Below are 57,671 nucleotides of genomic sequence, written 5' to 3'. Positions count from 1 at the left end.
CTTGAAAGCCATATTAGATTAATTTACTTATGAAAAAGAAAGTATTGTTTATAGATCGTGATGGAACCATCATCAAGGAGCCACCTACTGATTTTCAGGTAGATAGTTTAGAGAAATTAGAATTTATTCCCAAAGCGATCTCAAACTTAAGAAAAATAGCAGAGGAGACTGATTACGAATTGGTTATGGTTACCAATCAAGATGGATTGGGTACCGATTCATTTCCTGAAAAGGACTTTTGGCCAGCTCAATTTAAAATGTTGAAGACTTTAGAGCAGGAAAATATTTTCTTCAAGGCCATTCATATTGACAAGACATTTGAGCATGAGAATGCACCAACCCGAAAGCCTCGAACAGGCCTGTTAACCGAATATTTTTCTGAGGAATATGATCTGGCTAACTCCTATGTAATTGGGGATCGATTGACTGATGTTCAATTGGCGGAAAACCTAGGAGCTAAAGCTATTTTCATTGGAAAAGAGCAGGAAAAAGCAGCCTTAAGCACGGAAAATTGGGATGAAATCTATGAATTCCTGAAAATGCCATCTAGGTCCGCTGAAGTAAAAAGAAAGACTTCAGAAACAGATATTTTGATTCGCCTGAATTTAGATGGAAGCGGAAAATGCGATATCTCCACTGGCCTTCACTTCTTTGATCACATGCTGGAGCAACTCGGAAAACATGGATCCACAGACTTGGAAATCAAGGTGAAAGGAGATCTTCACATCGATGAACATCATACCATAGAAGATACGGCTTTAGCTTTAGGCGAAGCTTATTTAAAGGCTTTGGGCGATAAAAAAGGCATTTATCGATATGGCTTTCTCTTACCTATGGATGATGCTTTGGCTCAGGTAGCCATTGATTTTGGCGGAAGACCTTGGATAGTTTGGGATGCGGAATTCAAAAGAGAAAAGGTCGGAGACATGCCGACAGAGCTCTTTTATCATTTCTTCAAATCATTTTCAGATACCGCTAAGTGTAATCTTAATATCAAGGTTGAAGGAGATAATGAGCACCATAAAATTGAGGCAATTTTCAAAGGATTGGCCCGAGCTATCAAAATGGCGGTGACAAGAGATCCTAGAAATATCAATCAATTACCAAGTACTAAAGGGGTTTTGTAGGCTTACAAGCTCAACATTTTCAAAGGGTTGAAAAATAATTTTTATTGAATTGTTTTTTAACCCTTTATTTTTTTGTTTATTTAGGTATGCTACGAAAAATACATAAACCAACTGTTCTATTTTTGCTCCTGATTCTTTCATCTTGTTCCTCAGATCTTTTTCAGGCAGAGCAGCTGTTTTACAAAAAACAATATGAGGAAGCCATTTCGGAACTGAATAAATATCTTTTCTTGCATATAACTGATATTAAAGCTTTGCATTTAAGGGCCAGGTCCTATGAGGAGTTGGACAAGACAGATGAAGCGATACAAGACTATGAACGAATCATATCTATCAAACCTGATTATGCTCAAGCTTTTGCAGGAATTGGGAAAATTTTATTTGAACAGGAAAAGTATAAGGATGCAGAATTAGCACTTTTAAAAGCAGCTAAGCTGGATCCGGTTGATTACGAAATCCTTTATTTGGTGGGCAGGGCTTTAATGATGACCGAAGATTACAAAACAGCCAATAAATTCTTTGACAGAGCAAAAGAAATCAATCCCAAAGATGCCAAGCTCTATTTTTATCAAGGAATGGCCAGAGCCTATATAGGAGACCCATTAGGCTGTGCGGCTTCCTTTAATACTTATGTTCAAAAAGAGCCCAACAATGCCGTAGCTGTGTACAACAGAGGTTTTGCATATCTCCATTTGGGTTACTTAGAATATGCCCTAGAGGACTTTGAACAAGTTTTAAAGTTTAATCCAAACCATACAGAAGCCCTTGCAAAAAAGGGAATCTGTATGGCTAAAATGGGTAATTCTGATGGATGTATTTACATACAGCAAGCTGCCAGAAAAGGCTCAGATTATGCCCAAAGTAATTTAGATATTTGTTCTTAAAGCAACCTTTCGCTCAAGGCTTGAATGTAATTTGGTATGGCTTGAGGTGTAAGAGCTAAGAATAAATAAGGTTCGATAAGCTCTAACTCCATCAGGTGAAATTTACTGTCTACCATCACACCATCTACTCGGGCGTAAAGCGAATTCGAAGCAAATTCTCTTACAAATGATTTGGCCGATTCCAACATCTCGGGACTCGGCTCTATAACTTGAATTGTTCCCCCAAAATAATGCTGTACACGAAAATCTTCTTTTGCTGGAGTTTTCAAAACAGCATGAGACAATTTTCCATTGAAAAATATCATAGAATACTCTCCCACTTCAGCCACTTCCCTGATATAGGGTTGAACCAAAAAAGACTCATTTTCAAGTAAGTGATTTACTTTTTCACTGTAATTCTCCCAATCTTTCAAGGGAATTTTCAAGGTGTTTTTTGCGCCACCACTGATCAATGGTTTAACGACTACAATATCCGAAGACATTGCCTTTTGAATTTCAGTCAATGAAGCTTTACTCCCCTTCTCCAGTAGCTTTCCCGCAATTACCGGAAAGCCTCTTTCTTCAATTTCAAGCAAATAGGCCTTATTACTGTTCCATCGAATGGTATCCAAATCGTTTAAAACAGGAATTCCCAATTCCTTAATTTTTTCAATCCAATTGAGAAATTCAGGATAATAGTCAAAATAGTCCCAAACAGATTTAATCAGTAGGAATGAAAAATCTTCCCAGTTTACACTTGGATCAGACCAGGCAACTATCCGATTGGGAACCCCCAAATCATCTAATATTCCAGACAAAATCTCGTCTTCATTGACGGTATTTGTATCGTAAGCTCCGGTGGAAAAATAACTGACTATAGCAACAGACTGATTCATATCTTATTTTTTGGCAAAAGTAGTCTTTAAGGAAAATTTGTAAATACCATTCTTCAAAAACCGTTAGTAAACCTTACTTTTGATTTTCGGAAAAAATGAAGCACCAAAAATTAGTCATCATCCCCACCTACAATGAAATCGAAAACATTCCTGCAATGATTTCGAAGGTCATGGATTTGGAAGGAGATTTTGAACTTTTAATCATAGACGATCAATCACCTGACGGAACAGCTGAGGCAGTGAAAAGTCTTCAGGCCTCATTTCCAGAAAGACTACATTTGATTGAACGAAAAGGCAAATTGGGATTAGGTACAGCCTATATCACTGGATTCAAATGGGCCTTGAAAAATGGCTATGACTATATTTTTGAAATGGATGCAGATTTTTCTCACAATCCCAAAGATTTGATTCGACTTTATGAAGCTTGCGCGGAACAAGGATTCGACCTGTGCATAGGTTCTCGATATATCACAGGTGTGAATGTAGTCAATTGGCCAATTGGAAGGGTTTTGATGTCTTATTTTGCTTCAGTTTATGTCAAATTCATCACTGGGTTACCTATCAAAGATGCCACTGCAGGCTTTAAATGTTATCATAGGTCCGTTCTAGCAGGAATCAATTTGGATGAAATCAGATTTATTGGTTATGCATTCCAAATTGAAATGAAATTCACTGCCTGGAAGCTAGGATTTAAGATTAAGGAGGTTCCTATCATATTTACTGACAGAACTAAAGGCACTTCAAAAATGAGCTCTGGAATATTCCAGGAAGCCGTTTTTGGAGTTATTTGGATGAAAATCAAAAGTATTTTCTCTCCTTACCGCCTTAATCAAAACGTATTGACTGGATTGGATTTACCCGAGAAATCACAATAACAGGAATCCACAAAACTGCTGCAGTTAAGATAGTAATGCCCAAATTGATGGCTATAAAAACAGGCCAATTCCAGTCAATAGGCACATAACTCATATAATAACTTTCCGCATCTAAAGGAATCAAGTTGAAAGTGGATTGAAGAAAACCTAGACCCAAGCCAACCGCATTTCCGACCAGAAGGCCTCTTCCCAAAATGCGAATTCCATTCCAGAAAAATATTCTTCTAATCTGCGCATTTTTAGCACCCAAGGCTTTCAGCAAACCAATCATCTGAGTTCTCTCCATAATGAGAATAAAGAGAATGGCTCCCATGTTGAAAACAGCTACAAAACCAATTAAAGTAATAAAGACATATACATTGGTATCCAGTAACTTAAGCCAGTCAAAAATCTCTAGGTACTTATCTTGAGAATTGATCAATTTTAAATCCAAATCCAGGATATTTTCCATCTCAGATACTTGTTGAGAATTGGGTTGCTCCTTGACAAATACTTCCAAACCACCAACCTGCTCAGGCTTCCATCCATTCAAATTTCTAATCGTCTGAAGCTCACCTATGACAATTTTTTCATCAAAATTTTCCAGAAAAGTCTCATAAATCCCAACTACCTCTACCCTTCTGTATCGTGGTGGATCCTGCACAAAATAGAGTATGATTTTATCGCCTACATTTAAAAGCAATCTATTGGCAATTAGACGACTAAGCATTACTTCATTGGAAGTTCCTTCTTCAGGAATTTTGATAAGCCTTCCAGATACTAAATACTTTTTAAAAGTCAGTGTATCAAAGTCTTGTCCCACACCTTTCATCAAGATTCCTTCTACTTCCTGATCCCCTTTAATGAGTGCTGCCTTATGAGCAAAGGACTGAATTCTCTCTACGAAATCCAGATTATGATAATTCTTTGCAAAATCGCTTTCAAGTGAAAAAGGAGCCTCCTCAAAAGCATTGCTCATGGTAAAACGTTGTACCTGATAATGGCCTGTAAAGCTATAAACCTTATCAGCAACAGTTTTTTGGAACCCTCCCAAAACCATAAAGGCAAGGATAGAAACAGCCACTCCCAATGCCAAACTTCCCACTGCAATCCCATGAATGGTTGCAGAGAAGCCGCCTGCACGGCGAAAACTGATTCTTTTAGCAATGAAATAGGAAAGGTTCAATGGAGTGATTTAATTTGTCTAAACACAGCGCAAAATAGCATGAAGCACACGAAAAACTTATTTCTCATACTTTTTTTGACAAGTATTTGTTTCCTTTTCCCTTTTTCACCCAACCAATCTTTTGGACAGATTTTGATGGGCTCCGAAAGGCCAGACCTATATCTCACTCATCTTCAGGGGAAAAAAGTAGGGATCGTGGCCAATCAGACTTCTATCATGCCTCAATCCTCCAATCAACATATCGTAGATTACCTCTTGAGTCAAAACGTAAATCTAAAGAAGGTTTTTGTCCCGGAACATGGATTTAGAGGTACTGCAGATGCAGGGGAGAAAGTAGACAATAGTGTGGACCAAAAAACAGGGCTCCCAATTATTTCTCTTTATGGAAATAATAAAAAGCCTTCGGCTGATCAAATTAAAGATCTGGATGTAATCATTTTTGATTTGCAGGATGTTGGAGTCAGGTTTTATACCTATATCTCTACTATGCATTACATCATGGAGGCAGCGGCTGAGAATGGTAAAGAAGTTATCATATTTGACAGGCCTAACCCAAATGGAAATTATGTGGCTGGCCCCGTTTTGAAAAAAGGCTTTGAAAGCTTTGTGGGAATGCATCCGATTCCTGTTGTTCATGGGCTTACTGTAGGAGAATTAGCACAGATGATCAATGGGGAAAAATGGTTGAAAGGTGGTTTAACCTGTCAAATCAAGGTCATCCCTATGAATGGTTGGAGCCATTCTAGTATTTACAGTTTACCAGTCAAGCCCTCTCCCAACCTTCCCAACGACCTGTCTGTAAAATTATATCCTAGCACCTGTTTCTTTGAAGGTACAGTGGTCTCATTGGGCAGAGGGACTTATTTTCCATTTCAGGTTTATGGATATCCCGATCCCAAATTCGGAGAATTTACCTTTACGCCTGTGAGTATTGATGGAATGTCCAAAACCCCTCCCCATCAGGATAAGTTATGCTATGGTAGAGACTTGCGAAAAGAATCTTTGGACCATCGATTTACCTTGGAATATCTCGTTGAAGCATTCCAAAAGTCTGGAATGAAGGAAAAATTCTTCAATAACTATTTCAATACTTTAGCAGGTACAGATCAAATCAAAAAAATGATTCTAGCCGGCAAATCAGCATCTGAAATAGAGGCCTTATGGCAATCAGAGCTGGAGAGTTTCAACAAACTTAGGCTTAACTACTTACTGTATAAGTGATCCCATAATTTAGAATGTACAAACCAACTTCATGAGTAATAAAAATCTTAGAATAGTATACATGGGCACTCCTGAATTTGCGGTGCCAGCATTGGAAAAATTAGTAGAAGCAGGTTGGAATGTCGTAGGTGTAATTACAGCTCCTGATAAGCCTCAAGGACGTGGGCAAAAGCTGGTAGGCTCACCTGTTAAGCAAGCTGCAGAAAAACTTGGCTTGAATATACTGCAACCAAAAAATCTCAAAAGCGAGGAGTTTCAGGAAGAACTAAAAAGCTTGAAAGCTGACCTTCAAATTGTGGTGGCTTTTAGAATGTTGCCTGAATCAGTTTGGAGTATGCCCCCCTTAGGCACTTTTAACCTTCATGCCTCATTACTTCCAAATTATCGTGGGGCAGCTCCTATCAACTGGGCCATTATCAACGGAGAAACCGAAACGGGAGTCACTACTTTTTTTCTCAAACACGAGATCGATACCGGGAGCATCATTTATCAAGAAAAGGTCCCAATTCTTCCGGAAGAAAACTTGGGAGATGTGTACGAAAAGTTGATGAATATAGGCTCTGACTTGGTTCTAAAAACTGTCGAAGATATTGCTAAAGATGAAGTGAAAGCTCTACCACAAGATGAAAGTAAAGCCATTCATCATGCTCCGAAAATTTTCAAGGAAACCTGCAAGATAAATTGGGAAAATACGGCGGAAGACATTCACAACCTGGTAAGGGGACTTTCTCCCTACCCTGCAGCTTGGACAGAGTTAGATGGTAAATTTTGCAAAATCTATCAAACGGAGTTGCTGTCCTCTTCAAGTAATTCTGAACCTGGGAAGCTTTATACCGACGGTAAAACTTATTTGAGAATAGGAACTTCAAAAGGACAACTGGGTATACTGGAGCTGCAAATTGAAGGAAAAAAACGAATGAAAGTCGAAGACTTTCTAAGAGGGTATAAATTTGAATAAGAGTCAATAAGGTTTAAACGTCTTAAATCAGTCAAGCAATCTTGTATGGAAATAATATTAGTAGCAGCAATAGGGAAAAATAGAGTTTTGGGCAAAGACAATGAATTGCTTTGGAGACTACCTGCTGATTTTAAAAGGTTCAAAGCCATCACCTCCGGCAATTACCTTTTGATGGGACGTAAAACCTTTGAGTCCTTGGGTAAACCATTGCCCAATAGAACGCATCTAGTAATTACCCGTGACCCAAACTATCAAGTTCCTGAAGGACATTACCAGTTCACAAGCTTTGAGAAAGCATTTACTTTCTGCAAGAAACTGGATTTAGATAAGCTCTTTGTCATTGGAGGTGGAGAGATTTATACACAGACACTAAAAATGGCTGATAAGATGCTTTTGACTGAAGTAGAAGCCTCACCTGAAGGAGATACTTTTTTCCCTGAATTCGATAAGAGTAACTGGAAGGAAACTTTCAGAGAATTCCATCCGGCAGATGAAAAGCATGCTTATGCTTTTTCCTTTGTAGATTACGAAAAAAAGAGTCACAATGAGTGAAAACAAAGTGATTTGGATAACCGGTGCATCCTCAGGAATCGGCGAGGCCTGCTGTAAAAAATTCAATCAAGAAGGATATCGAGTTATCCTATCTGCCAGAAATAAAAAAGAGTTGACCAGAGTTCAAAGCTCTCTTAACTACCCGGAAAACAGTCAAATACTTCCTCTAGATCTTGCTGAACTAGGAAATGTGGATGAATTGGTACAAAAGGCAATTGGACTTTTTGGTCATGTTGATGTGCTTTTACATAATGGAGGAATCAGTCAGCGCTCTCTTATACACGAGACAGCTTTAGATGTAGACCGACGCTTGATGGAAGTAAATTATTTTGGGACCATCACTTTGACCAAAGCCCTTTTACCCCATTTTATCCACCGGAAAAAGGGGCATTTTGGGGTAGTGACTAGTTTGGTAGGGAAATTTGGCACCCCATTTAGATCATCTTACGCCGCCTCTAAACATGCGCTACATGGTTTTTTCGATACATTGAGGGCAGAGCATCATCAGGATCAAATTCAAGTTACCTTGATATGTCCAGGCTTCATCAAAACCCAGGTTTCTGTCAATGCTTTAACTTCGGATGGAAGTCCCTTAAACTTAATGGATGATGCACAGGCAAACGGAATGAGTCCAGAAGAGTGTGCTAATCAAATTTTTCAAGCTATAACCAAACAAAAACGGGAAGTATTGATTGGAGGAAAAGAAACAATGGGAGTTTACCTGAAAAGATTCTTCCCTGGTATTTTCGCCAAATTCCTAACAAAAGCCAAAGTCAGATAAGTAAATGAAGCTAGTAAAAGCAGAAATCATAGCCATAGGAGACGAATTGCTGTATGGACAAATCATGGATACTAATAGTCACTGGATTTCCCAGCAATTAGACCTAAAAGGTGTAAAGGTGGTAAGAAAAACTACCGTCGGAGATAATAGAGAAGATATTTTAAAGGCTTTTTCAGAGGCTGAAAAAAGGGCGGATTTAGTGCTTATTACAGGTGGGCTAGGCCCAACTCAGGATGACTTGACCAAACCCTTATTGGCTGAGTATTTCAATTGCCCTGTAATTGAAGTTCCGGATGCTGTTAAAGCGATTACAGAGTTTTTCAAAAGAAGAGGCCGAGAAATGACCCCTTTGAATGTCTTACAGGGACATTTGCCTTCCTGTTGTGAATACGTTCCTAATCCAGTGGGAACTGCGCCGGGCATGTGGTTTGATCAGAATGAAACTTATTGGATGTCCATGCCGGGTGTACCTCATGAGATGAAGAGGCTCATGAATGACTTTGTTTTACCCAAATTACCAAGCCTGTTTGAGCTGCCAGTAATCTATCACAAGGTTATAAAAACCGCCGGTATTGGCGAAAGCTGGTTGGCTGATTTGATAGCTGATTGGGAAAATGCGTTGCCTGAACATATCAGATTAGCTTACCTTCCTTCGCTGGGACATGTGAAACTGAGGTTAACAGGTTTTGACAAGGATTTGAGTCAAATCCAGAAAGAAGTAGAAAATCAAATCCAGCTAGTATTACCTAAAATTGAAAAGTACGTATACGGGTTTAATGAAGAAACTCTGGAAACTGCTATCGGCAAGCTTTTGAAGAAAGCCGGGAAAACCCTAGCTTTGGCTGAGAGCTGTTCTGGAGGATATATTTCCCATTTGGTAACAAGCATCCCTGGATGTAGTGATTATTTTCAAGGTTCTTTGGTTCCTTATCACAACCAATACAAAAGAGATATCCTAGGAGTAAAAGAGGATACTTTAGCGAATTTTGGAGCTGTGAGCGAAGAAACTGTCCATGAAATGGCAAAAGGAATTAGAAGTTTATTTCATGCCGACTTCGGTTTAGCCTCTAGTGGGATAGCCGGACCTGATGGTGGAACAGATGAAAAACCAGTTGGAACTGTTTGGATAGCTTGTGCCGGAGATGGCTTTTCAGAAGCAAAAAAATTACAATTGACCCAAGACAGATTATTAAATATTCAATTAACTGGGGTTGCTGTTTTGAATTTATTAAGAGTTTGTATCTCTCAATACAACAAATAAAATTTTATACTAAAGGTTTGTTTCAAATGTTTTTAAAATTTAATTTTAAAAGTTGAATGTAAACCCAATTAAATACCGAAAATAGTATGGCGAGTGTAGAAATGCTGATGCCTAAAATGGGCGAAAGTATCATAGAAGGCACCATCCTTACCTGGTTAAAAAAAGAAGGCGACTCTATTGAGCAGGATGAATCCGTCCTGGAGGTTGCCACTGATAAGGTGGATACAGAAGTACCTGCAACCCATGCTGGTGTTTTGAAAAAAATATTGGCTAAAGAGGGAGAGGTAATAGCTGTAGGTGCTCCAATTGCCATCATTGAAACTTCTGGTGAAGAAACCGCCCCAGCTAATGCTTCTAAGCCTAAGGAAGAGGCTAAAGAAGAACTAGTAGCCGCTGCTCCGGAGAAAACTGAGACCTTGATTTCAAGCCCAGAGCCAGTAGTAGCGGATGGAGATGATAGATTCTATTCTCCTCTTGTCAAAAGCATTGCAAAAGAGGAAGGAATTGACGCTTCTGAACTTTCCAAAATACCTGGTACCGGCAAAGAAGGCCGAGTAACTAAGCAGGATATGTTGGATTATGTGAAAAACAGAAAGGCTGCACCAAGTGCATCCTCTCCTAGCCCATCCATAGCTGAACCTAAAGTTCAAGTAAGCGTTTCGGCCAATGATGAAATTATCGAGATGGATAGAATGCGCAAGATGATTGCGCAGCGTATGGTGGATTCCAAGAGAATTTCTCCGCACGTAACATCTTTTGTTGAGGCTGATATGACTAACATCGTATTATGGAGGGAGAAAAATAAAGAAGCATACAAAAAGAAATATGGAGAATCTATTACTTATACTCCATTCTTCATTGAAGCCATCGCCAAAGCAATCAGAGATTTCCCAATGATCAATATTTCCGTGGATGGAGATAGAATCATCAAGAAGAAAGATATCAATGTCGGAATGGCAGTAGCATTACCTTCTGGAAACCTGATTGTTCCAATCATAAAAAATGCAGATCAGTTAAACTTGGTGGGTATTTCCAAAAAAGTAAACGATCTAGCCAATAGAGCGAGAAATAACAAATTGACTGCCGATGACCTTTCGGGAGGCACATATACCGTATCCAATGTAGGCTCATTCGGGAATGTCATGGGTACTCCTATCATTCCTCAGCCTCAAGTTGCGATTATGGCCGTTGGTGCAATCGTCAAAAAACCTGCGGTGGTAGAAACACCTACTGGAGACGTGATTGCCATTCGACATAAAATGTTCTTATCGCATTCCTATGACCATAGAGTTGTTGATGGATCTTTGGGAGGAATGTTTGTCAGAAAAGTAGCAGATTATTTAGAGGAGTTTGATATGAATTCTTCCTTTTAAAATTGACCCCGGCTTGAGTCGGGGTTTATTTTTTCCTCTTTTCTATGATCTTTTTATAATAATGTTCCAATCTTTCAGCCAATACAGCTAATCGTATTGGTTTTGTTAGATAATCATCCATACCGGACTCTATAGCTTTCATTTGGTCTTCATCAAAGACGTTTGCTGAAAGTCCTATGATCACAAGATCCTTTTTCTTAGGGAGCTTTCTAATCTCATCGGTAGCTTCAAGACCATTCATTATAGGCATCTGTACATCCATCAGGACTATATCAAAATCCTGCTCTTTTATTCTTTCCACAGCTTCCTCTCCATTTCTGGCAACCTCGTATTGAAAACCCAATTGATTAAGCATTAACTTCATCAATTGTAGGTTCAAGTCATTATCTTCAGTCAAAAGAATTTTCAGAGGGTGTGTCTCACCCATTTCTTTGACCTCAGCCCAAGACAATTCTTTCTTGTCAGTTTTTAGACTATCCTTCTCTACTTTTTTTACCAAAACAGAAAATTCAAATACCGAGCCTATTCCCTTTTCACTACTAATAGCTAAATCTCCTCCTAAGAGCTCTATGAGCTTTTTCGCAATAGCTAATCCCAATCCAGTTCCTTGATAGTTTCGGGTTGCGGAGCTGTCTATCTGATAAAATGGTTCGCTTAACTTTTCCAGATGCTCGTCGGATATTCCTATCCCGGTATCGATGATTTTACAATTGATATAATAAGCATCACCGCTTATTTGCTCCAATCCTACGCTGACGTCTACTTTTCCTTTTTCAGGGGTAAACTTGATCGCATTTCCCACGAGATTCAAGAAAATCTGATTGATTTTCACTTTATCTCCCTGTGCTAAAAAGTCCTGTTTGCTATCTGATTGAAAATTGAATGCTATGTCTTTTTTATTTGCCAGTCCTGAAAGTATCTGTGCCTGATTCTCAAGCTCCTGCATAGGATCAAATACCTCATTGAAAATTTCAACTTTTCCGGCTTCAATTTTAGAGTAGTCCAAAATATCCTTGATTATACCAAGGAGCATATTTCCGGAATTTTTGATGATATCAACATATTGCTGTTGAATCGTATTCAACTTGGTTTGCTCCAAGAGATCTATAATTCCCAATAATCCATTCATCGGGGTTCTGATCTCATGACTCATATTGGCAAGGAAGTCTGACTTCGCTTTGCTGGCCTGATCCGCAGCATTCATAGCGTCCACCAATCCTTTTTCCCAAATTTTCTGAGTAGTAATATCTTTTGAAATAGACATCATTTTCTCAGCATCTAAGGGGAAGAATCTCATTTCAAAATGCCTCTCCCCATTTGGACTTTCCCATTTCACATTGATAGTCTGAATGGATCGTTTTTCTCTTGCCTTATAAAAAGCCTCTAAAACCACCTCAGTCTGACCATGTGGCACAAATTCCTGCAGGCTCTTTCCTAAAGTCTGACGTGAGGGTTCTTCCAATTCCTCTTTGTCCTGAACATGAAAATCAATAACTCTACTGTCATTATCATACAGAAAAATATTATCCGGGATATTGCCAATCAGAGTTCTTAGCCTATTTTCACTTTCTATCAGCTTAATTCTCGATTGATAAGTATCAGTGATATCTGTACAAATACCCATACCTCCGTTGAACCGACCTGAAGCATTAAAAATCAATTTTTCAAAAACTTTGAGCCTTATCCTTTTTCCATCTGGCATGACAAAATCATACTCAAAGTCAACCAAATCCTTTTTTTCATTCAATGCCTGAAAAATAATTGCACGTAGATTCTGAACCTCCACATTATCTGATTCTTCTTTGAAAGCAGATCTAAACTCATGAGGTTCCATGCCTAAAATATCTCGAACCTCATCACTGATGCGCGTTATCTGCCCTTTGGCGTCGTGGAAATAAACAAAACCTTTGAGCTCTTGAAGTAATAAATTCTGTTGATCAAATAGCTCGCTGATCTCCTGAATATTAGCTTCTTGAGTTCTTTGAAACTCTAAATTATTCTTTAAAGAAACTACAAAAAATCCCACAGTAAATATCAACAAGGCAACGAAACCTAGAAAAAGGAAAAAATACGTTTGGTAAATTCCCGAAGTCAAACTTTCTGCAGGAACGGCAAAGACCATCGCTCCAGATTCACTAGAAAGTACAAAACTAAATGGATACTGGGCAATAATCCCACTTGTCTCCTCATCATTCCTTTGCCAAGAAGCTTCATAAAAGCCCTTCAACCCTAAAGCCAAATCATTTTCTAAATCTGCAATTTTGCTTGCTTGAATCTGAATAGAATTATTGTTTAAAGGGATAAGCCGATCATCATAAATCAAAAATTTACCACTGCCTGGATTTAGATAATAATTCATCACATACTCCTTTGCATAGGAGACTAAATCCAGTGAATAAAGCACACGAAAGCCTTTTTTCCCTAAAATCAAATTGGAAAATCTCTTTTCATCAGTCGAGGGGAAACCTTTATCAGACTGGGTTCGAAAAAATTCAGTTCTATCATTTTTATTGAAAACCAAAACCGAATCCATCATATCCACCCAAACTGTATCTACTAATTGGGGGAAAGAATTAAACAATCTTCTAACCGCGTAGGTGAATTCTTCATCATAGTCATCCAACTCGTGATTGGGATCCTCCAGATAGTTGATTAATTCCTTGGACTCCTCTTCGAATCTTCTAATCTCAAGTTCAATACCACGAGAAGCGAGCTCAGTTTGTTTATTTAAAAACTCCTTTCTGGAATTTAACTGAGCATTAAAAATTGCCATGAAAAAGCTAAATCCCAAGGTGATTACCAAAAGGACTAAAAGTGATCCAATGACTAAGGTTAGCCAAAAATCAATACGGTAAGGCTTATTAGTTTCCATTAGCTTTTGATATTGATTTTAATGGCATACCACTCTATCTCTTTGAAAGCCCTGCATACTGCATCAGATAGGTAACTTTCCTCTATGAATTCAAATTGATCTTTAGATTCCAAAAGGAAAGCCTGACCCATTTTTCGAACTTCCCTACTTTTACTATTGAATAGATTAAAATCGGAAATTCTGAAGTTATCCGACCGGATAGTTTCCCGGTATACATGGTTTTTCAAAGGAGGCATGCTCAAGGCCTCGATAGCAGTAGATTTTCCGGCTACTATGTCCCCTTTTTTATTTACAATTAGATAGTCCCCATTAGTGTCTTCCAAAAATCTTTGAATCAAATGGTCTACTGTGATATCAATACCCAAAACAGCAAATAATTCATCTTGATCATAAACAGGCTTGATTAGTGACAAAATCCATCCTTGACCGGCTGGATCTATATATGGTTCAGGAATCCATGCATATCCCCTACTAGGATTATTTTCCTTGTCTGCTTTATAATAAAAATTAAAGTCCTTGACATTAATATTTGGATCTACTATACCTGCTGCATCATAAAAAGGATAAACTCTGGATACTTGATTCTCAGAGTTGGAATAGATCTGGGCTATAATATCATAACGATGAAAAACCTTTGAAAAAATCTCGTCCAATCCATTAGTATATTTAACTTCTTGTCTGGATATGGCATAATCTTCCGCTGAATTTAAGATGATTATGGAACTATAGTTGTCATCCTTGATATATAATCCTTCAGAAAAAGGACCATTCATCTTGTATTTATATCCTTCTAATTGTTTCAGAATTTGATCTTTGTTCCTGATCAGGGAATCATAAAAAACAGCAACAGAATCAATCTCTTTTTCCAGAGCATCTGCATGACTTTCAAAAGATGTAACTAATTCATGTAAACTTGCTTTATCAGCCTTCTTTTTCTTTTCCCGAAGATCAGAACATGCCGAAAAAAGAAGTAGAACGGAAACTAAAAATAGTAATGGGGCTCTCATGTATCATATGCTTTCCGGGAAATTAAAGATTTTCCAACTGAGCACGAAATGATTTTCCCATTTCATGAAATCTTTCAACTATTTGCTTAAAAAAATCTCCTTCCAGAAAGCTTTCCAAGTCTGCTTCTTCCAATACATCCATCTCGTTTAACTTGAAAGTCTGCTCCATGGGGCCAAACTCAAATTTCAAGATGTACTTATTATTCCAGGAGAAAATACTAATTCGTATTTCCTCCCGGATTAATTCTTTGACTACTCTCATCCTGGTCTTTTTACCTCAGAACTATACGTTAATCTGGACTTTAAAGAAGAAGCAACTGAACAATATTTGTCCACAGATAGCGCAACCACTTTTTCAAACTCCTCCTCTTTAGCATCTGGAGAAATTAAAGTAAATTTTAGATGGATATCGGTATAAAATGCAGGTACTCCATCGTTTCGGATTCCTTCCACTTCTACTGAAAAATCAACAATTTCTCTTCTTTTTTTCTTCATCATCAAAACTGCATCCACAGAAGCACAGCCACCCACTGCAGATAAAAGCAAATCCATGGGAGATTGTGCTTTTTTGGCAGGGGCATCGTACATATCGATCTTAACCACATTTCCCTGGGGATTTACAGCTTCGTATTCATAGTCCGCTTTCATTCGGACGGTTACATTTCTTTTTGACATAGCACTTAATCTTTATTCTATTTGAAAGGCTTACCCTTACATGTTTCTTCTATATTGACCACCAACCTCGTATAGAGCTCTGGTAATTTGTCCCAAAGAACAATACTTAGATGCTTCCATTAATCGCTCAAATACATTCTCGTTTTGAATAGCAGCTTTCTTCAAGGACATCAATTGCTCTTCTTCCTTGCCTTCATAAGCTTGATGTAAGCTTTTCAAAGTCTGGATCTGAGCTTCTTTTTCCTCTTGAGTAGCTCGAATCACTTCCCCAGGAGTTACAGTTGGAGAGCCTTCACTTGAAAGGAAAGTATTCACACCAATAATCGGATACTCTCCAGTGTGCTTCAGCATTTCGTAATGCATGCTCTCTTCCTGAATTTTACCTCTTTGGTACATGGTCTCCATGGCTCCAAGTACTCCCCCTCTTTCTGTGATTCTATCAAACTCCACGTAAACTGCTTCTTCCACCAAATCAGTCAATTCTTCAATAATGAAAGCGCCCTGCAATGGGTTTTCATTTTTAGCTAATCCTAATTCTTTATTGATAATCAACTGAATCGCCATTGCTCTCCTTACAGATGCCTCAGTTGGAGTTGTAATCGCTTCATCATAAGCATTGGTATGTAGGGAATTACAGTTATCATAAATCGCATACAATGCTTGTAGCGTCGTTCTGATATCATTGAAATCAATCTCTTGTGCATGTAGAGACCTTCCAGAAGTCTGAATATGGTACTTCAACATTTGCGAGCGTTCATTCGCCCCATATTTCAACTTCATGGCTTTGGCCCAGATTCTTCTAGCCACTCGTCCAATTACCGCATACTCCGGATCAATTCCATTGGAAAAGAAGAAAGATAGATTTGGTGCAAAATCATTGACATCCATTCCTCTGGAAACATAGTATTCCACATACGTGAACCCATTGGAAAGCGTTAATGCCAATTGCGTGATAGGATTAGCGCCAGCTTCAGCAATATGATATCCAGAAATAGAAACTGAATAAAAGTTTCTGACTTTGTTTTGAATGAAATATTGCTGTACATCACCCATGAGCCTTAGAGAAAACTCAGTAGAGAAAATACAAGTATTTTGTGCCTGATCTTCTTTGAGAATATCTGCCTGAACAGTCCCCCTTACTTTAGAAATGGTATCTGCTTTGATTTTTTCATATATCTCTTTCGGCAAGACCTGATCTCCAGTCACACCCAAAAGCATCAAGCCTAATCCATCATTTCCTACGGGTATCTCTGCATTGTAAGTTGGTCTTTTCAGTCCTTTCTTTTGGTAAATGGCGTCAATTTTTTGATTGATCTCATCTTCCAAACCATTGGCTTTAATATAAACCTCACATTGCTGATCAATAGCTGCATTCATGAAAAATGCCGTCATGGTAGCTGCGGGGCCATTGATAGTCATCGAAACTGAAGTCAAAGGGTCTACCAGATTAAATCCTGAATAGAGCTTCTTAGCATCATCCAAGCAGCAAACATTTACTCCGGAATTTCCAATTTTGCCATAAATATCCGGTCTGTAATCAGGATCCTCACCATAAAGAGTCACGGAGTCAAAAGCAGTGGACAATCGCTTGGCCGGCATATCCTTTGAAACGTAGTGGAATCGCTTATTGGTACGCTCTGGCCCTCCTTCTCCTGCAAACATTCTAGTAGGATCTTCACCTTCTCTCTTGAAAGGGAAAACTCCAGAAGTGTAAGGGAATTTTCCAGGAACGTTTTCTCTAAGCCCCCATTTTAATAGCTCACCCCAAGCCTCATACTTAGGAAGTGAAACCTTTGGAATTCTTGAATCTGCAAGTGATTTATGGAAAGTTTTTACCTTGATCTCCTTATCTCTTACTTTGAAAACATAAAAATCCTCCTGATATCTAGCGGCTTCTTCTGGCCACTCTTCTAGCCATTTCTTATTTTTTGGATCTAAATTCAGCTCGACTTGAGTATAGACTTCTTCTAATTCTTTCTTCAATCTGTCTTTGTCCTCTACACCGGATTCTTCAATAGTGTCAATTGATTTCCGAATGGAATAAAGCTTTTGAGCGATGTCTTTTTGCACTTCTACCCACTTGTCGTAATTCCTGTTGTTCTCAGTAATCTCGCTTAGATATCGGGTTCTTGCAGGTGGAATAATATAGATCTTTTCAGAACTACCGGATGTCAATTCGGAACTGCTGTCAAAAGACTCAAACTTCTCATTGACTTTGGAAATGATTGCCTTATAAAGCTGATTCATTCCCGGATCGTTGAATTGAGAAGCAATGGTACCGAAAACAGGTAAATCCTCGTCTTTCGCTTCCCATAGATTGTGATTGCGTTTGAATTGCTTTTTCACATCACGAATAGCATCTAGAGCCCCTCTTTTATCAAACTTGTTCAGTGCAATGATATCTGCAAAATCCAGCATATCGATCTTCTCCAATTGAGATGCGGCACCATATTCCGGAGTCATCACGTAGAGGGATAAATCTGAATGCTCGATAATTTCTGTATCTGACTGACCAATACCCGATGTTTCTAAAATCACCAAGTCAAATCCAGCCGCTTTCACAGTATCTACAGCATCTTGGACATATCGAGATAGAGCTAAGTTTGACTGTCTGGTTGCCAGAGACCTCATAAACACTCTGGGATGATGAATTGCATTCATACGGATTCTATCGCCCAAAAGAGCTCCTCCAGTTTTTCTTTTGGAAGGGTCTACGGATATGATTGCGAGAGTTTTGTCTTCAAAATCCAAAACAAATCTTCTGACCAATTCATCAACCAAGGAAGATTTACCAGCACCTCCAGTTCCTGTAATTCCCAAAACCGGGGTTTTTGACGCTTTGCTTTTTGATCTTACTTCTTCCAATAATTTTTTGGATTGATCAGGGAAGTTTTCAAAAGCAGAGATCAGTCTTGCTACATGATTTTTTTTATCTCTTTCCAGAGCAAATTCTTCCGGCAACTCATCTCCAATTGGAAAGTCGCATTGCTTTACTAAGTCATTGATCATTCCCTGAAGACCCATTGCTCTTCCATCGTCAGGAGCATAGATTCTGGAAATACCATATTCATGCAATTCCTTGATCTCTTCAGGAAGGATTGTTCCACCTCCCCCTCCGAAAAGCTTGATATGTCCAGCTCCTTTTTCATGAAGCAAATCATACATGTATTTGAAAAATTCTACGTGCCCTCCCTGATAGGAAGTAATGGCAATAGCTTGGACATCTTCCTGAATCGCACAATCAACAATCTCCTGAACCGAGCGATTGTGTCCTAAATGAATCACCTCACAACCAGTCGATTGAATGATTCTTCTCATGATATTGATCGCTGCATCATGCCCATCAAAAAGTGAGGCTGCAGTGACAATACGAATGTGATTTTTTGGCTTATAAATCTCCGCTTGGGTAGTCATACTTATGGGTTTATATACTCTATTTTTTGGGCTTTGAAACGACATTCAAGCCGATCTTTTCAGTCTGCGAATATAACAAATTTAAGGCTGCCTTGGGTTTAAAACACGTGATCAAACAAAATATTATTTGGTAGGCAAACAGATAAATCAAGCGGTTAGCTGACAATTGTCAGCTTTTTTTATCATCTTAATTTAAACCTTTGGGGAATAAAAAAAATTGAAAATGATCAACTATACCACAGCAGCTGATGCGGTTCAGCTGGTTCAAAGCCATCAACGCGTATTTATTCACGGAAGTGCAGCAACCCCCACCACTCTTTTGTATGCATTGGCAGACAGAAAAAAAGAATTGAGAAATGTCGAAATCGTAGCAATCACTACGCTAGGTCCTATGCCTTTGGTAGAACCCGATTGTAAAGGGAGTTTCTTTATGAATTCTCTTTTCGTTTCAACTAATATCAGAACTGCCGTCAATACAGATCAGGGAGGCTATGTCCCTATTTTCTTGAGTGAAATCGGACACCTTTTTAGGAATAAAATTTTGGAAATTGATGTAGCAATGATTCAGGTTTCAGAGCCTGATGCACATGGGTTTTGTTCGTTGGGAACCTCAGTGGATATTGCCAAACCTGCAGTTGAAACCGCCAAAGTGATTATTGCGCAAATCAATAAGCAAATGCCTCGAACACATGGAGATGGACATATTCATATTTCAAAATTTGATAAAGCTATCTATGTAGACGAACCACTACCTGAAGTAAACTATCTCGGAAAAATTACGGAAAAGGAAATTCAGATTGGCAATCATATAGCTTCTATTATAGAGGACAGATCAACCCTTCAAATGGGCATTGGTGCAATTCCTGATGCAGTTTTAAATAGCCTTCATCATCATAAAGATTTGGGAGTACATACAGAAATGTTTTCCAACGGCATCCTGAACTTGATGAAATCGGGGGCTGTCACCAATGCCTATAAGAAAAAACATCCCGGCAAAGTAGTTTCCGCTTTTACTGCAGGTTCAGCAGAATTATACCGGGAAATCCACGATAACCCTGAATTCTCCTTTCATGAGGCAGCCTATGTTAATGATACTTCTGTAATCAGGAAAAACCCGAAAGTAGTATCGATCAACTCCTGTGTTGAACTTGATTTGACAGGACAAGTCTGTGCCGATTCGATAGGAAGCTATCATTATTCGGGAGTTGGTGGACAGATGGATTTTATGAGAGGAGCTTCACTGTCTGTGGGAGGGAAACCCATTATGGCATTAACAGCCTGCACAAAATCAGGAGAATCAAAAATTGTCCCTTTCCTAAAACCAGGAGCTGGAGTAGTTACGACAAGAGCGCATGTTCAATATGTGGTAACAGAGTTTGGAGTCGTCAATTTGTACGGAAAGAATCTGAGACAGAGATCATACGAATTGATGAGAATCGCTCATCCAGATCATAGAGAAAGTCTGGAAAGAGCTATTGTAGAAAGATTTGGTAGCTATATCTATCCATTTCGTTGATTTGGCAATTTCATAAATGGGGTTTTGAATTATGCTGCTTCTACTTAGATTAGCGAATGATAAACCCCATTTCTTTTTATGTCTTCTAATAAATATGTCTTTTTCATTTCCATCACAGCCGCTCTTGGCGGCTTTTTATTTGGATTTGATACAGCTGTAATTTCAGGTGCGGAAAGAGCGATACAAGAAGTATGGCAATTAAGTGACTGGATGCATGGATTAGCTATAGCATCAGCTTTGTATGGAACAGTAATAGGTGCCTTGCTAGGCGGAATACCTGCAGACAAATTTGGAAGAAAGAAAAGCTTACTCTGGATAGGTATATTTTATTTAGTTTCCGCTGTAGGTTCAGGAATGGCGTGGGACGTCACCTCCTTTACCATTTTTAGATTCATTGGTGGCTTAGGTGTAGGTGCATCCTCCGTAGTTGCACCTATGTATATCTCTGAAATCGCTCCTGCAAAAAACCGGGGACTCTTGGTGGCCCTGTATCAGTTTAACATTGTATTTGGAATTGTAATCGCCTATGTCTCCAATTATCTGATTGGAACTGCTGGCTTGCCAGAAGAGTGGCGATGGATGCTGATTGTTGAAGGGATACCAGCTTTGATTTACAGTGTAATGATTTTCAGAATACCTGAAAGTCCAAGATGGCTGATCGCCAAATTTAATGCTCAAAGTCAAGCTAGAATCATTTTAACTCGGACAGATCCTGAAGGTGCAGAAGAGGCAATTAGACTTGCCATTGAAGAAGAAAAAAGGCAAAAGTCCAAAGCGAGCATTTCAACTCTTTTCAATTCAAAATACCTTTCCAGTACTCTTCTAGCGGTTATGATTGCCTTTTTTAATCAGGTATCAGGAATTAATGCCATCATCTACTTTGCTCCCAGAGTATTTGAAATGGCGGGGATTTCCACAGAAAACGCTTTAATCTCAACCATTGGAATTGGAATAGTCAACTTGCTGGGCACATTTTTGGGACTTTATTTAATAGATCGATTGGGAAGAAAAAAGTTGATGTATATAGGTTCTGCAGGCTATATCATTTCATTATCCTTGATGGCATATAACTTTTTGGGACCTGGAATTCCATCCTTCTGGCTCCCTATTTTTGTTTTCGGATTTATTGTTTCTCACGCAGTAGGACAAGGTTCGGTGATTTGGGTTTTCATTTCAGAAATGTTTCCTAATGAACTTAGAGCATATGGCCAATCGCTTGGCTCTTTTACCCACTGGATTTTAGCCGCTGTAATTGCCAATGTCTTTCCTTTCTTTGCCAATGCATTCGGACCAGGCTATATCTTTGCTTTCTTTGCATTGATGATGGTTTGGCAACTCCTTTGGGTGAAATTTAAAATGCCGGAAACCAAAGGAAGAACTCTAGAAGAAATTCAAAAAGATTTACATCAAGACTATGCCTCATAAAGTTTTTATTTTCGGTGAAATGCTATGGGATTGCTTACCTAGCGGTTCGAAAGCAGGTGGTGCCCCATTGAACGTGGCCCTGAATCTTCACCAATTAGGACTGAATTCCAATTTTATCTCCGCAATAGGAAATGATTTAGATGGAGAAAAATTAGTAGAATACATAAAGAGTTATGGGATCTCGGATAAGTTTATTCAAAGAAAAGACGCTTATCAGACCTCAAAAGTCCTGGTTGACAATTCTGATCCTGAAAATATCAAGTATACCATTTTACCCAATGTGGCTTGGGATCATATCTCTATTACAGATGAATTGATTCAGGCTAGCCAGAACTGTGATGCTTTTATTTTTGGAACATTGGGAGTTAGAAGCAATGAAAGTCTCAAAACTCTTTTAGCATTACTCCCGAAGCAAAAATTGAGGATTTTTGATGCCAACTTGAGAAGTCCGTTTTACGATTTCGAAGTGATTGAAACTCTCCTTGGATACACCGAAATTCTAAAAATCAACGAAGAAGAATTAGAAATTTTCGCAGATTACTTCAATACAGAAGCAACAGTGGAAAGTCTATGTGAATTTTTGGATCATAATTTCCCCATTGAAATCATCTGCATCACTTTGGGATCCAAGGGCGCTATGATTTATCAAAATGGACAAATCACACCGCACCCTGGGTATAAAATCAAAGTGAAAGACTCCATAGGAGCTGGAGATGCTTTCTTGAGCGGATTTGTCAAAACATACCTAGACGGCAAAAATCCAGAAGAGATTTTGGATTTTGCCTGTAAAATCGGAGCATTTGTAGCAACTCAGGAAGGGGGCACACCCAAGTATCAAGTAAGCGACATTAATCAAATACATTGAAATTTGGCAGTTTTTTGAAATAATTGAGCATTTTTCTTCCTCAGGGATAAAAACCACTTATCCCTTTTTGCAACTTTGTTTCACTTTTTCTGGTATAAAGCTACAAAGCACTTTATTTTTGTGGCGTGAAGAAACTGATACCCTACATTACTGTAATTCTGACAACCCTAATTCTGGCTTTCCCTTCTAAAGCTCAGAACTGCAACTTGTCTATCCGGGGTAAGGTGATTCATTTAGAAAACAACCAACCCATCCCGGGAGCTTACGTGTGGCTGGAAGAAACCAAGCAAGGTATGGTGACTGATCTTGATGGCAACTTTCTCATAAGAAATCTTTGTCAGGGTACATACAATTTGAAAATCCAGTTTTTAGGGCATAAGGAAATTCAGGAAAAAATAGACTTGGCTTCCAATTCATTCAATAAAACATTTCGAATGGAAGAGGAGTCCTTCGCTCTATCTGGGGTTGAAATTCATGGACACAGAGATGCCGTTCAAACTACTACAGCGGTTACTGCTCTATATGGTGAGCAATTATTAGAGTCCAGAGGAGAAAACTTAGGAGAAAGCCTCAAAAGAGTTGCTGGTGTTACTACTTTTTCCACAGGAAATAGCATAGCAAAGCCAGTGATTCATGGTCTGCACTCTAATAGAATCATGATTCTGAATAATGGAATCCGACTTGAAGGACAACAATGGGGAGCTGAGCATGCGCCTGAGATTGATCCTTTTTTGGCAGATGAAATTACAGTAATAAAAGGTGCTGAGACAGTTCGCTTTGGGCCGGAGGCTATGGGTGGAGTGATTCTAGTTAGCCCTGCTGAAATCCCTACCAAAAGTGAAAGCAAGACAGATCTATATGTTTTAGGCGCAAGTAATGGTAGAATGGGGAATGTTTCTGTTACTCACCAAGATGGATTCAAAAGCATCAAAGGCCTGGGCTACAGAGTTCAGGGATCAGTAAAAAGGGCAGGTAATATTCAAAGTCCGGATTACTATCAGGCAAATACCGGGCTGAATGAAATCAACTTTTCTGGTGCACTTGGATATACGAGTCCAAAATTAGGAGCAGAGATTTATTATAGTTTTTTCAATACCGAATTGGGGATTTTGAGAGATTCCCATACAGGAAATTTGACTGATTTACAGGAAATTATTGCCAATGGAAGGCCTTTTTCTAATGTGGGTTTCACCTATGATATTCTAAATCCAAAGCAAAAAGTTGCCCATCATTTAGGTAAAATCAAGTCTCATTATCATATCAACTCCAACTGGAAAGCAAATCTTCAATATGGTTTTCAGCTCAACCAAAGACAGGAGTTTGATAGAAGAAGAGGAGATTTAAATGAACGAGCCAGTTTGGATTTGGAGCTATTCACCAATACTCTTGACTTATTCGTAGACCATACCCACCCAAATGAGTTTAGCGGTACTTGGGGATTGAATATTATTCAACAGGCAAATAGCAACATTCCAGGAACTGGAGTGACTCCCCTAATTCCGAATTATCAAATGCTTAATATGGGTTTCTATGGAATTGAAAAATATTCCAAAGGACCTTTGGAAATTGAAGGCGGAATTAGGTTTGATTTTAGAGACGTCTCTACAGCAAGATTCGTCAATAATGAGCTGGAGGAAGTGGACTTGAACTACAGCAATTTCACAGCTTTTCTAGGTGCTTATTACCAATTGTCCCCAAGCCTTACTTTTTCTACCAATTTGGGCTCTGCTTGGAGACCACCGAATATCAACGAGTTATTTTCCCAAGGGTTGCACCATGGGGCAGCTGCGGTGGAAATAGGTGATCAAGATTTAAACTCAGAAAAATCCCTTAAATGGGTAAACTCACTTGAGTTTACTTCCAATAAATCAACCTTTGAATTGACCGCCTACGCTAACAGGATTTCAAATTACATTTACCTCAATCCCACAGGAGATACTTTTGTGAGTTTGAGAGGTACTTTCAATGTTTATGAGTACCTGCAGGCAAATGCGCTGTTTTATGGATTTGATTTTTCTGGGAGCTATGAATTCACCTCCAATTTCAATGCTTACGTCAAAGGATCCATCATCAGAGCAAAAAATACAGACGAAGACAATTTCTTTCCATTTATTCCTTCGGACAGAATGGATTGGGGACTTTCATATAAGCTAGGTCAGGAAAAAAAGACCCACAAATTTACTATCAGTAATCAGTTGGTTGCGAGACAAAGCCGAGAGCCTGATTTTGATTTGGCTCCTGCTCCTGATGCTTATGCTTTATTCAACTTTGGGTATTTAACACAATTGCCAATTGGACAAAACAAATTGAATCTTGGGCTACAGGTTCAAAATATCTTCAATAACAGCTATAAAGAGTACATGAACAGATTTCGATACTTCACTGATGATATCGGAAGAAACATCCTTTTGAAAATCAATTACCAATTTTAATTAATATAAACACAATGAAAACTATCCAAAAACTTCCTTTTTACGCATTGATCGTAAGTTTATTCGTATTCACAGCCTGTGAACCAGAAGAGCCGGTTGTAGAGAATGACGGTGAAGTGATCACTGATGTAACTTTAAACTTTACAGAGCTTGATGCTTCGGGTAATCCTGTTGGTACACCAATCAGTTTCAAGGCTTCTGACCCAGAAGGAATTGAAGTAGGAGCTTCTCCTGTAGTGCAGACTGTAAGCCTTATGAAAGGTAAAACCTACCGTTTAGACATTGAAGTATTCAATGCTATCGAAAACGAGGATATTACAGAAGAGATTTTAGAGGAAGCTGATGAGCATCAGTTTTATTTCTTGGGATCAGCTTTCGTGGGATCTTCCGCACCACTTACTTATGTCTATGATGATGAGAGCGGAGAACTAATCGGTGTAAGAGGTATCGTTACAGTAGCATCTTCTCCAGGTTTCAACAATGCTCAAATGAGAATTGTCTTGAGACACGATTTGGATAAAAACTATCCAGGAGCTAACAATCCAAACTTTGAAAATTTTGTGATGGCAGGTGGAGAAACCGATTTAGACATCACTTTCCCACTAGTATTAAATTAAAAAAAATTTAGGCCTGATGAAAAATCAGGCCTTTTTTTATTCTAATAATCCTTCCCGCAGATCACCATTTGAGACAGATCCAAATTGGAAGCATTCGCAGCTTTTCCAATATTTCCAGCAACCAAAATCGTATTGTAATCAGGTCCATCGGCAGCTAGATGAACTTTGATATGCCCTTCAAATCCTAATAGTTCATTGAACAGTAATCGATTTCCATTGGTCATTTGCTCCAATACAGTCACTGATTTTAGGGATGCTGCATTTACCGGCTTGAGCATAAATGCTATTGTGGCTTGTGGGGTATTGATATTCCCAAAATGCAGATGAGCCGGGTAACTCACACTGGCATCACCCCTGGAGCCTTCCAGATCAATACTCATCTCCAAATTCCCTCCGATCAATTCCCTGACGGTCGCAGTGCCTGAAAAATCAAAATCTGAGGCTTTGAATAAAGTATATTCAACCTGCTTGCCGGTGTATTTATTTGATTCCAATGAGTCAGTGCAGGATATGAAAATTAACCCGGAAAGTAGCGCAAAAATTAACTTTTTCATGAATAGCTTGTTTTCAAATTGGTAAACGGCAAGAAGTCCATTAAGTTAAGATTTCAAATTAAATACTCTTACTCATTATCCATTTGAATGAAAAACTTTGCAGAGCTAATCACTAAGTTGGATCAAACCAACAAAACCAAAGATAAGCTGGAGGCTTTGCAACATTTTTTTGAAACATCTTCCTCAAAAGATAAAGTCTGGGCAATCGCCCTATTCACTCACAGAAGACCGAAAAGGCAAGTGAATACCCGACAATTACGAGAGTGGTGTATGGAAATGGCAGAAATTCCAGAATGGCTCTTTGAAGAATCATATCACACAGTAGGAGATTTGGCAGAAACCATTTCTCTCTTGCTACCTCTACCCACTTCCGAGTCGAGCTATCAACTCAGTGATTGGATCAATCAGTTGATAGCTTTAAAGGAAAAATCCGATGAGCAAAAGAAAGATTTCATTCTAAATGCATGGAGCGAACTGGACCGAATGGAGCGCTTTGTTTTTAATAAAATTATCACAGGAGGATTCAGAATTGGTGTCAGTCAAAATTTAATCACTCAGGCCCTTGCTAATTTTCTAAACCGGGAAAAAGCAGACATTGCTTATGCATTGATGGGAAATTGGGATCCTGAAACTTTAACCTTTGATCAGCTTTTTGACCAAACAGAAGCAGAAAAAGACTTAAGCAAACCTTACCCTTTTTTCTTAGCCCATCCTTTAGAAAAGATACCAGAAGAGCTAGGGCATACAGAAGAGTGGCAAGTTGAATGGAAATGGGATGGAATCAGAGGACAATTGATAAGAAGAAACCAAGAAACCTTCATCTGGAGCAGAGGAGAAGAACTTGTCAATGAAAAGTTCCCTGAGCTGATTGACTTAGGAAGTTCCTTGCCTGACGGTTTGGTATTGGATGGAGAGATTTTGGCTTTCGATGAAGGAAAGCCCCTACCCTTTGGTATTTTGCAAACAAGGATTGGAAGAAAATCCATTAGTAAAAAAATACTGAAAGATGCCCCTGTGAGCCTATTGGCATATGATTTATTGGAGTTTGAAGGTGAGGATTTCAGAGACTATCCTTTGAAAAAAAGGAGACAAATTTTGGAAGAAGTCGTCCGGAAGACTAAACATCCAAGATTAGAAATATCCAGTCCACTACTGGCTGAAAATTGGGATGAATATGCCAAAATCAGAGAAAATTCCAGAGCTAATTTAGCAGAAGGCCTGATGCTGAAACATAAAGATTCTCCCTATGAGACAGGTAGAAAACGGGGGAATTGGTGGAAATGGAAAATCGATCCTTTGACGATTGATGGAGTCATGATTTATGCCCAAAAGGGACACGGAAGGCGGGCAGACTTATACAGTGATTATACCTTTGCGGTTTGGGAAGGAGAAAATCTAGTTCCTTTTGCAAAAGCATACTCTGGACTTACCGATTCCGAAATGCGGGAAGTAGATCAATTTGTAAAGAAAAATACTCGAGAAAGATTTGGACCTGTGAGAACAGTGAAAGCTGAGCTTGTATTTGAAATTGCATTTGAAGGAATTCAGGCAAGCCCAAGACACAAAAGCGGTATAGCCTTGAGATTTCCCCGTATCTTAAGATGGAGAAAAGACAAGCCTAAAGAAGAGGCAAATACACTTCAAGACTTGAAAGATCTTTTAAAACTGTATGGAGGATAAGCGTTTTCAGGTTGCTTTAAATTACTTCAAGTCTAAAGGTTGGACAGCCTTTCCTTTTCAGCTTCATGCCTGGAAAGACTATTTAGATGGAAAATCAGGTCTATTAAATGCCCCAACAGGATCAGGAAAAACTTTTGCTTTATGGTTTCCGGTAATTCTGGAATTTATCCAACAGCATCCCGACGATTGGCAGAACAGCAAAAACAATGGACTTCAACTTATTTGGGTCACTCCCCTTAGAGCCTTAGCTAAAGACATACAAAAGGCTATGGAAGAGGTTTGCGAGGCTATTGGTTTGCCTTGGCAAGTGGCAGTCAGAAATGGAGATACCGATGCCAAAACCAGAGCTGCATTGAAAAGAAGGCCTCCCGAAGTCTTAATCACAACTCCTGAAACACTGCATATATTAATCGCCCAAAAAGATCATCATAAACTCTTTCAAACGGTGCAAACTGTAGTGGTTGATGAATGGCATGAGTTGGTTGGAAATAAGCGAGGGGTTCAGGTTCAGCTTGCTTTAGAATACATTCAGGCAATCTGCCCGAACATTTTCAAAAGATGGGCTATTTCTGCTACCATTGGTAATTTGGAGGAAGCTGCCAAAGCGCTTTTAGGAAAAGACCTTCCCATAAATATTGTCAAAGCTGAGGTAATAAAAGAAATCCGATTAGAATCAGTTTTTCCAGATGAAATCGAAAAATATCCTTGGTCTGGGCATCTGGGAATTAGGATGCTGGACAAAATAATTCCAATCATAGAGTCAGGAAAATCCCTCTTGCTTTTTACCAATACACGATCTCAGACGGAAATTTGGTATCAAAAAATTTTGGAAGCCAAACCTGAATGGGCAGGCTGGATCGCCATGCATCATGGCTCTTTGGACATGTCTGTCCGATCTTGGGTAGAAGAAGCTTTGCACGAAGGAAAATTAAAACTAGTGGTTTGCACCTCAAGTTTAGACCTCGGAGTAGATTTTAGACCCGTTGACAAAGTCATCCAAATAGGAAGTCCTAAAGGTGTTGCGCGCTTTATGCAAAGAGCTGGTAGAGCTGGACATCAACCGGGTGTTCCCTCTGAAGTTTATTTCGTCCCTACCAATTCTCTAGAGTTAATTGAAGCAGCAGCTTTAAGGGATGCCATGGAAAATGAAGCCATAGAGTCTCAATTTGCTCCTATCCTACCCTATGATGTCCTCATTCAATTTTTGGTCACACTGGCAGTAGGCGAAGGATTTGCACCGGAAAAAATCTATCCTATCGTCAAACGGACCTACTCTTTTTCCAATTTAAGCAAAGAGGAAATGGCCTGGGCTATGGATTTCATCACCAAGGGAGGAAATTCTCTGGGAAGCTATGAGGATTTTCTCAAAGTCAGTCAAGATGAGGATGGGCTATACAAAGTCAAAAACAAACGAATAGCAATGAAACATAGGCTTTCTATGGGAACCATTGTTTCGGAAGCAATGATGAAAGTGAAGTTCAAAAATGGAACCTACCTGGGCACAGTGGAAGAGTACTTCATTTCAAAAATGAAAATTGGGGATAGATTCTTTTTTGCGGGTCGATCGTTAGAGCTTCTTCAAATTCGAGACCTGAGCGCCATAGTCAAAGTGAGTGAGAAAAAAACCAATAACGTGGTAAGCTGGATGGGTGCAAGAATGTCACTTTCTTCCATGCTGTCAGATAAAATTCTCCAAATACTTTCAGAGTATAATAATGGCATTCATAAATCAGAAGAAGTCAAGCAGGTTTTACCAATTTTGGATCTTCAGAGCAAGCTTTCCATTGTTCCAGATCAAAGCACCTTCTTGATAGAGTCTCATCAAAGCAAGCAGGGATATCACATTTTTTTCTATCCTTTTGAAGGCAGAATGATGCATGAATTGATGAGTGCTTTGATTGCCTATAGAGTTTCAGCAAGCTATCCAGTTACTTTCAATATGGCGATGAATGATTATGGCTTTGAGCTCCTTTCAGATATGCCAATTCCTATTGAAGAAATATTAGAAGAAGATGTATTCAGCCTAAAAAATATCAAAGAGGATATTCTCCATTGTGTGAATGAAAGTGAAATGTCCCGGAGAAAATTCAGAGAAATTGCCAGTATTGCAGGTTTGGTTTTTCAGGGATATCCGGGAAAGCCCACGACATTCAAGCACATTCAGGCCAATTCCAGCTTACTTTTTCAGGTTTTTGAGCAATATGATCCAGACAACCTATTGTTGAAGCAGGCACATGAAGAAGCCATCAACCAGCAGATGGATAGGGATAAGTTGATTAATGCCTTAAAAAAGATTAATCGATTGAAGATCGTGGTCAAACACCCAGTTCAATTTACCCCATTCTCTTTTCCTATCATGGTGGATAGATTGAGCCGAACAACCATTTCTTCAGAAAGTCTGGAAGATAGAATTGCTAAAATACAGGCCCAGTTTACTGTTTTTGATTAGTTCGCTCTCCAGAAGAATGGAGTGAAAAGGATCAGAATGGTGAATAATTCCAATCTTCCCAGAAGCATGATAAAGGAAAGGAATATTTTAGCAGATCCGCTAAAAAAGGCGAAGTTGTCCTCCGGCCCTACTTCTCCTATAGCTGGCCCAACATTACCCAAACAGGTAGCCACAGCACCTAGAGAAGTCGGTAAATCATAGCCCATCAGAGAGAGTACCAATGCCCCAATGACAAAAGTCAAAAGGTAAATCAAAAGGAAGTTCATAATATGGGTAATGATCCTTCCAGTAACCCGGTCACCATTGATCATCAATGGTACGATCGCCCTTGGATGGACCAGTCTTTTAAACTCCAGCCAGGAATTTTTAATAAAAGTCAGGTGACGTACGAACTTGATTCCACCGGCTGTTGATCCTGCTGAGCCCCCCAAAAACAGAAGCATGAAGAAAATAAAGCTCATTCCCTGTCCGTATTGGGTATAGTCGTCAGTGACATATCCAGTAGTAGTTACGAGAGAGACCACTTGGAAAAGGGATTTTCTAAAAGCCAATTCATAGTCAACTCCTCCTTTTGCGAAAATTGGGTAGAATAATATCACCGATATCCCAAGCAAGGCAAAAGCATAAGTTTTAAACTCATCACTTTTCAATACCCTTCTAAATTTCCCCATCAAACCAAAATAAATGATGGTAAAGTTGGTTCCGGCCAAAAACATGAAGACAATAGCTACATATTGAATAAAAGCCGAATCATAATAAGCCATTGAGGCATTTTTGGTAGAGAATCCACCCGTAGCCAAGGTCGTCAAGGCATGGTTGATGGCATCATAAAAAGTCATTCCACCTACCCAATAAAGAAGGGTTGCCAATAAAGTCAATCCCACGTAGACATACCATAACCTTTTGGCTGTTTCTGAAATCCTTGGATGCACCTTATCAGAAGTTGGCCCCGGTGACTCGGCAACAAAGAGTTCAATTCCACCAATTCCCAAAAGTGGGAAAATTGCAACCGTCAAGACAATAATTCCCAAACCACCAATCCATTGCGTCATACTTCTCCAGAAAAGAAGACCTTTAGGCATTGCCTCTATATCTGTCAAAATACTGGCACCTGTTGTGGTAAGACCCGACATGGTCTCAAATAGAGCATCGTGAAAAGAGGTGATTTCGGCGCTTAAAATAAAGGGCAACATTCCAAACAGCGTCATGAAAACCCAAGAAAGGGCCACAATCAAATAGCCCTCTCTTTTTCGGATATTTTGATCCTGCTTGGAAAAGGAAGAAAAGAAAAATGCACCAAAAAGGGCTGAAATACACATTGCAACCAAAATTGGCCAAGGGTCTTCTCCAAAATAAATTGACCACCCAGCTGCAGGAAGCATCAAAATCGAGATGAGCACCAAGAGGGCTCCCATGATTTTTGCTATTTCCTTAAAATGAATCATAGATTAATGGAAAAGTTTGTCCAAGGAACCTTTGGCTTGTGGGAGTGCCAATACAATAGCCTTGTCATTTAACTGAAGCTGAAAATCTCCATCAGGAATAAAAACTTCCTCTCCACGGATAACCCCGGCTACGATAGCAGTATCAGGAAAGTGAAGATCTTTCAGGGCATTTTTAGTCAGGCGGTTATTTTTGCAGACAGAATATTGAATAAATTCTGCATCTACACCATAGATCCCAGATACGGCTTCTACAGTTCCTTTTTTCAAATACCTGGAAATTTCATTGGCCGCAACCAATTTTTTATTGATTAAGGAATCCACCCCAATACTGTGTGAAATATGAATATACTCCCTTGTATCCACGTGTGCGATGGTTTTATACACACCGTGATTCTTAGCTGACAAACTGGTAATAATATTCGTCTCGGAAGATTCAGTAAGTGCCAAAAAAGCATCCATCTGCTCCAAACCTTCTTCAATCAAAAGCTCTATATTCTTGTAATCCCCGTTGATTATCAGTGTATTGGGGAGGTTTTCTGCCAGCCACTTACATCTCTCCTTATCTTTATTGACCAAAGTTACCCTGAAATGATTTTCAAGCTTGAGGGCAGTGGTCAGAGCCATGTCATCACCTCCGATGATCATGATATTTTTCACCTCTCTTTTCTCCTGACCGATCAATTCCAAAATACTCTCAGTATGCTTTTTATTAGAAATAAAGAACACGTGATCACTATTTCGGATAATTGTGGATCCTCTTGGAATTATAGTCTTTTGGTCTCTTAAAATCGCAATGATGCGAATATCCTCAAAGATTGGGTTGGTCTTCATATCCATAATCCTTTGATTGACCAAAGGATTAAATTGATCCAAGGTAACCCCAACGATATTTAATTTTCCTCCTCCAAAGTCAAAAACTTCGGTGAAAGAAGAATTTTGAATCATATTGAAAATCTCTCTACTACAGAGCATAGTCGGAGAGATCAGGTTATCGATTCCTAGATTTTGAAAATAATTGACATTTTCAGGATTGAGGTAAGAGTGATTTCTTACCCTGGCCATCACACGCTTGGCTCCTAGCTGTTTTGCAAGAACAGCCGCAACAATATTGGTTTTTTCAGAAGTAGTAACTGCCAATACCATGCTGGCATTGGTCACATTTGCCCTCTGTAAAATCTCAATTGAAGTGGCGTCTCCCAATACGGTTAGGACGTCCAATTTGGATGAAACATAATCCAAGACTTCTCGCTCAGTATCGATTAGCGTGATGTCTTTGTTGTCATAACTTAATTGCTCAGCCAGGTGATAACCCATATCCCCCGCACCGGCAATTACAATGTGCATCCCCATAGAAATTGTTCTGGTGATAAAAACAGGCACAAAAGTAATACCTTTCTTAATGGTTATCAGTATTTAAACCAATTCTTTTGTGCCAATAGGCTAAGGTAACAAAGCAGGTAGTTAAAAATTCATTTTTTTTCAATTTTAACTACTCATCCAAGAGCTTTTCACTCTCTGCACTTGGAAGTTCCTGCACGTCTTTCAACTTTCTCTGAATAGCTCTTGTTCTGACTCCCCCCAACTTATCTAATTCAGAGTTTGCTTCATTCAGCTTTTTCTGTGTTTTCTCTATCAGCTCTCCGAATTTTCCGAATTCAGTTTTAATTGCTCCCAATATCTGCCAAACCTCAGAGCTCCTTTTTTGAATAGCTAAAGTTCTGAAGCCCATCTGTAAACTATTCAAGATAGCTGAAAGAGTGGTAGGGCCAGTTACCAGTACCTTATATTCCAGTTGAATTGCTTGCGCTAGTCCCGGTTCCCGGAGAATTTCAGCGTACAAGCTTTCTACAGGAAGAAATAAAATCGCAAAATCTGTGGTATAGGGAGGATGAATATATTTTATCTGAATATCTGAAGCTGCTTTTTTTACTGCTTTAATCAACTCAGCTCGATTGATATCAATCTCTGTTTTGTTGACAGTATCATAAGCATCCACCAATCTCAAGTAGGATTCTTGGGGGAATTTAGAATCTATTGGTAATAATACTGGATGATCCTGACCAGGCATTTTGACGGCAAACTCCACCCTTTCTCGCGTTCCTTTTCCAACTTCGGCATTGCTTAAATATTGATCAGGTGCCAATTGATTTTCTAAAATGGCTTGTAATTGATATTCACCCAAAACTCCACGGCTCTTCACATTGCTCAAAACCCGCTTGAGATCTCCTACTCCATTGGCTAGACTTTGCATCTCTCCTAGGCCTTTTTGAACAGCCTGTAGCTGCCTACTGACCATTTCAAAAGATTGACCAAGCCTAGCCTCTAGGGTCTTTTGCAGTTTCTCGTCTACCGTTTCCCGAATCTTTTCCAATCTCAATTCGGTAGATTTCATCAATTCATCCTGTCTTCTATTCAATTCACCAAACTTCTCCCTTTGAACTGAATTAAAATCCTGAACATTTTGCCTAAATAATTCTCCAAAGGTTTTGAGCTCCCCTTTTTGATCCTGAGCATGATTTCTTAGCGAAGTGAATACCAACTGAAATTGGGACTGTAAATTCTCTCTACTTTCTTTTCTGGCTAAAGCCAAACCATTATCGAGCTCATTTCTAAGTTCAGAGATTTGGGATTGAAGTAACTCTGAATTAAGATTTTTCCTTTTGTCCAATAGATAAAGAATCAGAAAAATCAGCTGTACAAAAAATATGAGTCCTAAAATAAATTCAATTTGCATAAGTCATCAATTTGGGACCATCAAGATAATCCTTCCTGATCTCGACCCCTAGAAAGGCAAGGTATTTTGCGACAGATTCTGTCGGTATCTCTTCCATGGGCACATGGCCCACTCCTTCGAAAACTATGACTTTACTTCCTGGTATTGCTTTTTCCAAGGAATATGCCTGAGAAATAGGAATCCAAGAATCTCTGTCTCCCCACATGATAAGGGTGGGCATAGTCAACCTATTGAAATCAATGGAGGATTGTTTGGGCCCAGAAAGTCTATCCAAAGTTGCCTGCCTATTCCCATCTCTTAGCATCAATTCAAAATAACGATCTACTGTGCCTGACTTAATTTTCTCCTGATCACCATAGACCTCTCTCATATTCATTGAAAAGAGAAATTTCGGAGTACATTTTAGAAGCACTTTTGAAAAAAGAGGATTTTCCAACAGTTGAAAAACCCAAGCTCCACCTCCTCTAGCACTAGATTCTGAGGAGGATTCCAAACTCCTTTTTACAGGTTTTGGAGCACCTGAGGAGTCAATTAAATTTAAAGAGAGAACTTGATCCGGCCGAGTGCTTGCAACTTGTAAAGCCACTGCTCCACCCATGGAATTTCCCGCTAGATGAAAGCGGTTGATAGAAAGCTTCTCAGCCAACCTCAATATAAACTGACCATAATCTTCAATTGAATAGCGTTGGAGTTCATCAGGCCCAGTCAAACCATGTCCCGGTAAATCCACCGAAATGGTCATAAAATAAGGGCTCATTTCTCTTTGCCAATCATCCCAAGTATGTAAGGAAGAAAAACTCCCGTGAATCAAAAACACAGGATCTCCTTTTCCCATAAATCTAACATGAAGATTAACCCCATCGACTTCGATAAAATGGGATTCAGGATAGCTGTATTTGTTAATGATTTTTTCTTCTGATATATCGTTGCGAAAAAGAAGCAATAGGAAAAACACCAAGGAAAGAAGTATTCCCAGCAAAATTTTAAAGACACGTCGCATCCAGATCATAAGAATTTCTTTAAGCCAAAAGAATAACCATAATTCTAACAAAAAGTCTTCCCAAAAAGCTATTTTGGCAAAAAAAGAAGTCAGTTGAGTCTAAAAAAACTACTTAGCGGCATTGGCCCCGGTCCCATCATCGCAGCGGCATTTATTGGCCCCGGAACGGTCACTGTTTGCACTTTGGCTGGATACAATTTTGGATTTTCCCTCATCTGGGCAATGGGCCTTTCCGTTTTAGCAACAGTTATTTTACAAGAAATGAGCGGAAGGATAGGCTTAGTATCAGGTAAGGATCTAAGTCAAATCATCAGGTCCCAAAAGGGCTCTGCTCTATTCAAAATAGTACAAATCATTCTTGTTCTAACAGCTATAGTCATTGGAAATATCGCCTATGAATCGGGTAATATAACGGGCGCAAATCTCGGTCTTGGAGCATTTTGGAAAGCTCCAATATTCTCTTTTGGTCCATTTTCTCTTGACTCCGGCAACTTTCTTTTAGGATCAATCGCTCTTTTGATACTCTGGTCAGGAAATTCTAAAACCTTAGAAAAGACTTTAATCGCTCTAGTGGTATTGATGTCATTGGTATTTATCAGCACCGCAATATTAGTAAAACCGGATTGGTCGGAAGTTCTTGCAGGATTTTGGCCTTCTTTGAAGAATGAAGAAATCCCAAGCTTGGTTGCCTTAATCGGAACTACCGTGGTTCCCTACAACCTGTTCCTTTATGCAAGTTTGGCCAAAGCAAAATGGAAAAATCCAAGCGGAATCAAGCTTATGCGAAGGGATATTATTTTATCCGTTTTATTGGGAGGATTGGTTTCTATGGCGATTTTGATAGTAGGCACATTCAATACGAGCGAGTCTATTAATTCGGCTCAGGACGTAGCTTCCGGTTTAGAAACAGTTTTCGGAAAATCAGGCACTTATTTGATGGGGTTTGGATTGTTGGCCGCTGGTCTGACCTCTTCGATTACTGCTCCGCTCGCAGGTGCTTTGGTGATTTGCGGAATTATGAATTGGAGTCAGGAAAATAAATCACAAAGTATGAGAGTATCTTTTCTGATAATTGTAGGAGCAGGATTGGTATTTTCGTCATTTGGAATTAGACCAGTGGCATTAATTTCTCTGGCACAAATTGCAAATGGAGTTCTCTTGCCATTAATCAGTGCCTGGCTGATATGGATTGCAAATCAACAAGTTTGGATGAAAGAATATAAAAACTCAAAGTGGATCAATTCACTGGCAATTTTTATATGGATCATTACCTTGATTTTGGGCTTAAAAAGCCTGGATTCTGTTTTGGGATTTCAAATATTTTAAAATTTTGAAGGAAAGAAATAAACCTTGCCCATCATTTCAGGTCTAACCAAGCAGCAATGCAAATTAGTGATCAAGAAATTCTGAATCTAATTCAAAACCCTCATAGCAAGGAGATGGGGTTCAGACAATTGATCCAAGTCTACCAAAAAAGGGTATACCATGTCATTAGAAGATTGGTTATCATCCATGAGGATGCCGATGATCTCACCCAAAATACCTTTATCAAAGCTTATCATCATATCCATAAATTCGAGTCGAAATCAGGATTGTTTACTTGGTTGTATCGAATTGCAACCAATGAAGCCTTGAGTTTTTTGGAGAAGAAAAAGAAACGCTATTTCTTTTCGCTGGATGATCATCAAGAAAAAATGGAGTCTTATCTGGATCATTCCTCTGGCTTAAACGGTGATGAGATTCAACTCAAGCTCCAAAAAACATTGCTAAAATTACCTGAAAAGCAGCGTCTTGTTTTTCATTTGAAATACCAAGAAGACCTCAGTTATGATGAAATTTCGGCTATTACAGGTACCAGTGTGGGTGCTTTAAAGGCCAGTTATCATCATGCAGTCAAAAAAATTGAAGAAATTATCAGCAATCAATAAACCTGAAGCACTAAATTAAGTCTAACCAACGATATGTCAGTTATCCCTCCTATTCAGCCATTTAAAGAGCCAAAAGGCTACTTTGAAGACTTGCCTGATCAAATCATGGCACGTGTGCAATCCAAAACTGATTATTCATGGATCAAGTGGGCTGCAGTTGCTATTATAGCATTGTCAGTCGGGATTTACACCTTTCTTCCCCAATCCAAAACCGATGAATATCTAGTTTTGGACAATCAAGTCAATCTGTACATTGACGCAAATTACTGGACTGCGGAAGACATTTTATCCATGAGTGATAATCCTGATGAATTATTGGAAGGAATCATCGAAGAGGAATTCCCTGTTGTGGATGAACTGTGGGATACTGAAGATCAAAATATATTTGAATTATGAGAAAAACCCTATGGATAAGCATTTACCTCTTTCTCTTTTCTTTGCAGGCATATGCTCAAAGGCCGGGTCAGCAATTTGATAGACAAAAATTAGAGGATGCCAAAATCGCCTTTATTTCTACAAGATTAGACCTAAGTCCGGAACAAGCCCAAAAATTCTGGCCATTATACAATCAATATTCAAATCAAAGAGAGGCAAACCTTCGAAAACTTGCAGAGCTAAATCCTCGAAGAGAAGCGAATTCTATTTCAGATTCTCAGGCTAAGGATATGATCGCTAAAAGATTTGCGGTGCAGAGGCAAATGATTGATGATGAGGAAAAGTTCGTGAAGGAAGTAGCCTCAGTCATTAGCTATGAACAAATTCTCAAGTTGAATGGAATTTCAAGAGATTTTACCAGAATGCTTTATCAGAGGCAGAGAGGTAGAGTCCAACAATAAAAAAACGGCTCCCAATTTTGAGAGCCGTTTGATTTTTTACTGCTTCTTGAGCAAATCTCGAATTTCTTCCAAAAGAACTTCGGATTTTGGTGGTGCTGGAGGTGGTGCAGCTTCTTCTTTTTTCTCCTCTTTCTTTTTCATGTTGTTCATGCCTTTGATAGCAAGAAAAATCACGAAAGCGATGATTACGAAATCCACTACGTTTTGAATAAACATCCCGTAGTTTAAAGTAACAGCTGCAACTGCAACTTCTCCAGCGGCATCCATTTCAGCTTCTTTTAGCACTACTGCGAGATCCTTGAAATCTACGCCGCCTAACATAAGCCCCAGAGGTGGCATAATAATGTCATTCACAAAAGAAGACACAATTTTACCGAACGCACCTCCAATGATTACCGCTACCGCCAAATCGACAACATTGCCTTTGACAGCGAATTCTTTAAATTCTTTTAACATTCCCATAGGTGAAAGGTTGATGGTTGATTAATACTTCCATGAATATTTTAATAAATATTGAATGAAACAATAGCTCATCACATTTTTCTGATTTTTTATACCTAAAAAAATGCATTTAATTTCAAAATCGGGTCCTCCTCAAGCCTTTTTAGTAAACTTGTAGCCTAAATCGAAATTTGATGAAATCACCTAAAGCCCATAAGAGGCCCCAAGTTTTAGAAGCACACGGACACAGAAGGATTGATAATTATTACTGGATGAGAGATCGGGAAAACCCGGAAGTAATTCAATACTTAAAAGAGGAAAATGCCTATCTGAAAGAGGTTATGAAAGATACTGAAGAGTTTCAGAAGGATCTTTTTGATGAAATGAAAGGCAGGATTAAGGAAGATGATGAAAGTGTACCCTATTTCAAATCTGGGTTTTATTGGTATGTAAGATATCGTCAAGGAGGTGAATATCCGATTTATTGTAGAAAAAAAGATAGCCTTGAAAATCAGGAAGAAATCATCCTAGATGTCAATGAACTGGCTGAAGGCAAAACCTATTTCCATGTAGCTGGTATCGCTGTCAGTTCTGATCAAAAAATGTTGGCCTTCCCGGTAGATGAGGTTGGAAGAAGAATCTACACCATTCATTTCAAAAATCTTGAAACCGGAGAAATCCTAGCCGAAAAAATCGAACAAATAACAGGAAACATGGCCTGGGCAACAGACCATTACACTCTATTTTATGCCAAACAGAATCCTGACACGCTGAGATCTAATCAAATATTTCGCTATGAACTGGGTACTAAGCCTGAGAACTCTGAGTTGGTTTTTGAAGAATTGGATGAAGAATTTACTTGTCATGTTCACAAGTCAAAGTCCCAGGACTATTTATTCATTCATTCTGAAAGCACCATTTCTTCGGAAATCAGGTATTTAGAAGCAAAAAATCCAAATGGACAATGGAAATTGATTCAAAGTAGAGTTCCTCATTTGGAGTATGCAGTCGATCATTATGAAGAGCATTTTTGGATTAGAACCAATCATCAAGCTCAAAACTTTAAAGTGGTCAAAGCTCCAATTTCAAACCCTTCTTTGGAATATTGGGAAGACTTCATTCCCCATCGGGATCAGGTATTAATAGAAGACTTTGATTTATTTGAAAGCTTCTTTGTCTCCCAGGAAAGAAGTAATGGGTTGACCAGAATATTCATCAAACCCTGGGATGGAAGTGCTGGTCATGAACTGGAATTTGAAGAAGAAACCTACACAGCTTGGATAGGAAATAATCCCGAATTTAAAACAGAGATTCTCCGGTTTGGATATAATTCTTTGGTTTCTCCACCTTCAACTTTTGAATACCACATGGTCACGAGGAAAAGAACCTTATTAAAGCAACAGGAGGTTGTCGGAGGCTATCAGGAGAGTGATTATCAATCCGCTAAGATTTGGGCAAAAGCCGAAGATGGAGTAATGATCCCAATTTCTCTGGTTTACAAGAAGTCTCTATTTAAACCTGATGGAAAGAATCCCCTACTGTTGTACGCCTATGGGTCTTACGGTTTTAGCATGGATGCTTATTTTTCAAGCAGCAGATTGAGCTTATTAGATAGAGGCTTTGTCTATGCTATCGCCCATATTAGAGGGGGAGAAGATTTAGGAAGACATTGGTACGAGGATGGGAAATTGCTAAAGAAGAAAAACACATTTTTAGATTTTATTGCCTGCGCCAATCATTTGATTCAGGAAAAATATACCAGCTCAGCCCATCTTTACGCAATGGGAGGCAGTGCAGGAGGACTTTTGATAGGTGCAGTAATCAATATGAGTCCCGAGCTTTTCAATGGAGCAATTGCAGCTGTTCCTTTTGTAGATGTGGTGACTACAATGCTGGATGAAACTATTCCATTGACAACAGGTGAATTTAAAGAATGGGGAAATCCGAAAGAGAAAGATTATTATGATTACATGCTTTCGTATTCTCCTTACGATAATGTAGAAACTAAATCCTATCCAAATCTCTTAGTAACTTCAGGTTTGCATGATTCTCAGGTGCAATATTGGGAGCCGACCAAATGGGTAGCAAAACTCAGGGAACTTAAATCAGATCAAAACCTTTTGCTCTTACACACCAATATGGAAGCGGGACATGGAGGAGCTTCCGGGCGATTTAATGCTTTGAAAGAAATAGCCTTGGAATATGCCTTCCTTTTCAAACTGGAAAATATGATTCCTAAGAAAGGATGATTAGTTCCAAATTATCTTCTGCTTATTGAAAAATAAGCCTGAAATCAAATCATCAAAAGCTTAAAAAAAGGATTTTTTCCTAACTTTGACACCAACCTATTAAACTAGATTTCATGAAAATTGCATTAATTGCCCATGATGGAAAAAAAGCCGACATGGTTCATTTTTTAAGCGGCTTTAAGAATAATCTACAAAGGGTAGATGTTCAGCTTGTTGCAACAGGCACAACTGGGTCGCATATCGAGAAAGCTGGTTTTGAGGTTCAAAAATTATTATCCGGCCCAATTGGAGGTGATGCACAAATTGCCGCTATGGCTGCACAGAAAGAGCTTGACATGGTTGTGTTTTTCAGAGATCCTTTGGACAAACACCCCCATGAGCCGGATGTGCAAATGCTGATGAGGATTTGTGATGTCCACAATATCCCACTAGCTACCAATCCAGCATCTGCTGAATTAATGTTTAAAGCCTTAACTCAAACCTTATAATGGAACCTAAAACTATCCGTAAAATCGGGGTACTTACCTCCGGAGGGGATTCTCCTGGCATGAACGCTGCTATCAGAGCAGCCGTACGGGCAGGATTTTACTATAATCTGGAAATGTATGGTATCTATAGAGGCTATGAAGGCCTCATCCAAAATGATATCAAAAAATTAGATTCAAAAAACATCGCTCACGTTCTTGAAAGAGGCGGTACATTCCTAAAATCTGCAAGAAGTGACGAATTTAGAACCCCGGAAGGAAGAAAAAAAGCCTACGAAAATCTAAGAAGTCATGGCATAGATGCTTTGGTGGTGATCGGTGGTGATGGTTCTCTAACTGGAGCCCATTTGTTTTACAAAGAGTTTGGAATTCCTGCCGTAGGTTTACCAGGAACTATCGATAATGACCTCTCAGGAACTGATGTCACAATTGGGTTTGATACTGCCTGTAATACTGCAATCGAAGCGATTGATAAAATCAGGGATACGGCTACTTCCCATGACAGACTTTTCTTTGTGGAAGTGATGGGTAGAGATGCTGGTTTCATTGCTATCAATGCGGGAATTGGTTCTGCAGCGGCAGCAATTCTGATACCTGAAAAAAAAATGCCAATTGAGGATTTGGTAGAAAAACTGAAGATCAGAACTAAGGCCAAAAAATCATCCAACATTGTCATTGTAGCAGAAGGCGGAAAAAGTGGTGGTGCTGCTGAAATAGCTGAAAAGGTAAAGAAACATCTTCCTTATTACGATATCAAAGTAACTATCCTTGGCCATTTGCAGCGAGGCGGAGCTCCAAGTTCTTATGATAGATTATTGGCATCTAAACTAGGAGTAGCTGCTGTAGAGGGTCTATTACAAGGTAAATATGATGTGATGGCAGGGCTAATCAATCATAAAGTTGTGTACACTCCTATTAAAAAGGCGATCGTAGATGACAAATCAGTGGATGAAGATGATTTTAGGGTTGCAAAAATCCTTTCTACATAAAAACCAAAAGCTGTTGAAAATTCAACAGCTTTTTTTCTTTCTCTTTCGTATAGAATTTTTTAAGACTAACTTAACCGCTGTACATGAAAGCAATCAACTTACTTATTTTTACGATCTTTTTGACAATCTTGAGTTTTTCAAGTTATGCTCAATCCAAAGATTTTTTACTCTTGAAAAGAGGCAGTAATACCAAAACCCAAATCCGATTTTATATAGGTGAACCGATCACCTACAAAAGTGCGAAGCTAGGATATTACATCACAGATGTGATCAAAGATCTCAATGACAATTATATCTATTTGAGTGAGAATATACTTTCTCCTGATGATATCTTGGAAATTGATATCAGAAGAAAAGATCCCAGAAACTCTACTCTTAGAAACATTAATGCCCTAGTTTTAGGATCAGGTGTAATCTTACTGGGGGTTGAGAGTATAAATTCCATTTACCAAACTGGGGAGTTTTCCATTGATAGGGGCGTTGGAGTGATTGGAGGTATCTTAACTGGAACAGGTTTAGCACTTTTACCTATTCGGTACAAAACATTCAAAAATCAAGGGCGAAACCGAATTCAGATTATCCAAATGAGATTACCGGATTGATTTTGTTTTTACTTAGTAAAAACGGATTTTTTTTCAGACTTTTGCAGCTCAATTTTCAACTTTAAAATCATGACTTCGGACCAACTGAAAGACTTGAAAGCTCGCACCTCGGCTTTAAGGAGGTATCTTTGACTACGATCGGAAGAAAGCAGAAATAGAAGATTTAGAGGCAGTATCTGCCCAGCCTGATTTTTGGAATAATCCGGAAGAGGCTGAAAAAACGATGAAACAAATCCAGGTTAGAAAAGGCTGGACTTCATCATTTGAAGATCTGGAGCAGATTATTCAGGACTTGGAGGTATTGTATGAATTCTATTCAGCTGATGAAGTCAGCGAAGAAGAAATCAAAACTGAATACCAAAAAGCCAAAACAGCTGTAGAAGATCTTGAACTCAAAAAGATGCTCTCCTCAGAGGAAGATCAGCTGAATGCAGTGCTGGAAATCAACCCTGGAGCGGGAGGAACTGAAAGTAATGACTGGGCTTCTATCCTAATGAGAATGTACATCATGTGGGGTGAAAAGAATGGCTACAAGGTAAAAGAGGTAGACGTTCAGCCAGGTGAAGTTGCAGGTATTAAATCAGCCACTTTAGAATTCGAGGGTCCTTTGGCATATGGATTCCTTAAATCTGAAACAGGTGTTCACCGACTGGTAAGGATATCCCCTTTTGACTCAGGAGGAAGAAGACATACTTCATTTGCCTCAGTTTATGCCTATCCTGAAGTGGATGATAGCATAGAGATCGATATCAACCCTGCCGATATTGAACTCCATACTTCCCGATCCGGAGGTGCAGGTGGTCAAAATGTGAACAAGGTGGAAACCAAAGTCCAATTGACACACAAGCCAACCGGAATTGTTGTGGTATGCCAGGTGGAAAGATCACAGCTTGCCAACCGGGAAAAAGCCATGCAGATGTTGAAATCCAGGCTTTATCAAATGGAGCTGGAAAAACGGAATGCTGAGATCGCGAAGATAGAATCTTCCAAACTTCGGGTAGATTTTGGTTCCCAAATCCGAAACTATGTCCTGCATCCATATAAACTAGTAAAGGACAATCGGACAGGTTTTGAAACCTCTGATACCCAGCATGTATTGGACGGGGGCTTGAATGAATTTATGAAAGCCTTTCTACTCGCTCAAAGCGAAGAAGAAGCAAACAAAGAATAATTACAGGGCCGATTTTATTTTCGGCCCTGTTCCTTTTCAATCCAAACTTCATGAAAATCTTCCCATCCTTTTTCAGTCTGGATTTTTTCCTGCTCTGCTTGAGTTCCTTTTTGTTTTTTTCTTCTTTCAATATGATTATTCCTGAGCTTCCCTCCTACCTAAGTTCATTGGGAGGTGAGGATTACAAAGGTTTGATCATCTCATTATTCACCTTATCTGCCGGTCTTTCCAGACCATTTTCCGGTAAGCTTGCAGATAAAATCGGAAGAATACCTGTGATGATTTTTGGTGCTTCAGTATGCTTTATTGTGGGCTTATTGTATCCAATTTTAAGTTTTGTCGGCGGGTTTTTATTCCTGCGATTTGCACATGGATTCTCAGCTGGATTTACTCCTACCGGCACCTCTGCCTATGTAGCCGATATTGTTCCTTTCCAAAAACGTGGAGAAGCAATGGGAATTCAATCCCTTTTTGGTTCTTTGGGCATGGCTGCAGGCCCGGCTATCGGTGGATGGATTGCAAGTATTTGGGAGTTGGAAATTCTTTTCTATGCTTCTGCCTTTACTGCAATCTTTTCCATTCTAATTCTATTGAAGCTGAAAGAAACGCTTCCAAACAAAGAGCCTCTCAAACTGAATTTATTCAAACTTAAAAAAGACGAAATCATAGAAAAGCGGGTATTAATGCCATCGGCGATACTTTTCTTGTCTGTTTTTTCTTTTGGAGTGGTGCTTACCATTATTCCAGATCTCTCAGAGCATTTAGGAATCAAAAACAAAGGACTTTTCTTTGCTGTATTTACACTCTCCTCTTTAGGGATAAGATTGATAGCTGGAAGAACCTCAGACCGATATGGAAGAATCCCTGTCCTAAGAGTAGCCAGTATTTTTATGATTATGGCAATGATGACAATTGCATTTGCAGAAACGAAAGCCATGCTGATGATTGCGGGGGTATTGTTTGGGTCTGCAGTTGGGATGTATAGTCCTACCACGGCTGCCTGGGTGGTGGATCTTTCCTTGGATGCTTATCGAGGTAGGGCTTTAGCAACCATGTATATATTTTTGGAAGCAGGAATCGGTATTGGCGCGATCGTTTCAGGCTTTTTGTATGCCAATAAAGCAGAAAACTTTCAACTCGTATTCCTCAGCAGTGCGGGCATGGCCTTTTTGGCTTTCTTAGTCTTGGTCAGTATCAGAAAAAGAAAGTATCAAACATAAAAAAAGCCTTGAGTTCCTCTCAAGGCCTTTTTTCAATAAGTGATATCAATATTCTCTTTTAGCCAGTTAGAAGAAAAACATGGCTTAGTATTAGCCCAAAAGATTAGAATCCGGAAGCATCGGTCATCGGTCATTGGTCACCTGTTCTGAGCGAATTCGAAATGTCCTATCGGTCAAGCAAAGAAAATATGGTAAGTGGCAAGATTGAGGATTATCAAATAATTAATCTCAATTCCCCAAATAATTACTCATTCGTGGGATGGATAGAATCTTTTTCTGTCTTCCATTATAATAGGTCACTTTTTCACCATCGAAAAACGCTCCCTCTTCCAGCATGATTCTCACATCTTTTTTCCATTCCTCGACATAAACCACGGCATTCAATTCAATTGCATATCCAGTATTGGCATGAAGCGGGAAATCTCCAGCACCTGGAGTATCCCCTTGATTATCCCACATTCCGATGGTTGGTCCGGCCGAATGTCCATAAAATCCCAATGGATGCGTATAAATACTTCCTCTAATTCCTTCTGATTCCATTTTCTGTCTGGATGCCCTTAGAATTTCATTTCCTGTACGGCCAGCTACATAGTTTTCCGTTAGAATATCCTGTAGTCTATTTCCTATTTCGAATGCTTTCTGAAGGAAGACTGGAACTTCTGTTTCCCCTGGCTTAAGGACATATGCTAATTCCTGAGTGTCAGTATTTAACCTGAGGTAAGTTATTCCAAAGTCAATATGAAGTAAATCTCCCGGCATAATGGTCATCTCAGAGGGCCGAACTGCAAAAGACCTGTTTGCTTCATTGGAAGAAGGGTCCGGACGCTGAATATCTACAGTTGGATGAAACCAAGTATCCAACTTCATTTCTTTGATCTTTTCTCTATACCACCACACCACATCTTCAGTTGTTGTCTTTCCGGGAGTGATCACTTTTTCAGATAATCCTTCCTGGATTATATCATGAGCCAATTGCTGCACATGTCTATAAGTAGACATTTCTTGTTCAGTTCGGGTTTCCAACCATCTAACTGCCAATGTTTGGGCAGATACAACTTTTGATTTCAAAGCATTGGGTAATTGATTGACGAAAGCCTGATGTTCTGAATAAGTCAAGCCATCAGCATGACCATAATCTTTCGCATAATTCAAACCGATTTTTTGAGGGTTCTTACTTGCTACCAAGTCAATTAATGCTTTCCACTGATCTGGCTGCTGTTCAGGATTCCAAGCTCTTTTGAATGCCTTTCCCACATCATATCTGGCAATTGCGTAAGTTTCCACTGGAGAATTTGGCTTAGGCTGATACATCACCAAAATGGTTCGCCTTCGAGCAGCCATCCAGGTGGCAGGAAGCATAGTTCGTATAACCGGGTCCTCATTATATTCTCTCGAGATCACGATCCACATATCCACCCCAGTCTCTGTCATCAATTGAGGCAATAGAGAGTTGATCCTGACATCCAACCAAGAATCAATCAATTCAGCCTGTTCGCGTTGAGTTAAAACAGCAAGTTTCTGAGAAAAGGTGAACTGACTAAACAAGAAAAGTAATAGGGCAAGAGAAAATATTTTTTTCATCAGTAGAATATTAATTAAGTCCTGAATATAAAGTTTCCTTTATTGATTCAGAAACCCTTTAAAAAAGACTTTTTGATCAAGGGTTAATTCCTTTTTCCAAAATTGCTTTCCTGGATAATTTATGGAATCGGTAAAAAAGAACTATTGCCGTTATACTCAAGCCGATCAGCAAGCCATACCAAATCCCTTTTTCTGCCAGTCCCATTTCGAAAGCTAGAAAATACCCCAATGGGAGACCTAAAACCCAATAAGCAATCAAGGTAATAATTGTGGGAAATTTCACATCCTCCATACCTCGGAGAACACCTAAGCCTGCAACTTGTACACCATCCGATAATTGAAACATTCCAGCTATGATTAACAAAGTAGCTGAAGTAGCTATAACCTCAGGATCATCTATATAGAAAGTAGGCAGGAAGTTTCTGCCTGCAATAAAAATAACTGCAGTAACGGCCATAAAAATCAGCACCATGGCAAACACTACCATACCTGCTTCTCGCATGGCTTTGAAATTATTCTTGCCAATCTGATTACTTACACGAATCATTCCCGCAGTGCTTAATCCAGCAGCCATCATGTAACTAATCGAAGCTAAGTTTAAAGCTATTTGATGTCCTGCAAGGGCGTTTACGCCTATCCAACCCATCATAATTGCTGCAGATCCAAAGGCACTAACTTCAAAAATATATTGAAAACCAGTGGGTATCCCTATTTTCAATATTCTGTTGATCATGGGAAAACTCATTTTTGTCAATCCTAGAGTCAACTGAAAATTTTTATACCTAGAAGACTTCATCACATACCAACCTATCATTATCGGCATCAAAATCCTGGAAATCAAGGTAGCCAACCCAGCACCGATCAAGCCCATTTCCGGAGCTCCCAGTTTCCCGAAAATGAGAACCCAGTTTAAAAACACATTGACCAAGTTGCAAAAAATGGTCACGTACATAGCCTGTCTCGTCTGAGAAAGACCCTCGGCAAACTGCTTGAAGGTCTGAAAAATCATAAATGGAAAAAGAGAAGCAGTGATGATAAAAAGGTAAGGTATTGCCTCTTTTACCACAATTTCAGGTTGATTGAGATGGGAAAGCCCTTGTGAGAGACCCAAAATAATGATGGTTAAAACCAATGCTGTAGAAAGATTGATCCACAATCCATGCTGAAATAAACGTCCGATACGAATTGATTTCCCTTTGCCCTCTGCAATAGAAACCAAAGGAGTAATCCCCATGGATACTCCCATTCCAAACATGAGTAATACGAAAAATATGGAATTCGCCAGGGAGGCAGCTGCCAAAGGTACGGCACCCAATTGCCCCACCATCATACTGTCTGCTACCCCAACCATCACTTGCCCTAATTGACTCAAGACAACTGGATAAGCTAATTTGGAAGTAATTTTAAAATGATCTTTGATTGTCATATTACAAACCCAAAACTCGGGCAGCTTTTAGAATTCCGGCAATACTGATTGCATCAGTAATTTCCCCATTCATAACCATAGAAACGGCTTCCTGAAGTGGAAGCTTTTTGATTTGTAATACTTCAGTCTCTTCGAACTCCGTATCAAGTTGAGTTAAATCTTCAGCCAGATAAACAAAGCCCTCCTCGTCTGTAACTGAATTGGAAGTATGTATTCTGAGAAGCTCAGTCCATTTTTCGGCAACTAAGCCAGTTTCTTCTTTTAATTCGCGCTTGGCAGATTCCAAAAGGTCTTGACCAATAGGACCTCCGCCCATGGGAATTTCCCAGGAATATTCCTTCAAAGTATACCGGTATTGCCCTACTAGCCAAGTGTTACCATTTTTATCTATAGGTATAATGCCCATAGCTTTATTTTTAAAATGCACTTTACCGTAGATCCCCTCCTTTCCTGCTGGATTTAAGACATCGTGTTCTTCGAGTCTTATCCAAGGATTGTTGTAAATGGGTTTAATTTTTAGTGTTTTCCAAGGATTATGTTCCATAGCTTCAAAAAAAAAGGGTGGCAATTGCCACCCTAAATTCTATTCTATTCTAATAATTAAGCAGGGATAGGCAATACCTTTGAGTCTTTAAATGTGGACAAAATTACCATGGATTGCATGGAGTCCACTTCTTTAATTTCAGAAACTTTTTCCAACATCAACTTCTGATAAGCAGTGATATCTTTTGCAATGATTTTAAGAATAAAATCACCTGTACCTGTAATGTGGTGACATTCAATTACCTCAGGAATTCCGTTGATTTCCTTCATGAATGCATCGATATTACCTTTGTTGTGACCAATAAGAGATACCAAAACAAATGTACTTACCCCAAGGCCAATTTTTTCTGGGTCTAATTTCGCATGGTAACTTTTAATGATACCAGACTGCTCAAGTTTTTTCACTCGCTCCAAGGTTGGAGCAGGAGAAAGCCCGATATCTTTTGAAAGTTGAGCGTTAGTGATCTTTGCGTTTCCCTGAAGGATTTCTAGAATCCTGCGATCAATTTTATCGAATTTTATTCTTACGCTATTATCCATGATTTCTTGCTTTTACAAAATTTTATGCTGTGCAAATTTATAATAATTAAGGAAAATTTTAAAACTATTATCCGTTTTTATATAGACCTAATTCGAAATTTTCTTTAGGATAGTGGGGATTTTAGCAAAGATTCCTTCTAAAAATCCTCCTTCTCTTGGAAAAATTCAAATTATCTCTTGCAGTAAGTGCTAAAAACGCAAACTTTTTGATTAAAGTTTATTCTTTTTGATAAAATCCCTTGCGGCCTGATGAGCGGGGTGTTTTCGCTTTGCGTATTTCTTTACTTTTTTGAAATATTCTTTTGCAAGTGCTTTGTTTTTCTCTACCAGTGCAATTTTCCCCAACTCTACCAAAGAGTGTAAATAATACCCACTTTCCTGGGATTCTGACTCCTCACCATAAGAAAGAGTTTTGAGATAATATTTTTTGGCCTCCAGTCTATTCCCGATTCTATCATAGTATTGAGCTATATAGAAAGCTGCATAGCGACCACTATTTGATTCATATCCCGTTTGCTTCGCATCAATTCTTCTCAGAATCTCTTCTGACTCCCTCAACGACTCAGTCCACCTTCCAACGGTATATAAATGCCTCGCATAGGATCTATGGAAATAAGGGTTGTTTGGGAATTTTTCATTGAGATATTCTGAAATTCTGAGGGCCTCATAAGGTTTCTTTTCTTCAGAAGCATAGAGCCTAAATAAAAAATACATAGCCTCAATTCTAGTATAAAAGGCATTCTCAGCCACTTGTTCCAGCTGCTTCAAGCCAAGCTGCTTGTTGCCTTTAGGAAATAAGGCTAGAATTGGTTTTAAGAGCGGATAATTTTCAGGAATCCAAACAGAGAAGTAATTAAAAAGGGCATCCCCTAGAAGAAGCTCAGGATTAAACTCTTCCTCTCCTCTGCTTAATTCCATGTATTTCAATGCATTTCTTCCCGCCCAAGCTGCACGCGTCCAGCTTTTTCTTTCTGATAAAAGCCTTCCTTGGAATCCATATCCTGCAGCTAAGAAAAATGCCGCTTCCTTGTTGGTTTTATCTTCGTCATAGAGCTTTTCAGCCTTCTCATTTGCCCGATCAATGTAGGCCAAAAATATTTTATCGTATTTTTCATTGGTCACATCTACTTCTATCCTCCACCAGTAACTCAATGCCATCAAAAAATCAGGTAATGGGTGATCAGGGTATTGATAGGCAATTACTTTGAAGTCTCTTTCAGCCACATCAAAATCAAAATTATACATGCTGTTGATTGACTTAGTAATCCTGTATTGTAAACCCCGATCTAGCAATAGATAAGGAGAGGCTTTTACAAATAAGCTATCCGAAGGCGCAGATTGAGCCTTCACCATGCTTCCTGCTAAGCAGCAAAAAATGAATGTGAAACTTAAAATAAACTTCTTTAACATAGATTTTTCTCCTTCAGCGCGCAAAATTAGGTCTTATCTCAGACAATCAATTAGATTTAAGCAAACTTAACCTCGAAATATGCCTAAAGAACGCTCTCCATTAGCACAACGTCTTTTTGACTATTTAGATTTTGATAAAAGGCTTTATTTTTTTCTTTTGGTTTTACTCTTTATTCTCATCCGATACCTTACTAACACCATCATACTGGAAGCAATTCCCGATTCGGAGAATTTAGACGCGAGAGGTGATTTTATGATATTTCATATTTTCAATACGTTAGAATATGTTTGGACACCATTTGCTCTTCTATGGAAGTTTACGGTAATAGCCTTTCTTTTTTGGTTGGGCGCATTTTTTCTGGGTTATAAAATCCCTTACAAAGAACTCTGGAAATTTGCTTTGGTGGCAGAGGGGATATTTTTATTTCCTGAGTTGATAAGATTCCTGGTTTATATCAACCCGCATTCAGCGAGCACTTACCAGGAAATCTTGGAATACAGACCCCTTTCTTTCTTATCATTTATTGGTTTTGATAATTTAAATCCAAGGTGGTATTATCCCCTTGGTACTCTCAACTTATTCGAATTAGGATATGGAGTTCTTTGGGTGATGGGATTTCATATGATCAGCAATAGAAGTATCAAAGAATCTATTTTAGCGGTTGTGGTGTCCTATTTTGTTCCTTTGACTATTTGGCTTACCTGGTTTGTAATGGTTTACCGAGATTAATGCCTGCTTTTTTTAGCATCTCCAGAACATCGTTTAGAGCAATATTTAACTTCTTCCCAGTTCTTTTCCCATTTCTTTCTCCAAGAAAAGGGTCTTTGGCAAACCGGACATATTTTGGAAGGTAAATGCTGTTTTTTCATGCCCATCTGTTTGGTAAAGTATGTTGCTCCACTATTCGTTCTGATTCCTGGAGGACCGCTGGATCTTTTTGCGCTGCCCATATTTTCTTTCTGGCCTCTGCTCCTGCTTTTTCAGAATCCACTATTGGAAATGGATAGTCTCTTCCCAAGTGAAAGTCTAAATCTTCCTGCTCTAAAGGACTGATTTTCCATGGTTCATGCACCAAAGCAGATGGAATTTGGCTTAATTCCGGTACCCATTTTTTAATAAACTCTCCTTCAGGATCATGATCTTTAGATTGTTTGATAGGATTATAGATTCTCACAGTATTGATTCCTGTCACTCCCGCCTGCATCTGTAGCTGAGGATAATGTATGCCAGGCTCAAAGTCTAAAAATTGCCTACCCAAATGATCTGAGCCATCTTTCCAGTTTTGCCCTAAATGATGGGTAAGAAATGAAACCAGCATAGCTCTCATTCTAAAATTCAAATAACCTGTTTGAATCAAACATCTCATACAGGCATCTATCAATGGAATGCCAGTATTTCCTTCCTTCCAAGCCTGAATAAAGGCTGGATTTTTTTTGTACTCTACTTTTAAAAACCCCCTATTAATGGGTTCAAACTCCATTCGGCATTCCATCTCAAATTTTTGGATAAAATGACAATGCCATCTTAGTCGGGATTGAAAATTGGAGAAGTTTCTAACCTGAAATTTTTCCTTCTTTTTAATTTCCGAAGCCTGAAAAACTTGCCGGATCGATAAGCATCCCCAGGCTAAATAAGGCGAAACTCTTCCACAGCTCCTTCTACTTCTTTCAGGCTTTGAAATATTCCTGCTGTAATTGGAAACTCTATCTTCTATAAAGCTTTTAAGGTATTTGTGCCCAATAGTCTCCCCTCCTTTCTGCATCAAAGGATTAGGTTTTTTCCAATCCTTAGGAATATTCAAATTACTTTTTAGAATTTGTTCTATTTCCGTGTTAGAGAGAAATCTCGCTTGATCTAAGTTCGGGTCTACTTGTTTGGCTGCCGCATAGGAAAACCAATCCTTTCTCCAATTAGCTCTTGATTTTCTCCCCCTTCTAACTCCTTGTTGAAGGAACTCATACCAGGGTATATTTCTAGATTGAAGCCAGGATTTTATTTGTAAATCTCGCTGAAAAGTTATCTGAATCCCTGTTTCCTGATGAGAGAATACGGCAGCGATTTCAAATCCTAACTCCAATTGGCTGAAAACTTCATTTACTTCTTGATGAAAAATAGCAACCTCAGTTTGATAAGGTTGAAGCTGCCGATTCAAATCTTCTAGAGATTCCCATACAAACCTCCAATGACGAAGATCACTTTGAGAAGCTTGAATCAAGGAAGGCTCAAAAACATAGGCTAATAGAATGGGATGCCCCAGATTTATGGCAGCATCCAAAGCTGGATGGTCCTTTAATCTTAAATCTCGTTTTAGCCAGACAACAGAAATTTTCTTCACCTTCTAAAAACCTTAATGGACTCGAAGGGTTTGAAGAATATGAAGAAATTCCAAAATTTAAGTGAAAGAGATATTGATCGCATCATTGAAATGGCATGGGAGGACAGGACCCCTTTCGATGCAATTGAATCCCAATTTGGCGTAAAAGAGGCCGAGGTTATTCAATTAATGAGAAGAGAAATGAAGCGAAGCAGTTTCAAAATGTGGAGAGCCAGAGTTCAAGGCAGAAAAACAAAGCACGCTCAAAAAAGTCCAGAAGATATGGATCGATTTAAATCAAACTTACAACGATCCATCAGCATGAATAAAATCTCAAAAAAATAAATGGGTTACCCCACTTATCTAAACCAATTCAAAAGGCCACCTCATAATTCCCCCGCTGAGGTTTTTGAGATTTTTAAAGCCCATTTCAGCCATTATCTCACAAGCTTGGGCGCTTCTGTTTCCACTTCTACAGTACACCAAGTATGTTTTGTCTTTGGGCAGCTCATTTATTTTCAATTTGAAATCTCGAGACATGATGTCCAGATTTTTTGAATTTCTAATTTTCCCTGATTGATTTTCGCCAGAAGTCCTTACATCCAATATTACAGTTGCAGGATTCAACATCAATTCGTGAAATACACCTGAAGGTATATCCTCGTAGTTTTTCGGTTTTGTTTTAAAGAAATCAAACATAGATTGTTTTTTTCTCAAAATTAGACCTACCCTAGCTCTCCTTCAGTACCAGAAGTCACAGTCCTCTGATAAATGTCCCAACTTTTAAAATAAATAGTCTTCCCAATAAAAGCCAGGGAAAACCATGCAATACCAAATCTCCCCAATCCATCAATTTCATTCCATCTGCCCCACCTAATACCCACTTGATCTTTCCCCAGACATGGGGTTCCGGGGTAAAAGGTGCCAATCCCAAGACCAAGCACAGCAAAATAATTGTAGCCCAACTATTTAATGGGTTTAAGCTTTTTTGTTTTTCTTTCGAAGCCATGGGTATGTGATTTGTGTCCAAAATGTATGTGGAAATTCCTCCACTTTATCAAAACCTAATGGCTCATTTTCTCCATCATTGGGGATATATGCTGTTCCAAACAAATAATCCCATAGACTTAGAGAAATCCCATAATTCACTCCATGACTTCCTTTGGGAAGATGCTTAGCATGATGCCAGGTATGCATCACGGGATTGTTGAAAATATATTTGAGTGGACCATAGGATATTTTGACATTCGCGTGATTTAAATGACCTATTGCAATGGTGAAAATATGTAAGACAAAGAAATCTGCCAGCCCAAAACCTATCATTGCCAAAGGAATATACTGCACTGATTTATAGACAATTGTCTCCATCCAGTGATATCTTAAGTGCGCGGCAAAGCCCATTTGCTCGACTGAGTGGTGAACCTTATGAAACTCCCACAACCATGGAACCCGATGAAGCATTCGGTGTACATTCCATTGTATAAAATCAGCTACTACAAATAAGAGTAAGAACTGACCCCAAACTGGCCAGGAATTGACCTCAATAGCTACCAAATTCGTGATTCCAAAAAGCCCTAAGAAATCATTAAATGCTTCTACAAATACATTGGAAAGGGAATTGTAGAGAATCAATGAAAACAGGAAGAAATTGAAGAACATGTAAAATGCATCCAACCAAAAGTCTTTGCGGAAAAAGGGACGACCTTTTCTCCAGGGAAAAATTACTTCGAGCATCCACACTAATAAGGACAAGCCTATCAGCCAATAAAAATAGTTGTGCCAAGATGGATACAATATTTCTGATTGAAGGTAGTTCCAGTACCCATAATAACCATCCAGAAAGATTTTGAAATACTTTTCCAACTTAAATCCCTGCTAATTCTTTCCCAATAATATAAATACCCATGATCAAGACAAACCAGCCAAACCCTTTTTTAAGTGCTTTTTCATTGATTTTCTTTGAAAGTGCACTACCTATGAAAATACCCACCACTGATAGTCCAGAGAAAATCAAGAGCATATTCCAATCGATTGTTTGATTTCCCAAATCACCCAAAAATCCAATTAATGATTTTGCTGCTATAATTAACAAAGAAGTACCGACTGCAAGTTTCATGGGAAGTTTGGCTAATAAGACTAAAGCTGGAATGATCAAAAATCCTCCACCTGCTCCCACTATTCCCGTAATGACTCCTACCACTGAACCTTCCACCGCTATCAAAGGAATGTTAAACTTAACTTCCCCTTCCTCGCTAGCATCCTCTGAATGATTTTTCTTAATCATGGAGTATGAAGCCGCCAGCATAATCATTGCAAAGAAAATCATGATGCCTACACTTTTTGTGATCGCTAATTCTCCTATAGAAAACAGAGGATCAGGAAGCCAGGGCACCAAAAATTTTCGGGTAAGAAATACTGCGATAAATGAAGGTATGGCAAATACAATGGCAGTTTTATAATCAACTAGTCCATGTTTCATGTAATTGCCTGCTCCAACCAAAGATGTAGCTCCCACAACAAATAATGAATATGCTGTAGCCAGAACCGGATCTACATTTAAAATATAAACCAGTACAGGAACTGTTAAAATTGATCCTCCTCCACCTATCAAACCCAAGCTTACACCAATAATTATTGCAGCTGCATATCCTAAAAGGACTATCAAATCCATAGTTTTTTTGATTTTAAATAACCTGTACAAAAGTACATGTGTGTGATAGGCTTAAGCAGTGACAAATGTTACATCCAAAATTACATAAATACCAAGGGAGCCCAGCAAGATATTATACCAGTGTAGTTAAATCTGAATTCAGATTGATTTTTATCATAGTATAAGCTGAATCTTAAGGTTAAATTAGAGAAGTTTAATTCAAATCGGCATGAAAATCCTTATTCCTTTAGATTTCTCAGACAACTCGGTGAAGGCTTTAGAATTCGCCAAAGGCTTGTGCAAAAAAGGCGAAAATGAAATCATTCTACTTCATGTGGTAGAAGTCGTCTATGATTTTGCCTCCCAAGCAGCTATAGCTTTGGACAATATGCATAAAGATGCGCGCGAAATGATTTCCAAGCTTAAAAAGAAGCATGAGCATGATTCAATCAATTATCGGTCAATCATTAAGGAAGGAACTGCTTCCATTAGTATCGCTCGGATTGCTGAAGAAGAAGATGTTGATATGATCATAATGGGAACCCATGGTGTCTCAGGAATCAAAAAAGTATTGGTGGGTTCAACAGCTGTAGAGGTAATCAAAGAAGCTAGGACACCTGTATTGTTAATCCCTTCAGAAGGAAAAACCTCTTCAATTACAAAGATTACTTTGGCCTTGGAAATCTCCAATCATGAAGAAGAATATATTCATAAGGTAGTTGGACTTGCAAAAAAATGGGAATTATCTCTTGAAATCCTACATTTTGAGAAAAGTGATGATTTTCGGGAAAAACTAGCAGAAAAGGGCTTACAGGTGTTTTTAAAAGAAGAGTTTCCAGATTTAAAGTCTACGCTAATCAGCATTAAAAGCAAAGAATTAATCAAAGGATTAGACCAATATTTCGATGATAAGACTGATTCAATTTTAGCCATGTGTCATCAACATAAAAACCTTTGGGAGCAAGTTACCGGAAAAAGTAGATCATTGGAAATGGCTTATCATACGCATGTGCCGCTTCTGGTTATGCTTTGATCATTTGGAAATCAATTCTTCGAAATCATCTCGAATATAAATCATATTTCTACCCAATTCTATCCATTTTTTCTTTTCCAATTGTTTTAATAGTCGGGAAATAACTTCTCGGGAAGTACCTAATTCTGTGGCAATATCCTGATGGGTAGTTTGAAGCTCATTGGTTTTATATTGTTTCATTTTGGTGACAATATATCGCATCAAACGCTCATCCATTCTTTTAAAAGCTACTGCATCTAATGCTATTAACATTTCCTGAAACCTACTTTGATAAGTGGATGAGACAAAATCCTTCCATTGCTTAAATTCATCAGAAAGCTGTTCATGAACTGTAATTGGAATCCCTATAATGGTTGTAGGCTCTTCCACTACTGCTTTGATCTCACTTGGTTTGGAGGCAGAGCAGCAAGTCAAGGACAAAGCACAAGTCTCCCCTGCATCCAAGTAGTATAAAAACAATTCTTTCCCATCTTCATCCATCCTGGAAACCTTAAT

General features: G+C 38.9%; 55 protein-coding genes (2 of these 55 running past the window's edge). 30 read left to right on the top strand and 25 right to left on the bottom strand.

Annotated elements, in window-relative coordinates; all coding sequences use genetic code 11:
* The 3 genes from hisC to BM073_RS03400 form a co-directional block, all read left to right on the top strand.
* Positions 1–22, top strand: partial view of a histidinol-phosphate transaminase gene (gene hisC / locus BM073_RS03410; RefSeq protein ID WP_091650384.1) — the final stretch only. The gene continues 1,031 nt to the left of window position 1, outside the view; 22 of the gene's 1,053 nt are visible here — the last part of the coding sequence; the start codon falls outside the window, past its left edge; its stop codon occupies positions 20–22.
* Positions 23–29: 7 nt separating this feature from the next.
* Positions 30–1,127 carry a bifunctional histidinol-phosphatase/imidazoleglycerol-phosphate dehydratase HisB gene (gene hisB, locus BM073_RS03405; protein ID WP_091650381.1) on the top strand — a complete coding sequence of 366 codons (1,098 nt, stop codon included), beginning with the start codon at positions 30–32 and terminating at the stop codon, positions 1,125–1,127.
* Positions 1,128–1,213: 86 nt separating this feature from the next.
* Positions 1,214–2,011, top strand: a complete 798-nt coding sequence (locus tag BM073_RS03400; protein WP_091650379.1) for a tetratricopeptide repeat protein — start codon at positions 1,214–1,216, stop codon at positions 2,009–2,011.
* Here BM073_RS03400 and BM073_RS03395 read toward each other — a convergent pair.
* The gene (locus BM073_RS03395) at positions 2,008–2,886 is read right to left on the bottom strand and encodes an ATP-grasp domain-containing protein (protein ID WP_091650377.1); all 879 of its coding nucleotides are present in this window, start codon (positions 2,884–2,886) and stop codon (positions 2,008–2,010) included. The genes BM073_RS03400 and BM073_RS03395 overlap by 4 nt on opposite strands.
* Before the next feature lie 95 nt (positions 2,887–2,981).
* Here BM073_RS03395 and BM073_RS03390 point away from each other — a divergent pair, with 95 nt between their 5' ends.
* Positions 2,982–3,761 carry a polyprenol monophosphomannose synthase gene (locus BM073_RS03390; RefSeq protein ID WP_091650373.1) on the top strand — a complete coding sequence of 260 codons (780 nt, stop codon included), beginning with the start codon at positions 2,982–2,984 and terminating at the stop codon, positions 3,759–3,761.
* Here BM073_RS03390 and BM073_RS03385 read toward each other — a convergent pair.
* Complete coding sequence (locus BM073_RS03385) at positions 3,712–4,926, bottom strand: ABC transporter permease (protein WP_091650370.1); 1,215 nt, start codon at positions 4,924–4,926, stop codon at positions 3,712–3,714. The genes BM073_RS03390 and BM073_RS03385 overlap by 50 nt on opposite strands.
* A gap of 39 nt (positions 4,927–4,965) precedes the next feature.
* Between BM073_RS03385 and BM073_RS03380 the strand changes: the two genes are divergently transcribed.
* The 6 genes from BM073_RS03380 (at position 4,966) to BM073_RS03355 (ending at position 11,072) form a co-directional block, all read left to right on the top strand.
* Entirely contained in the window at positions 4,966–6,147 is a 1,182-nt protein-coding gene (locus BM073_RS03380; protein WP_091650366.1) for an exo-beta-N-acetylmuramidase NamZ family protein, read from the top strand.
* A 31-nt stretch (positions 6,148–6,178) separates the two neighbouring features.
* Positions 6,179–7,105, top strand: coding sequence for a methionyl-tRNA formyltransferase (fmt, locus tag BM073_RS03375; RefSeq protein ID WP_217643087.1), 927 nt, complete (start codon positions 6,179–6,181; stop codon positions 7,103–7,105).
* Positions 7,106–7,150: 45 nt separating this feature from the next.
* The gene (locus BM073_RS03370; protein WP_091650364.1) at positions 7,151–7,657 is read left to right on the top strand and encodes a dihydrofolate reductase; all 507 of its coding nucleotides are present in this window, start codon (positions 7,151–7,153) and stop codon (positions 7,655–7,657) included.
* The gene (locus BM073_RS03365; RefSeq protein WP_091650362.1) at positions 7,650–8,438 is read left to right on the top strand and encodes an SDR family oxidoreductase; all 789 of its coding nucleotides are present in this window, start codon (positions 7,650–7,652) and stop codon (positions 8,436–8,438) included. The genes BM073_RS03370 and BM073_RS03365 overlap by 8 nt, the downstream gene beginning before the upstream one ends.
* A gap of 4 nt (positions 8,439–8,442) precedes the next feature.
* Entirely contained in the window at positions 8,443–9,699 is a 1,257-nt protein-coding gene (locus tag BM073_RS03360) for a competence/damage-inducible protein A (protein WP_091650359.1), read from the top strand.
* Positions 9,700–9,785: 86 nt separating this feature from the next.
* Positions 9,786–11,072, top strand: a complete 1,287-nt coding sequence (locus BM073_RS03355; RefSeq protein WP_091650355.1) for a dihydrolipoamide acetyltransferase family protein — start codon at positions 9,786–9,788, stop codon at positions 11,070–11,072.
* A gap of 25 nt (positions 11,073–11,097) precedes the next feature.
* On the opposite strand, the gene BM073_RS03350 is transcribed toward BM073_RS03355, so the two are convergent.
* From BM073_RS03350 to BM073_RS03330, 5 genes are read right to left on the bottom strand one after another with little or no spacing between them, the layout of a single operon-like run.
* On the bottom strand, positions 11,098–13,944 hold the full coding sequence (locus tag BM073_RS03350; RefSeq protein WP_091650352.1) for a PAS domain-containing hybrid sensor histidine kinase/response regulator: 2,847 nt from the start codon (positions 13,942–13,944) through the stop codon (positions 11,098–11,100).
* Positions 13,944–14,951 (bottom strand): PDC sensor domain-containing protein, encoded by a 1,008-nt coding sequence (locus tag BM073_RS03345; RefSeq protein ID WP_091650348.1) that lies wholly within the window; start codon positions 14,949–14,951, stop codon positions 13,944–13,946. Before BM073_RS03345 ends, BM073_RS03350 begins: the two co-directional genes overlap by 1 nt.
* Before the next feature lie 22 nt (positions 14,952–14,973).
* Positions 14,974–15,213, bottom strand: a complete 240-nt coding sequence (locus tag BM073_RS03340) for a hypothetical protein (RefSeq protein ID WP_091650345.1) — start codon at positions 15,211–15,213, stop codon at positions 14,974–14,976.
* Positions 15,210–15,626, bottom strand: a complete 417-nt coding sequence (locus BM073_RS03335) for an OsmC family protein (RefSeq protein WP_091650344.1) — start codon at positions 15,624–15,626, stop codon at positions 15,210–15,212. Before BM073_RS03335 ends, BM073_RS03340 begins: the two co-directional genes overlap by 4 nt.
* 36 nt (positions 15,627–15,662) lie before the next feature.
* Positions 15,663–19,040, bottom strand: coding sequence for a methylmalonyl-CoA mutase family protein (locus BM073_RS03330; protein ID WP_091650926.1), 3,378 nt, complete (start codon positions 19,038–19,040; stop codon positions 15,663–15,665).
* Between the two features lie 223 nt (positions 19,041–19,263).
* Between BM073_RS03330 and BM073_RS03325 the strand changes: the two genes are divergently transcribed.
* The 5 genes from BM073_RS03325 (at position 19,264) to BM073_RS03305 (ending at position 25,895) form a co-directional block, all read left to right on the top strand.
* Positions 19,264–20,556: an acetyl-CoA hydrolase/transferase family protein gene (locus tag BM073_RS03325; RefSeq protein WP_091650341.1), complete on the top strand. Its 1,293-nt coding sequence runs from the start codon at positions 19,264–19,266 to the stop codon at positions 20,554–20,556.
* 78 nt (positions 20,557–20,634) lie between these two features.
* Positions 20,635–21,981 carry a sugar porter family MFS transporter gene (locus BM073_RS03320; protein WP_091650338.1) on the top strand — a complete coding sequence of 449 codons (1,347 nt, stop codon included), beginning with the start codon at positions 20,635–20,637 and terminating at the stop codon, positions 21,979–21,981.
* The gene (locus BM073_RS03315; RefSeq protein WP_091650335.1) at positions 21,971–22,846 is read left to right on the top strand and encodes a carbohydrate kinase family protein; all 876 of its coding nucleotides are present in this window, start codon (positions 21,971–21,973) and stop codon (positions 22,844–22,846) included. Before BM073_RS03320 ends, BM073_RS03315 begins: the two co-directional genes overlap by 11 nt.
* Before the next feature lie 125 nt (positions 22,847–22,971).
* Positions 22,972–25,278 carry a TonB-dependent receptor gene (locus BM073_RS03310; protein ID WP_245756361.1) on the top strand — a complete coding sequence of 769 codons (2,307 nt, stop codon included), beginning with the start codon at positions 22,972–22,974 and terminating at the stop codon, positions 25,276–25,278.
* A gap of 14 nt (positions 25,279–25,292) precedes the next feature.
* The gene (locus BM073_RS03305; RefSeq protein WP_091650332.1) at positions 25,293–25,895 is read left to right on the top strand and encodes a hypothetical protein; all 603 of its coding nucleotides are present in this window, start codon (positions 25,293–25,295) and stop codon (positions 25,893–25,895) included.
* Positions 25,896–25,936: 41 nt separating this feature from the next.
* On the opposite strand, the gene BM073_RS03300 is transcribed toward BM073_RS03305, so the two are convergent.
* Complete coding sequence (locus BM073_RS03300) at positions 25,937–26,449, bottom strand: hypothetical protein (RefSeq protein ID WP_091650330.1); 513 nt, start codon at positions 26,447–26,449, stop codon at positions 25,937–25,939.
* Positions 26,450–26,536: 87 nt separating this feature from the next.
* Here BM073_RS03300 and BM073_RS03295 point away from each other — a divergent pair, with 87 nt between their 5' ends.
* A complete protein-coding gene (locus BM073_RS03295; protein ID WP_091650327.1) occupies positions 26,537–28,129 on the top strand; it encodes an ATP-dependent DNA ligase in 1,593 nt (530 codons plus the stop codon).
* On the top strand, positions 28,119–30,578 hold the full coding sequence (locus BM073_RS03290) for a ligase-associated DNA damage response DEXH box helicase (RefSeq protein ID WP_091650324.1): 2,460 nt from the start codon (positions 28,119–28,121) through the stop codon (positions 30,576–30,578). Before BM073_RS03295 ends, BM073_RS03290 begins: the two co-directional genes overlap by 11 nt.
* Here BM073_RS03290 and BM073_RS03285 read toward each other — a convergent pair.
* From BM073_RS03285 to BM073_RS03270, 4 genes are all read right to left on the bottom strand, one after another.
* Positions 30,575–32,023 (bottom strand): TrkH family potassium uptake protein, encoded by a 1,449-nt coding sequence (locus BM073_RS03285; RefSeq protein ID WP_091650319.1) that lies wholly within the window; start codon positions 32,021–32,023, stop codon positions 30,575–30,577. The genes BM073_RS03290 and BM073_RS03285 overlap by 4 nt on opposite strands.
* A gap of 3 nt (positions 32,024–32,026) precedes the next feature.
* Entirely contained in the window at positions 32,027–33,373 is a 1,347-nt protein-coding gene (trkA, locus tag BM073_RS03280; protein ID WP_091650315.1) for a Trk system potassium transporter TrkA, read from the bottom strand.
* Positions 33,374–33,512: 139 nt separating this feature from the next.
* Complete coding sequence (locus tag BM073_RS03275; protein WP_091650310.1) at positions 33,513–34,757, bottom strand: DNA recombination protein RmuC; 1,245 nt, start codon at positions 34,755–34,757, stop codon at positions 33,513–33,515.
* Positions 34,747–35,766, bottom strand: a complete 1,020-nt coding sequence (locus tag BM073_RS03270; RefSeq protein WP_091650305.1) for an alpha/beta fold hydrolase — start codon at positions 35,764–35,766, stop codon at positions 34,747–34,749. The genes BM073_RS03275 and BM073_RS03270 overlap by 11 nt, the downstream gene beginning before the upstream one ends.
* 84 nt (positions 35,767–35,850) lie before the next feature.
* Between BM073_RS03270 and BM073_RS03265 the strand changes: the two genes are divergently transcribed.
* The 4 genes from BM073_RS03265 to BM073_RS03250 are packed head-to-tail and all read left to right on the top strand — an operon-like array spanning position 35,851 to position 38,521.
* A complete protein-coding gene (locus tag BM073_RS03265; RefSeq protein WP_175557836.1) occupies positions 35,851–37,083 on the top strand; it encodes an Nramp family divalent metal transporter in 1,233 nt (410 codons plus the stop codon).
* 56 nt (positions 37,084–37,139) lie between these two features.
* Positions 37,140–37,685 carry an RNA polymerase sigma factor gene (locus tag BM073_RS03260; protein ID WP_091650300.1) on the top strand — a complete coding sequence of 182 codons (546 nt, stop codon included), beginning with the start codon at positions 37,140–37,142 and terminating at the stop codon, positions 37,683–37,685.
* Between the two features lie 33 nt (positions 37,686–37,718).
* Entirely contained in the window at positions 37,719–38,081 is a 363-nt protein-coding gene (locus BM073_RS03255) for a hypothetical protein (RefSeq protein WP_091650294.1), read from the top strand.
* Complete coding sequence (locus tag BM073_RS03250; protein ID WP_091650290.1) at positions 38,078–38,521, top strand: Spy/CpxP family protein refolding chaperone; 444 nt, start codon at positions 38,078–38,080, stop codon at positions 38,519–38,521. The genes BM073_RS03255 and BM073_RS03250 overlap by 4 nt, the downstream gene beginning before the upstream one ends.
* 36 nt (positions 38,522–38,557) lie before the next feature.
* Here the strand turns inward: BM073_RS03250 and mscL are convergent, their stop codons facing one another.
* Positions 38,558–38,983, bottom strand: coding sequence for a large-conductance mechanosensitive channel protein MscL (mscL, locus tag BM073_RS03245; RefSeq protein ID WP_091650287.1), 426 nt, complete (start codon positions 38,981–38,983; stop codon positions 38,558–38,560).
* A 173-nt stretch (positions 38,984–39,156) separates the two neighbouring features.
* On the opposite strand from mscL, the gene BM073_RS03240 reads away from it, so the two are divergent.
* The 6 genes from BM073_RS03240 to BM073_RS03215 all read left to right on the top strand — a co-directional run bounded on the left by BM073_RS03240 (position 39,157) and on the right by BM073_RS03215 (position 45,678).
* Positions 39,157–41,211 carry a S9 family peptidase gene (locus BM073_RS03240; RefSeq protein WP_091650282.1) on the top strand — a complete coding sequence of 685 codons (2,055 nt, stop codon included), beginning with the start codon at positions 39,157–39,159 and terminating at the stop codon, positions 41,209–41,211.
* A gap of 113 nt (positions 41,212–41,324) precedes the next feature.
* A complete protein-coding gene (locus BM073_RS03235) occupies positions 41,325–41,699 on the top strand; it encodes a methylglyoxal synthase (RefSeq protein WP_091650278.1) in 375 nt (124 codons plus the stop codon).
* Positions 41,699–42,685, top strand: coding sequence for a 6-phosphofructokinase (gene pfkA / locus BM073_RS03230; RefSeq protein ID WP_091650273.1), 987 nt, complete (start codon positions 41,699–41,701; stop codon positions 42,683–42,685). Before BM073_RS03235 ends, pfkA begins: the two co-directional genes overlap by 1 nt.
* Before the next feature lie 83 nt (positions 42,686–42,768).
* A complete protein-coding gene (locus BM073_RS03225) occupies positions 42,769–43,287 on the top strand; it encodes a hypothetical protein (protein ID WP_091650269.1) in 519 nt (172 codons plus the stop codon).
* 69 nt (positions 43,288–43,356) lie between these two features.
* Positions 43,357–44,458, top strand: a protein-coding gene (gene prfB, locus BM073_RS03220) for a peptide chain release factor 2 (protein ID WP_139217432.1) whose coding sequence is annotated in 2 segments (ribosomal slippage) — positions 43,357–43,416 and positions 43,418–44,458 — 1,101 coding nt in all. Because the reading frame shifts where the segments join, the coding sequence is not laid out codon by codon here.
* 50 nt (positions 44,459–44,508) lie between these two features.
* Positions 44,509–45,678 (top strand): MFS transporter, encoded by a 1,170-nt coding sequence (locus BM073_RS03215; RefSeq protein WP_091650264.1) that lies wholly within the window; start codon positions 44,509–44,511, stop codon positions 45,676–45,678.
* Between the two features lie 228 nt (positions 45,679–45,906).
* Here the strand turns inward: BM073_RS03215 and BM073_RS03210 are convergent, their stop codons facing one another.
* The 5 genes from BM073_RS03210 to BM073_RS03190 all read right to left on the bottom strand — a co-directional run bounded on the left by BM073_RS03210 (position 45,907) and on the right by BM073_RS03190 (position 51,121).
* A complete protein-coding gene (locus BM073_RS03210; protein WP_091650260.1) occupies positions 45,907–47,259 on the bottom strand; it encodes a M24 family metallopeptidase in 1,353 nt (450 codons plus the stop codon).
* Positions 47,260–47,335: 76 nt separating this feature from the next.
* A complete protein-coding gene (locus tag BM073_RS03205; protein WP_091650256.1) occupies positions 47,336–48,685 on the bottom strand; it encodes an MATE family efflux transporter in 1,350 nt (449 codons plus the stop codon).
* 1 nt (position 48,686) lies between these two features.
* Positions 48,687–49,229 carry an NUDIX domain-containing protein gene (locus BM073_RS03200; protein WP_091650253.1) on the bottom strand — a complete coding sequence of 181 codons (543 nt, stop codon included), beginning with the start codon at positions 49,227–49,229 and terminating at the stop codon, positions 48,687–48,689.
* Between the two features lie 56 nt (positions 49,230–49,285).
* Positions 49,286–49,768 carry an Lrp/AsnC family transcriptional regulator gene (locus tag BM073_RS03195; protein ID WP_091650251.1) on the bottom strand — a complete coding sequence of 161 codons (483 nt, stop codon included), beginning with the start codon at positions 49,766–49,768 and terminating at the stop codon, positions 49,286–49,288.
* Between the two features lie 210 nt (positions 49,769–49,978).
* Complete coding sequence (locus tag BM073_RS03190) at positions 49,979–51,121, bottom strand: tol-pal system protein YbgF (RefSeq protein WP_245756366.1); 1,143 nt, start codon at positions 51,119–51,121, stop codon at positions 49,979–49,981.
* Between the two features lie 136 nt (positions 51,122–51,257).
* Here BM073_RS03190 and BM073_RS03185 point away from each other — a divergent pair, with 136 nt between their 5' ends.
* A complete protein-coding gene (locus BM073_RS03185) occupies positions 51,258–51,908 on the top strand; it encodes a sulfate ABC transporter permease (RefSeq protein WP_091650246.1) in 651 nt (216 codons plus the stop codon).
* Here the strand turns inward: BM073_RS03185 and BM073_RS03180 are convergent.
* Together BM073_RS03180 and BM073_RS03175 are read right to left on the bottom strand one after the other, a co-directional pair.
* Complete coding sequence (locus BM073_RS03180) at positions 51,905–52,048, bottom strand: DUF2256 domain-containing protein (protein ID WP_091650245.1); 144 nt, start codon at positions 52,046–52,048, stop codon at positions 51,905–51,907. The two genes, BM073_RS03185 and BM073_RS03180, sit on opposite strands and share 4 nt — an antisense overlap.
* On the bottom strand, positions 52,045–53,514 hold the full coding sequence (locus BM073_RS03175; protein ID WP_091650242.1) for a cryptochrome/deoxyribodipyrimidine photo-lyase family protein: 1,470 nt from the start codon (positions 53,512–53,514) through the stop codon (positions 52,045–52,047). The genes BM073_RS03180 and BM073_RS03175 overlap by 4 nt, the downstream gene beginning before the upstream one ends.
* A gap of 39 nt (positions 53,515–53,553) precedes the next feature.
* Between BM073_RS03175 and BM073_RS03170 the strand changes: the two genes are divergently transcribed.
* A complete protein-coding gene (locus BM073_RS03170; protein WP_091650918.1) occupies positions 53,554–53,838 on the top strand; it encodes a TIGR03643 family protein in 285 nt (94 codons plus the stop codon).
* An 18-nt stretch (positions 53,839–53,856) separates the two neighbouring features.
* Here BM073_RS03170 and BM073_RS03165 read toward each other — a convergent pair whose 3' ends face one another.
* From BM073_RS03165 to BM073_RS03150, 4 genes are read right to left on the bottom strand one after another with little or no spacing between them, the layout of a single operon-like run.
* Positions 53,857–54,192 carry a rhodanese-like domain-containing protein gene (locus tag BM073_RS03165; RefSeq protein ID WP_091650240.1) on the bottom strand — a complete coding sequence of 112 codons (336 nt, stop codon included), beginning with the start codon at positions 54,190–54,192 and terminating at the stop codon, positions 53,857–53,859.
* 55 nt (positions 54,193–54,247) lie between these two features.
* Positions 54,248–54,502, bottom strand: coding sequence for a hypothetical protein (locus BM073_RS03160; RefSeq protein WP_091650238.1), 255 nt, complete (start codon positions 54,500–54,502; stop codon positions 54,248–54,250).
* The gene (locus tag BM073_RS03155) at positions 54,472–55,356 is read right to left on the bottom strand and encodes a sterol desaturase family protein (protein WP_091650235.1); all 885 of its coding nucleotides are present in this window, start codon (positions 55,354–55,356) and stop codon (positions 54,472–54,474) included. Before BM073_RS03155 ends, BM073_RS03160 begins: the two co-directional genes overlap by 31 nt.
* A 1-nt stretch (position 55,357) precedes the next feature.
* On the bottom strand, positions 55,358–56,164 hold the full coding sequence (locus tag BM073_RS03150; RefSeq protein ID WP_091650232.1) for a sulfite exporter TauE/SafE family protein: 807 nt from the start codon (positions 56,162–56,164) through the stop codon (positions 55,358–55,360).
* 208 nt (positions 56,165–56,372) lie between these two features.
* Here BM073_RS03150 and BM073_RS03145 point away from each other — a divergent pair, with 208 nt between their 5' ends.
* Positions 56,373–57,176 carry a universal stress protein gene (locus tag BM073_RS03145; RefSeq protein WP_091650229.1) on the top strand — a complete coding sequence of 268 codons (804 nt, stop codon included), beginning with the start codon at positions 56,373–56,375 and terminating at the stop codon, positions 57,174–57,176.
* Here BM073_RS03145 and BM073_RS03140 read toward each other — a convergent pair whose 3' ends face one another.
* A protein-coding gene (locus BM073_RS03140) for a Crp/Fnr family transcriptional regulator (RefSeq protein ID WP_091650226.1) crosses the window boundary here: on the bottom strand, positions 57,177–57,671 show its 3' portion. The gene runs 162 nt beyond the window's last position; the window shows 495 of its 657 coding nt (coding positions 163–657); its start codon lies off the right edge, out of view; the stop codon is at positions 57,177–57,179.

It is taken from the genome of Algoriphagus ornithinivorans, from assembly GCF_900115305.1.
GTDB lineage: Bacteria > Bacteroidota > Bacteroidia > Cytophagales > Cyclobacteriaceae > Algoriphagus > Algoriphagus ornithinivorans.
This window is presented reverse-complemented; position numbering and strand designations above follow the sequence as displayed.

Coding starts and splice junctions, on each gene's coding strand:
- BM073_RS03300 (WP_091650330.1), bottom strand. CDS start 26,449: ATGAAAAAGTTAATTTTTGCGCTACTTTCCGGGTTAATTTTCATATCC.
- BM073_RS03400 (WP_091650379.1), top strand. CDS start 1,214: ATGCTACGAAAAATACATAAACCAACTGTTCTATTTTTGCTCCTGATT.
- BM073_RS03215 (WP_091650264.1), top strand. CDS start 44,509: ATGAAAATCTTCCCATCCTTTTTCAGTCTGGATTTTTTCCTGCTCTGC.
- mscL (WP_091650287.1), bottom strand. CDS start 38,983: ATGGGAATGTTAAAAGAATTTAAAGAATTCGCTGTCAAAGGCAATGTT.
- BM073_RS03250 (WP_091650290.1), top strand. CDS start 38,078: ATGAGAAAAACCCTATGGATAAGCATTTACCTCTTTCTCTTTTCTTTG.
- BM073_RS03345 (WP_091650348.1), bottom strand. CDS start 14,951: ATGAGAGCCCCATTACTATTTTTAGTTTCCGTTCTACTTCTTTTTTCG.
- BM073_RS03320 (WP_091650338.1), top strand. CDS start 20,635: ATGTCTTCTAATAAATATGTCTTTTTCATTTCCATCACAGCCGCTCTT.
- BM073_RS03350 (WP_091650352.1), bottom strand. CDS start 13,944: ATGGAAACTAATAAGCCTTACCGTATTGATTTTTGGCTAACCTTAGTC.
- fmt (WP_217643087.1), top strand. CDS start 6,179: ATGAGTAATAAAAATCTTAGAATAGTATACATGGGCACTCCTGAATTT.
- BM073_RS03170 (WP_091650918.1), top strand. CDS start 53,554: ATGAAGAAATTCCAAAATTTAAGTGAAAGAGATATTGATCGCATCATT.
- BM073_RS03315 (WP_091650335.1), top strand. CDS start 21,971: ATGCCTCATAAAGTTTTTATTTTCGGTGAAATGCTATGGGATTGCTTA.
- BM073_RS03255 (WP_091650294.1), top strand. CDS start 37,719: ATGTCAGTTATCCCTCCTATTCAGCCATTTAAAGAGCCAAAAGGCTAC.
- BM073_RS03195 (WP_091650251.1), bottom strand. CDS start 49,768: ATGGATAATAGCGTAAGAATAAAATTCGATAAAATTGATCGCAGGATT.
- BM073_RS03185 (WP_091650246.1), top strand. CDS start 51,258: ATGCCTAAAGAACGCTCTCCATTAGCACAACGTCTTTTTGACTATTTA.
- BM073_RS03200 (WP_091650253.1), bottom strand. CDS start 49,229: ATGGAACATAATCCTTGGAAAACACTAAAAATTAAACCCATTTACAAC.
- BM073_RS03275 (WP_091650310.1), bottom strand. CDS start 34,757: ATGCAAATTGAATTTATTTTAGGACTCATATTTTTTGTACAGCTGATT.
- BM073_RS03290 (WP_091650324.1), top strand. CDS start 28,119: ATGGAGGATAAGCGTTTTCAGGTTGCTTTAAATTACTTCAAGTCTAAA.
- pfkA (WP_091650273.1), top strand. CDS start 41,699: ATGGAACCTAAAACTATCCGTAAAATCGGGGTACTTACCTCCGGAGGG.
- BM073_RS03330 (WP_091650926.1), bottom strand. CDS start 19,040: ATGACTACCCAAGCGGAGATTTATAAGCCAAAAAATCACATTCGTATT.
- BM073_RS03365 (WP_091650362.1), top strand. CDS start 7,650: ATGAGTGAAAACAAAGTGATTTGGATAACCGGTGCATCCTCAGGAATC.
- BM073_RS03325 (WP_091650341.1), top strand. CDS start 19,264: ATGATCAACTATACCACAGCAGCTGATGCGGTTCAGCTGGTTCAAAGC.
- BM073_RS03305 (WP_091650332.1), top strand. CDS start 25,293: ATGAAAACTATCCAAAAACTTCCTTTTTACGCATTGATCGTAAGTTTA.
- BM073_RS03370 (WP_091650364.1), top strand. CDS start 7,151: ATGGAAATAATATTAGTAGCAGCAATAGGGAAAAATAGAGTTTTGGGC.
- trkA (WP_091650315.1), bottom strand. CDS start 33,373: ATGGGGATGCACATTGTAATTGCCGGTGCGGGGGATATGGGTTATCAC.
- BM073_RS03270 (WP_091650305.1), bottom strand. CDS start 35,766: ATGATCTGGATGCGACGTGTCTTTAAAATTTTGCTGGGAATACTTCTT.
- BM073_RS03260 (WP_091650300.1), top strand. CDS start 37,140: ATGCAAATTAGTGATCAAGAAATTCTGAATCTAATTCAAAACCCTCAT.
- BM073_RS03355 (WP_091650355.1), top strand. CDS start 9,786: ATGGCGAGTGTAGAAATGCTGATGCCTAAAATGGGCGAAAGTATCATA.
- BM073_RS03180 (WP_091650245.1), bottom strand. CDS start 52,048: ATGAAAAAACAGCATTTACCTTCCAAAATATGTCCGGTTTGCCAAAGA.
- BM073_RS03240 (WP_091650282.1), top strand. CDS start 39,157: ATGAAATCACCTAAAGCCCATAAGAGGCCCCAAGTTTTAGAAGCACAC.
- BM073_RS03235 (WP_091650278.1), top strand. CDS start 41,325: ATGAAAATTGCATTAATTGCCCATGATGGAAAAAAAGCCGACATGGTT.
- BM073_RS03205 (WP_091650256.1), bottom strand. CDS start 48,685: ATGACAATCAAAGATCATTTTAAAATTACTTCCAAATTAGCTTATCCA.
- BM073_RS03150 (WP_091650232.1), bottom strand. CDS start 56,164: ATGGATTTGATAGTCCTTTTAGGATATGCAGCTGCAATAATTATTGGT.
- BM073_RS03285 (WP_091650319.1), bottom strand. CDS start 32,023: ATGATTCATTTTAAGGAAATAGCAAAAATCATGGGAGCCCTCTTGGTG.
- BM073_RS03390 (WP_091650373.1), top strand. CDS start 2,982: ATGAAGCACCAAAAATTAGTCATCATCCCCACCTACAATGAAATCGAA.
- BM073_RS03210 (WP_091650260.1), bottom strand. CDS start 47,259: ATGAAAAAAATATTTTCTCTTGCCCTATTACTTTTCTTGTTTAGTCAG.
- BM073_RS03225 (WP_091650269.1), top strand. CDS start 42,769: ATGAAAGCAATCAACTTACTTATTTTTACGATCTTTTTGACAATCTTG.
- BM073_RS03295 (WP_091650327.1), top strand. CDS start 26,537: ATGAAAAACTTTGCAGAGCTAATCACTAAGTTGGATCAAACCAACAAA.
- BM073_RS03360 (WP_091650359.1), top strand. CDS start 8,443: ATGAAGCTAGTAAAAGCAGAAATCATAGCCATAGGAGACGAATTGCTG.
- BM073_RS03145 (WP_091650229.1), top strand. CDS start 56,373: ATGAAAATCCTTATTCCTTTAGATTTCTCAGACAACTCGGTGAAGGCT.
- BM073_RS03340 (WP_091650345.1), bottom strand. CDS start 15,213: ATGAGAGTAGTCAAAGAATTAATCCGGGAGGAAATACGAATTAGTATT.
- BM073_RS03395 (WP_091650377.1), bottom strand. CDS start 2,886: ATGAATCAGTCTGTTGCTATAGTCAGTTATTTTTCCACCGGAGCTTAC.
- BM073_RS03160 (WP_091650238.1), bottom strand. CDS start 54,502: ATGGCTTCGAAAGAAAAACAAAAAAGCTTAAACCCATTAAATAGTTGG.
- BM073_RS03380 (WP_091650366.1), top strand. CDS start 4,966: ATGAAGCACACGAAAAACTTATTTCTCATACTTTTTTTGACAAGTATT.
- BM073_RS03165 (WP_091650240.1), bottom strand. CDS start 54,192: ATGTTTGATTTCTTTAAAACAAAACCGAAAAACTACGAGGATATACCT.
- BM073_RS03335 (WP_091650344.1), bottom strand. CDS start 15,626: ATGTCAAAAAGAAATGTAACCGTCCGAATGAAAGCGGACTATGAATAC.
- BM073_RS03190 (WP_245756366.1), bottom strand. CDS start 51,121: ATGGTGAAGGCTCAATCTGCGCCTTCGGATAGCTTATTTGTAAAAGCC.
- hisB (WP_091650381.1), top strand. CDS start 30: ATGAAAAAGAAAGTATTGTTTATAGATCGTGATGGAACCATCATCAAG.